47 protein-coding genes and 2 pseudogenes (2 of these 49 running past the window's edge) are annotated in these 57,671 nt (G+C 71.5%); 17 read left to right on the plus strand and 32 right to left on the minus strand.

Annotated features, from left to right (window positions below):
* The 10 genes from ABT078_RS00490 to ABT078_RS00535 all read right to left on the minus strand — a co-directional run.
* Positions 1-263: the start of a sulfate adenylyltransferase subunit 1 gene (locus tag ABT078_RS00490; protein WP_351222239.1), read on the minus strand. Its footprint begins 1,078 nt before the window's first position; 263 of the gene's 1,341 nt are visible here — the first part of the coding sequence; its start codon is at positions 261-263; its stop codon lies beyond the left edge, outside the window.
* Between the two features lie 2 nt (positions 264-265).
* Complete coding sequence (cysD, locus tag ABT078_RS00495) at positions 266-1,204, minus strand: sulfate adenylyltransferase subunit CysD (RefSeq protein WP_351222241.1); 939 nt, start codon at positions 1,202-1,204, stop codon at positions 266-268.
* The gene (gene cysC, locus ABT078_RS00500; RefSeq protein WP_351222243.1) at positions 1,201-1,767 is read right to left on the minus strand and encodes an adenylyl-sulfate kinase; all 567 of its coding nucleotides are present in this window, start codon (positions 1,765-1,767) and stop codon (positions 1,201-1,203) included. The genes cysD and cysC overlap by 4 nt, the downstream gene beginning before the upstream one ends.
* On the minus strand, positions 1,767-2,486 hold the full coding sequence (locus ABT078_RS00505; protein ID WP_351222245.1) for a phosphoadenylyl-sulfate reductase: 720 nt from the start codon (positions 2,484-2,486) through the stop codon (positions 1,767-1,769). The genes cysC and ABT078_RS00505 overlap by 1 nt, the downstream gene beginning before the upstream one ends.
* Entirely contained in the window at positions 2,483-2,662 is a 180-nt protein-coding gene (locus ABT078_RS00510; protein ID WP_351222247.1) for a hypothetical protein, read from the minus strand. Before ABT078_RS00510 ends, ABT078_RS00505 begins: the two co-directional genes overlap by 4 nt.
* A gap of 64 nt (positions 2,663-2,726) precedes the next feature.
* Positions 2,727-4,424: a nitrite/sulfite reductase gene (locus tag ABT078_RS00515; RefSeq protein WP_351222249.1), complete on the minus strand. Its 1,698-nt coding sequence runs from the start codon at positions 4,422-4,424 to the stop codon at positions 2,727-2,729.
* A 126-nt stretch (positions 4,425-4,550) separates the two neighbouring features.
* Complete coding sequence (locus tag ABT078_RS00520) at positions 4,551-4,634, minus strand: putative leader peptide (protein WP_313879519.1); 84 nt, start codon at positions 4,632-4,634, stop codon at positions 4,551-4,553.
* Positions 4,635-4,906: 272 nt separating this feature from the next.
* The gene (locus tag ABT078_RS00525) at positions 4,907-5,473 is read right to left on the minus strand and encodes a GNAT family N-acetyltransferase (protein WP_351222251.1); all 567 of its coding nucleotides are present in this window, start codon (positions 5,471-5,473) and stop codon (positions 4,907-4,909) included.
* A gap of 219 nt (positions 5,474-5,692) precedes the next feature.
* Entirely contained in the window at positions 5,693-6,952 is a 1,260-nt protein-coding gene (locus ABT078_RS00530) for a GAF domain-containing protein (protein ID WP_351222253.1), read from the minus strand.
* A gap of 351 nt (positions 6,953-7,303) precedes the next feature.
* Positions 7,304-8,968 carry an acyl-CoA dehydrogenase family protein gene (locus ABT078_RS00535; protein WP_351222255.1) on the minus strand — a complete coding sequence of 555 codons (1,665 nt, stop codon included), beginning with the start codon at positions 8,966-8,968 and terminating at the stop codon, positions 7,304-7,306.
* A 17-nt stretch (positions 8,969-8,985) separates the two neighbouring features.
* Between ABT078_RS00535 and ABT078_RS00540 the strand changes: the two genes are divergently transcribed.
* Positions 8,986-10,113 carry a YihY/virulence factor BrkB family protein gene (locus tag ABT078_RS00540; protein ID WP_351222257.1) on the plus strand — a complete coding sequence of 376 codons (1,128 nt, stop codon included), beginning with the start codon at positions 8,986-8,988 and terminating at the stop codon, positions 10,111-10,113.
* Positions 10,114-10,135: 22 nt separating this feature from the next.
* Positions 10,136-10,870: a DUF6597 domain-containing transcriptional factor gene (locus ABT078_RS00545; RefSeq protein ID WP_351222259.1), complete on the plus strand. Its 735-nt coding sequence runs from the start codon at positions 10,136-10,138 to the stop codon at positions 10,868-10,870.
* Here the strand turns inward: ABT078_RS00545 and ABT078_RS00550 are convergent.
* The 3 genes from ABT078_RS00550 to ABT078_RS00560 form a co-directional block, all read right to left on the minus strand.
* A complete protein-coding gene (locus tag ABT078_RS00550) occupies positions 10,810-11,202 on the minus strand; it encodes a VOC family protein (protein ID WP_351222261.1) in 393 nt (130 codons plus the stop codon). The genes ABT078_RS00545 and ABT078_RS00550 overlap by 61 nt on opposite strands.
* Positions 11,203-11,402: 200 nt before the next feature.
* Complete coding sequence (locus ABT078_RS00555) at positions 11,403-12,464, minus strand: NAD(P)/FAD-dependent oxidoreductase (RefSeq protein ID WP_351222263.1); 1,062 nt, start codon at positions 12,462-12,464, stop codon at positions 11,403-11,405.
* A gap of 80 nt (positions 12,465-12,544) precedes the next feature.
* On the minus strand, positions 12,545-13,723 hold the full coding sequence (locus ABT078_RS00560) for a serine hydrolase domain-containing protein (RefSeq protein ID WP_351222265.1): 1,179 nt from the start codon (positions 13,721-13,723) through the stop codon (positions 12,545-12,547).
* A 279-nt stretch (positions 13,724-14,002) separates the two neighbouring features.
* Here ABT078_RS00560 and ABT078_RS00565 point away from each other — a divergent pair, with 279 nt between their 5' ends.
* Positions 14,003-14,257 (plus strand): hypothetical protein, encoded by a 255-nt coding sequence (locus tag ABT078_RS00565; protein WP_351222267.1) that lies wholly within the window; start codon positions 14,003-14,005, stop codon positions 14,255-14,257.
* Here ABT078_RS00565 and ABT078_RS00570 read toward each other — a convergent pair.
* Genes ABT078_RS00570 through ABT078_RS00580 form a run of 3 tightly spaced genes read right to left on the minus strand, consistent with a single transcriptional unit; the run spans position 14,232 to position 17,106 of the window.
* Positions 14,232-14,795, minus strand: coding sequence for a cupin domain-containing protein (locus ABT078_RS00570; RefSeq protein WP_351222269.1), 564 nt, complete (start codon positions 14,793-14,795; stop codon positions 14,232-14,234). The genes ABT078_RS00565 and ABT078_RS00570 overlap by 26 nt on opposite strands.
* A complete protein-coding gene (locus tag ABT078_RS00575; protein WP_351222271.1) occupies positions 14,792-16,015 on the minus strand; it encodes a cytochrome P450 in 1,224 nt (407 codons plus the stop codon). Before ABT078_RS00575 ends, ABT078_RS00570 begins: the two co-directional genes overlap by 4 nt.
* 2 nt (positions 16,016-16,017) lie before the next feature.
* On the minus strand, positions 16,018-17,106 hold the full coding sequence (locus ABT078_RS00580; RefSeq protein WP_502981119.1) for a type III polyketide synthase: 1,089 nt from the start codon (positions 17,104-17,106) through the stop codon (positions 16,018-16,020).
* 572 nt (positions 17,107-17,678) lie between these two features.
* Between ABT078_RS00580 and ABT078_RS00585 the strand changes: the two genes are divergently transcribed.
* Together ABT078_RS00585 and ABT078_RS00590 are read left to right on the plus strand one after the other, a co-directional pair.
* Complete coding sequence (locus tag ABT078_RS00585; protein WP_351222273.1) at positions 17,679-18,830, plus strand: cytochrome P450; 1,152 nt, start codon at positions 17,679-17,681, stop codon at positions 18,828-18,830.
* A 17-nt stretch (positions 18,831-18,847) separates the two neighbouring features.
* Positions 18,848-19,069: an acyl-CoA carboxylase subunit epsilon gene (locus tag ABT078_RS00590; RefSeq protein WP_351222275.1), complete on the plus strand. Its 222-nt coding sequence runs from the start codon at positions 18,848-18,850 to the stop codon at positions 19,067-19,069.
* Between the two features lie 180 nt (positions 19,070-19,249).
* Here ABT078_RS00590 and ABT078_RS00595 read toward each other — a convergent pair whose 3' ends face one another.
* Positions 19,250-20,341 carry a hypothetical protein gene (locus tag ABT078_RS00595; protein WP_351222277.1) on the minus strand — a complete coding sequence of 364 codons (1,092 nt, stop codon included), beginning with the start codon at positions 20,339-20,341 and terminating at the stop codon, positions 19,250-19,252.
* Positions 20,338-21,348, minus strand: coding sequence for an SPFH domain-containing protein (locus tag ABT078_RS00600; RefSeq protein ID WP_351222279.1), 1,011 nt, complete (start codon positions 21,346-21,348; stop codon positions 20,338-20,340). Before ABT078_RS00600 ends, ABT078_RS00595 begins: the two co-directional genes overlap by 4 nt.
* 120 nt (positions 21,349-21,468) lie before the next feature.
* Between ABT078_RS00600 and ABT078_RS00605 the strand changes: the two genes are divergently transcribed.
* A complete protein-coding gene (locus ABT078_RS00605) occupies positions 21,469-21,840 on the plus strand; it encodes a DUF488 domain-containing protein (RefSeq protein WP_351222281.1) in 372 nt (123 codons plus the stop codon).
* 60 nt (positions 21,841-21,900) lie between these two features.
* Here the strand turns inward: ABT078_RS00605 and ABT078_RS00610 are convergent, their stop codons facing one another.
* The 8 genes from ABT078_RS00610 to kdpB form a co-directional block, all read right to left on the minus strand.
* On the minus strand, positions 21,901-22,767 hold the full coding sequence (locus tag ABT078_RS00610; protein ID WP_351222892.1) for an amidohydrolase family protein: 867 nt from the start codon (positions 22,765-22,767) through the stop codon (positions 21,901-21,903).
* A complete protein-coding gene (locus tag ABT078_RS00615; RefSeq protein WP_351222283.1) occupies positions 22,764-23,075 on the minus strand; it encodes an L-rhamnose mutarotase in 312 nt (103 codons plus the stop codon). The genes ABT078_RS00610 and ABT078_RS00615 overlap by 4 nt, the downstream gene beginning before the upstream one ends.
* Positions 23,072-24,067, minus strand: a complete 996-nt coding sequence (locus ABT078_RS00620; RefSeq protein ID WP_351222894.1) for an aldo/keto reductase — start codon at positions 24,065-24,067, stop codon at positions 23,072-23,074. Before ABT078_RS00620 ends, ABT078_RS00615 begins: the two co-directional genes overlap by 4 nt.
* Positions 24,068-24,245: 178 nt before the next feature.
* Entirely contained in the window at positions 24,246-25,073 is an 828-nt protein-coding gene (locus ABT078_RS00625; RefSeq protein ID WP_351222895.1) for a VOC family protein, read from the minus strand.
* A gap of 184 nt (positions 25,074-25,257) precedes the next feature.
* Positions 25,258-26,037 carry a GNAT family N-acetyltransferase gene (locus tag ABT078_RS00630; protein WP_351222285.1) on the minus strand — a complete coding sequence of 260 codons (780 nt, stop codon included), beginning with the start codon at positions 26,035-26,037 and terminating at the stop codon, positions 25,258-25,260.
* A gap of 97 nt (positions 26,038-26,134) precedes the next feature.
* Positions 26,135-26,212 (minus strand): 50S ribosomal protein bL37, encoded by a 78-nt coding sequence (locus tag ABT078_RS42575; protein WP_381951490.1) that lies wholly within the window; start codon positions 26,210-26,212, stop codon positions 26,135-26,137.
* A gap of 17 nt (positions 26,213-26,229) precedes the next feature.
* A complete protein-coding gene (locus ABT078_RS00635) occupies positions 26,230-27,039 on the minus strand; it encodes an SDR family NAD(P)-dependent oxidoreductase (RefSeq protein ID WP_351222287.1) in 810 nt (269 codons plus the stop codon).
* A gap of 291 nt (positions 27,040-27,330) precedes the next feature.
* The gene (gene kdpB / locus ABT078_RS00640; RefSeq protein WP_351222289.1) at positions 27,331-29,496 is read right to left on the minus strand and encodes a potassium-transporting ATPase subunit KdpB; all 2,166 of its coding nucleotides are present in this window, start codon (positions 29,494-29,496) and stop codon (positions 27,331-27,333) included.
* A gap of 519 nt (positions 29,497-30,015) precedes the next feature.
* Here kdpB and ABT078_RS00645 point away from each other — a divergent pair.
* Positions 30,016-31,533, plus strand: coding sequence for a GlnX family signal transduction membrane protein (locus tag ABT078_RS00645; RefSeq protein ID WP_351222291.1), 1,518 nt, complete (start codon positions 30,016-30,018; stop codon positions 31,531-31,533).
* Positions 31,534-31,648: 115 nt separating this feature from the next.
* Here the strand turns inward: ABT078_RS00645 and ABT078_RS00650 are convergent.
* Positions 31,649-32,065: pseudogene (locus tag ABT078_RS00650) on the minus strand (cation:proton antiporter domain-containing protein); the annotation flags it as partial.
* A gap of 229 nt (positions 32,066-32,294) precedes the next feature.
* On the opposite strand from ABT078_RS00650, the gene kdpF reads away from it, so the two are divergent.
* The 7 genes and pseudogenes from kdpF (at position 32,295) to ABT078_RS00685 (ending at position 46,381) form a co-directional block, all read left to right on the plus strand.
* On the plus strand, positions 32,295-32,384 hold the full coding sequence (gene kdpF, locus ABT078_RS00655; protein WP_351222293.1) for a K(+)-transporting ATPase subunit F: 90 nt from the start codon (positions 32,295-32,297) through the stop codon (positions 32,382-32,384).
* 47 nt (positions 32,385-32,431) lie between these two features.
* Positions 32,432-34,978 (plus strand): sensor histidine kinase, encoded by a 2,547-nt coding sequence (locus ABT078_RS00660; RefSeq protein WP_351222295.1) that lies wholly within the window; start codon positions 32,432-32,434, stop codon positions 34,976-34,978.
* The gene (locus ABT078_RS00665) at positions 34,950-35,210 is read left to right on the plus strand and encodes a hypothetical protein (RefSeq protein ID WP_351222297.1); all 261 of its coding nucleotides are present in this window, start codon (positions 34,950-34,952) and stop codon (positions 35,208-35,210) included. Before ABT078_RS00660 ends, ABT078_RS00665 begins: the two co-directional genes overlap by 29 nt.
* A gap of 250 nt (positions 35,211-35,460) precedes the next feature.
* Positions 35,461-38,004 (plus strand): ATP-binding protein, encoded by a 2,544-nt coding sequence (locus tag ABT078_RS00670; RefSeq protein WP_351222299.1) that lies wholly within the window; start codon positions 35,461-35,463, stop codon positions 38,002-38,004.
* Between the two features lie 238 nt (positions 38,005-38,242).
* Positions 38,243-38,728 (plus strand): annotated as a pseudogene (locus tag ABT078_RS00675) (ribosome small subunit-dependent GTPase A); the annotation flags it as partial.
* Positions 38,729-39,411: 683 nt separating this feature from the next.
* Complete coding sequence (locus tag ABT078_RS00680) at positions 39,412-45,639, plus strand: RHS repeat-associated core domain-containing protein (protein WP_351222302.1); 6,228 nt, start codon at positions 39,412-39,414, stop codon at positions 45,637-45,639.
* A 172-nt stretch (positions 45,640-45,811) separates the two neighbouring features.
* The gene (locus tag ABT078_RS00685) at positions 45,812-46,381 is read left to right on the plus strand and encodes a hypothetical protein (protein WP_351222304.1); all 570 of its coding nucleotides are present in this window, start codon (positions 45,812-45,814) and stop codon (positions 46,379-46,381) included.
* A gap of 117 nt (positions 46,382-46,498) precedes the next feature.
* Here ABT078_RS00685 and ABT078_RS00690 read toward each other — a convergent pair whose 3' ends face one another.
* Positions 46,499-47,329 carry a glycoside hydrolase domain-containing protein gene (locus ABT078_RS00690; RefSeq protein WP_351222306.1) on the minus strand — a complete coding sequence of 277 codons (831 nt, stop codon included), beginning with the start codon at positions 47,327-47,329 and terminating at the stop codon, positions 46,499-46,501.
* A 550-nt stretch (positions 47,330-47,879) separates the two neighbouring features.
* On the opposite strand from ABT078_RS00690, the gene rsgA reads away from it, so the two are divergent.
* Both rsgA and ABT078_RS00700 read left to right on the plus strand, forming a co-directional pair.
* Positions 47,880-49,046, plus strand: coding sequence for a ribosome small subunit-dependent GTPase A (gene rsgA, locus ABT078_RS00695; RefSeq protein WP_351222308.1), 1,167 nt, complete (start codon positions 47,880-47,882; stop codon positions 49,044-49,046).
* Positions 49,047-49,352: 306 nt separating this feature from the next.
* Positions 49,353-50,711 carry a DNA-3-methyladenine glycosylase 2 family protein gene (locus tag ABT078_RS00700; RefSeq protein WP_351222310.1) on the plus strand — a complete coding sequence of 453 codons (1,359 nt, stop codon included), beginning with the start codon at positions 49,353-49,355 and terminating at the stop codon, positions 50,709-50,711.
* On the opposite strand, the gene ABT078_RS00705 is transcribed toward ABT078_RS00700, so the two are convergent.
* The 4 genes from ABT078_RS00705 to ABT078_RS00720 form a co-directional block, all read right to left on the minus strand.
* Positions 50,708-51,085, minus strand: coding sequence for a PPOX class F420-dependent oxidoreductase (locus ABT078_RS00705; RefSeq protein ID WP_351222312.1), 378 nt, complete (start codon positions 51,083-51,085; stop codon positions 50,708-50,710). The two genes, ABT078_RS00700 and ABT078_RS00705, sit on opposite strands and share 4 nt — an antisense overlap.
* 77 nt (positions 51,086-51,162) lie before the next feature.
* Complete coding sequence (locus ABT078_RS00710; RefSeq protein ID WP_351222314.1) at positions 51,163-53,520, minus strand: glycosyl hydrolase family 95 catalytic domain-containing protein; 2,358 nt, start codon at positions 53,518-53,520, stop codon at positions 51,163-51,165.
* A 215-nt stretch (positions 53,521-53,735) separates the two neighbouring features.
* Positions 53,736-54,218, minus strand: a complete 483-nt coding sequence (locus ABT078_RS00715; protein WP_351222316.1) for a DUF456 domain-containing protein — start codon at positions 54,216-54,218, stop codon at positions 53,736-53,738.
* Positions 54,219-54,291: 73 nt separating this feature from the next.
* Positions 54,292-55,287: a helix-turn-helix domain-containing protein gene (locus ABT078_RS00720; RefSeq protein ID WP_351222318.1), complete on the minus strand. Its 996-nt coding sequence runs from the start codon at positions 55,285-55,287 to the stop codon at positions 54,292-54,294.
* Between the two features lie 198 nt (positions 55,288-55,485).
* Between ABT078_RS00720 and ABT078_RS00725 the strand changes: the two genes are divergently transcribed.
* Positions 55,486-57,671 carry the 5' portion of a S8 family serine peptidase gene (locus tag ABT078_RS00725; protein ID WP_351222320.1) on the plus strand. It continues 1,558 nt past the right edge of the window, so only the first 2,186 of its 3,744 coding nucleotides appear in the window; its start codon is at positions 55,486-55,488; its stop codon lies off the right edge, out of view.

A 57,671-nucleotide genomic window follows, 5' to 3' on the forward strand; every position in this document is an offset into this window, starting at 1 on the left:
CGGTACGCCACATCGATCGTGATGCCCTGCTCCCGCTCGGCCCGCAGACCGTCGGTCAGCAGCGCCAGGTCGGGGGCGTCCTGGCCGCGGGAGCGGGAGGCGTGCTCGACGGCCTCCAGCTGGTCGGCGAGCACCGACTTGGAGTCGTGCAGCAGCCGGCCCACCAGGGTGGACTTGCCGTCGTCGACGGACCCGGCGGTGGCGAAGCGCAGCAGGGTGGTGGCCGACAGCTGCTCGGCCAGCTGCTCGGTGGAGCTGGTCATGTCTAGAAGTACCCTTCGCGCTTGCGGTCTTCCATCGCGGCCTCGGACAGCTTGTCGTCGGCGCGGGTCGCGCCCCGCTCGGTGAGCCGGGAGGCGGCGATCTCGGCGATCACGGCGTCCAGCGTCGTCGCGCCGGAGTCGACGGCGCCGGTGCAGGACATGTCGCCGACGGTGCGGTAGCGGATCAGCCGCGTCTCCACCGTCTCGTCCTCCTTGGGACCGCCCCAGTCACCGGCGGTCAGCCACATGCCGGCGCGCTTGAACACCTCGCGCTCGTGCGCGAAGTAGATCTCGGGCAGCTCGATCTCTTCGCGCGCGATGTACTGCCACACGTCGAGCTCGGTCCAGTTGGACAGCGGAAAGACACGGACGTGCTCACCCGGGGCGTGACGGCCGTTGTAGAGCTGCCACAGCTCGGGGCGCTGGCGCCGCGGGTCCCACTGCGAGAACTCGTCGCGCAGCGAGAACACCCGTTCCTTGGCCCGGGCCTTCTCCTCGTCGCGCCGCCCGCCGCCGAAGACGGCGTCGAAGCGGTGCTGCTGGATGGCCTCGGTCAGCGGAACGGTCTGCAGCGGGTTACGGGTGCCGTCCGGGCGTTCGCGCAGCTTGCCCGCGTCGATGTACTCCTGCACCGATGCCACGTGAAGCCTGAGGTTGTGCTGTGACACCGTACGGTCGCGGTACTCGATGACCTCGGGGAAGTTGTGCCCGGTGTCCACGTGCAGCAGCGAGAAGGGGACCGCGGCCGGGGCGAACGCCTTCAGCGCGAGATGCAGCATGACGATGGAGTCCTTGCCGCCGGAGAAGAGAATCACCGGCCGCTCGAACTCGCCCGCCACCTCGCGGAAGATGTGCACCGCCTCGGACTCCAGCGCGTCCAGATGTGTCAGCGCGTACGGGCTGTCCGTGCTCTCGCCCACGACGTTGATGCTGGTCGTCATGCCAGACCCCTTTCAGTCAGCAGTGCGTGGAGCGCGGAGGCGGACTCCTGCACGGTCTGGGTGTGCGACTCGATCCGCAGTTCGGGCGACTCGGGCTCCTCGTAAGGGTCGTCGACGCCGGTCAGCCCGCTGATCTCGCCCGCGGCCTGCTTGGCGTAGAGCCCCTTCACATCGCGTACGGAGCACACCTCGACCGGCGTGGCCACATGCACCTCGACATAGGGCGTGCCCTCGGCGCCGTGGCGCTTGCGGACGGCCTCGCGGCTGTCCGCGTACGGGGCGATCACCGGGACCAGTACCTTGACGCCGTTCGATGCCAGCAACTCGGCGACGAAGCCGATCCGCTGGACGTTGGTGTGGCGGTCCTCGCGGCTGAAGCCGAGGCCCGCGGAGAGGAACTCGCGGATCTCGTCGCCGTCGAGCACCTCGACGCGGTGGCCCTCGTCACGCAGCCGGCCCGCCAGCTCGTACGCGATGGTCGTCTTGCCCGCGCTCGGCAGCCCGGTGAGCCAGATGGTGGCCCCAGTCACGTGCTTCTCCCCAGAGTTCCGGTCGTCCGTCATCAGCCGTGCAGCCCGCACTCGGTCTTGGCGCGGCCCGCCCAGCGGCCGGCCCGGGCGTCCTCGCCCTCCAGCACCCTGCGGGTGCAGGGCGCGCAGCCGACCGAGGCGTAACCGTCCATCAGCAGCGGGTTGGTGAGGACACCGTGCTCGGCCACGTACGCGTCCACGTCGTCCTGCGTCCAGCGGGCGATCGGCGAGATCTTGACCTTCTGCCGCTTCTCGTCCCAGCCGACGACCGGCGTGTTCGCCCGGGTGGGGGACTCGTCGCGGCGCAGTCCCGTCGCCCATGCGTCGTACGCGGTCAGGCCCTCCTCCAGCGGCTTGACCTTGCGCAGCGCGCAGCACAGGTCCGGATCGCGGTCGTGCAGCTTCGGGCCGTACTCGGCGTCCTGCTCCTCGACCGTCCGGCGGGGGGTGAGTGTGATGACGTTGACGTCCATCACGGCCTCGACCGCGTCCCGGGTCCCGATGGTCTCGGGGAAGTGGTAGCCGGTGTCGAGGAAGACCACGTCGACCCGGCGGCCGCCGGGGATCGCGCGCGAGGCGAGGTGCGCGACGACCGCGTCCTCCATGGAGGAGGTGACGCAGAAGCGCGGGCCGAAGGTCTCCGCCGCCCAGCGCAGGATGTCGAGGGCGGAGGCCTCTTCGAGGTCCCGCCCGGCCTGTTCGGCGAGTGACTTCAGCCGGTCCTCGGTCCGGTTCGTCTGAACCGCCGTCATATCCCGTTCCCTCCCGCGTCGTTGTGCCGAACCCCACGGGCGAGCAGCCCGAGGAACTTCAGCTGGAAGGCTCGATTGCAGGCCGCGCACTCCCAGGCGCCGTGGCCCTGCTCGTTCGGACGCAGGTCCTCGTCGCCGCAGTACGGGCAGTAGAACGGTGCCGCGCGCTCGCTCACGACCCCTCCTTTCGCTGCCATTCGCCCCCGTGGCCCTGCGGGCACGGGAGGTGCCCCCAGACGCTCATGACAGTGACTCCTCGCTTGCGCGGGCGGCCCAGGTGGCGAAGCGCTCGCCGTCCTCGCGCTCCGCCTGGAAGCGCTTGAGGACACGCTCGACGTAGTCCGGCAGCTCGGCGGAGGTGACCTTGAGGCCGCGGACCTTGCGGCCGAACCCGGCCTCCAGCCCGAGCGCGCCGCCCAGGTGCACCTGGAAGCCCTCGACCTGGTTGCCGTCGGCGTCGAGGACCAGCTGGCCCTTGAGACCGATGTCCGCGACCTGGATACGGGCGCAGGCGTTCGGGCAGCCGTTGATGTTGATCGTGATCGGCTGGTCGAACTCGGGGATGCGGCGCTCGAGTTCGTCGATCAGCGAGGCCCCGCGGGCCTTGGTCTCGACAATGGCGAGCTTGCAGAACTCGATACCGGTGCAGGCCATCGTGCCGCGCCGGAACGGGGACGGGTTGACCCGCAGGTCCAGCGCCTCCAGTCCGGCCACGAGCGACTCGACCTGCGACTCCTCGACATCGAGGACGAGCATCTTCTGCTCTGCGGTGGTACGGACCCGGTGCGAGCCGTGCGCCTCCGCCACTTCGGCGATCTTGGTGAGCGTGGTGCCGTCGACCCGGCCGACGCGCGGCGCGAAGCCGACGTAGAAGCGCCCGTCCTTCTGCCGGTGCACACCGACGTGGTCGCGCCACTGCTGCACGGGCTGCTCGGGCGCCGGGCCGTCGACGAGCTTCCGCTTCAGGTACTCGTCCTCGAGCACCTGGCGGAACTTCTCCGCGCCCCAGTCGGCGACCAGGAACTTCAGCCGCGCACGGGTGCGCAGCCGGCGGTAGCCGTAGTCGCGGAAGACCGAGATGACGCCCTCGTACACGTCAGGGACCTCGTCCAGCGGCACCCAGGCACCCAGCCGGACGCCGATCCTGGGGTTGGTGGACAGGCCGCCGCCGACCCAGAGGTCGAAGCCGGGGCCGTGCTCGGGGTGGGTCACCCCGACGAAGGCGACATCGTTGATCTCGTGCGCCACGTCGAGCAGCGGGGAACCGGAGACGGCCGACTTGAACTTGCGGGGGAGGTTGGAGAAGTCCTTGTTGCCGACGATGCGGCGGTGGATCTCGTCGATTGCGGGAGTGCCGTCGATGATCTCGTCCTCTGCGATGCCGGCGACGGGCGAGCCGAGGATGACACGGGGCGTGTCACCGCACGCCTCGGTCGTCGACAGGCCGACAGCCTCCAGGCGGTTCCAGATCTCGGGGACGTCCTCGATGCGGATCCAGTGGTACTGGACGTTCTGCCGGTCGGTGATGTCGGCGGTGCCGCGCGCGAACTCCTGGGAGACCTCCCCGATCACCCGCAGCTGGTCCGTCGTCAGCCGCCCGCCGTCGATCCGGACGCGCAGCATGAAGTACTCGTCGTCCAGCTCCTCCGGCTCGAGGATCGCGGTCTTCCCGCCGTCGATCCCGGGCTTTCGCTGGGTGTACAGACCCCACCAGCGCATCCGGCCGCGCAGGTCCGCGCCGTCGATCGAGTCGAAGCCGCGATGGGCGTAGATCGTCTCAATGCGTGTCCGCACGTTGAGACCGTCGTCGTCCTTCTTGGTCTGCTCGTTGGCGTTCAGCGGTGTCATGTGGCCAACGGCCCACTGGCCCTCGCCGCGGTGGCGTCCGGCCTTGCGGCGGGGCGTGGCGGTGGCAGGCTTTTCGGGGGTGGCGGCCATGGCGGTATGTCCTTCGGGACTGCAGGAGGGCGGCTCTGAGCTGCGCACTCGCATGCCGGACGGGCGGCGCGGCGCGGTGGTGCGCAGAAGATGGGGGTGCTCGTGAAGTGCGGCTGGGCTGTTCTGTCAGCTCGCCGGACAGATGGCGCTGGACATGCGGCCGAGGTCGACGTGCCGCCGACTCACCAAGGCAATTCCAGCTCGAGACATGACGGAAGCGTGTCACGGCGCTTTGGAGTCAGTCCACCGCTATCCAAAATGTGGACAACACTGTCCCGCTTCGCGAGACGCTGTGTCCTCGGTCACCCGGCGGGTGCCGGGCGGCCCGGATCCGGGCCGTGTCCGGGCAGGTCACGGACGGGGTCCGGGCGGCGTCCGGGTGGGTCCCGGACAGGTCCGGGGGCGGGTGGTCCGGTGGTGGGTCAGGCGCCGGCGGCGTTGGGTCAGACCCCACCGGGGAACGCTCACGTACATCCTCACTGTCAGGCGTGGGAGCCGGGCCAGGGACCGGGGATCTCCACCTCCGGCTCCTCATCGACCTTGGTGTCGAACAGTGTGAAGCCGCGTCGCAGATAGTTGTCCATGGCGTGCGGTCCGTCCTTGGAGCAGGTGTGCAGCCAGACCCGCTTCGTCGGCGTGCGGCCCGGCCGGCGCTCGGCCATGTCCCAGGCGCGGGCGGTGCCGTACGACAGCAGATGACCGCCGATCCGACGCCCCCGGAAGGCCGGGACGAGCCCGAAGTAGACGATCTCGACGGCGCCCTCGTCCTGCGCATCCAGCTCGATGTACCCGGCCGGCGTCCCCTTCTCGTACGCCACCCAGGTCTCCACGCCCGGCCGGCGCACGACCTCGTCCCACTGCGCGTACGTCAGACCGAGCCGGTCGGTCCAGCGGACGTCGCCGCCGACAGCCGTGTAGAGGAAGCGGCTGAACTCGGGCGACGGCACCTCGGCCCGTACGATCCGCACGTCGCCCGAGGGCTCTGCGGCCGGTCGCAGATCGGCGGGCGAGGTCTGCTCCAGGGACCAGGTGGTCACAGTGATGCTCATGGCCGCCAGGGAACCACGTCGGCGGCCCCGGTCCAAAAAGGCAGGTCCGTGGTGCCGGCCGGCGTCAGCCGCGACGCTCTGCACGACGGGCCGGCAGGCGGGGTGGCAGGTGGGCCGTGTCCCTGCCCGCCTCGCCCGGGCAGGTTCCGGTTCCGGAGAGCTTCGCGCCGGAGAGCCCCGCAGAGACGCGGCGCTCCGTGTACGCCACGTCCCGTCCCGTCAGGGCGCGTGCCGCACCTCCATGATCGCCGGGGCGGACGAGTGCGGCAGCAGGTCCGCCAGGTCGTCCGGCGGTACGACCTCCACCTCGACCTCTTCACTGAAGCGGTACGGACGGTGCGCCAGCACCCCCGCGAGATAGCGCCGCACACGTGACATTTCCGCGCGCACGGTCACCGTGCGCGTCGGATCGCCGAAGACGTCGGTCGCCAGCTCGGCCGCCGTACGCCCCTTCCGGTGCCTGGCCAGTACGTACAGCAGCTCGGCGTGGCGCGGGCTCAGCTCCTGGGTCCAGCTGCCGGCGGGCCCGGACACGGCGACCGTCCAGCGGCGGGGGCGGCTGACGTCGAGGACGACTCGGCTCGCCGTCTCCACCGGTCCGGGCTCGTCGGGGCGGATCAGCCAGCCGCCCGGCAGCGGCTCCACGGTGCACGTGCCCAGCGACGGCAGCCAGACCAGGCCCGCCCGGAAGGACTTGGGCAGCGGCAGCCGGTCCACGGGCGCCATACCCGTCACCGCCGCCGTCCAGCCGTGCAGATCCACGGCCAGCGCCCGGTCCGTGAGCCGGCACAGGATCGGCGCGGCCACCGAGCGCAGCCGCTCCACGGTCCGCAGATGCCGCTCCCGCATCTCCGCCTCGGCGAGCTGCGCCACCGAGTTGACGAGGGCCAGCGTCGCCGGGTGGAAGCTGGAGGCCGGGCCGCTGACGTCGACGATGCCGAGCAGCTGCCCGTCGCGCGGGTCGTGCACGGGGGCCGCGGCGCAGGTCCAGTTGTGCAGGGTCCGCACGAAATGCTCGGCCGAGTGGACCTGCACGGGCCGGCGCGCGGCCAGCGCGGTGCCGATGGCGTTCGTACCGGTGGTCTCCTCGCTCCAGGCGGCGCCCTCCTCCAGGCAGATGGCGTTGGCCTTGCGCATGACACTCGCGTTGCCTTCACGCCACAGCACCCGGCCCTGAGCGTCCGTCACCACCATGATCTGCAGGGACGCGTCGGCGATCTCGCCGAGTCCACCGCTCAGCGTGCGCATGACCTCGCCGATCACGGTCGCCCGCCGCCGTTGCTCCAGCTCGTCGGGTCCCAGCAGCACGCTGCTGGTGTTCCGGTCCGGGTCGAGCCCCAGCCGGAACATGCGCTGCCAGGACGCGTCGATGACCGGGCGGGGCGCGATGGGCGGGCGCCGGCCGGCCAGTGTCGCGGCGCGCACCTGATGGAGCAGGCGGTTCGCATGAGCGGCGTCCATGGTGGTGAGCCGAGTCATGTCGAGAGCTGTGTTCCTCATCGGTACCCCCCGCCGCGCGCGGCGCTGAATGTGCCGGTTGTGGTGTCCGCTTGGTCGTGGCTCCCATCGTGCCGTTTGCACAGGTCCCCGGAGGGACGGTTCGCATATGTTCTGCAACGGTCTGCAACCCTGGCAAACAACAGTCCCGTGCACGAAGGTGACATCAGCTGAGGGTGGTGCCGTGTCGGCGCAGCACCACCCTCAGCTCTTTCGTCATCCCACAAAATCGCCCCGTCACCCGCTCGGGGGTCACTCGGTCACTCCCGAGGCTGACGTGGCCGCCGCCCGCCCCTCGACGTGGCCGCCGCCCACCCCTCGACGCGGGCTCGATCACACCTCGACACGCGCCCGCTCCACCACCGCCGCCAGGTCGAGTCCGTGCGGCAGCGTCCCGAAGGCCGCCCCCCAGTCACCGCCCAGCCGCGAGGCACAGAACGCGTCCGCGACCTCGGGCGGCGCCCAGCGCACCAGCAGCGACCCCTGCAGCACCATCGCCATCCGCTCGACCAGCCGCCGCGCCCGTACCTCCGCGGTCTCCAGATCCGCCAGCTCGGTCAGCATCGCCTTGATCGCACCGTCCAGCCGGTGGTCCGCGCCCCGCGCCTGCCCGACCTCCTGCAGGAACGCGTCCAGGGCCCGCGGCTCCCTCTGCAGCGCGCGCAGCACGTCCAGGGCCTGTACGTTGCCCGAGCCCTCCCAGATCGAGTTGAGCGGCGACTCCCGCAGCAACCGGGGCATCCCGGACTCCTCGACATAGCCGTTGCCGCCCAGGCACTCCAGGGCCTCGGCAGTCACCGGCGTGCACCGCTTGGTGACCCAGTACTTGGCCGCGGGCACCGCGAGCCGCAGCAGCGCCCGGTCGGCCTCGCCGTCGGAGTCGTACGCCGCGGCGAGCCGCAGCGCCAGCGTCGTCGCAGCCTCCGACTCCAGCGCCAGATCGGCCAGTACGTTGCGCATCAGCGGCTTGTCGATGAGCAGACCGCCGAACGCGCTGCGGTGCGCCGCATGGTGGACGGCCTGGGCGACGGCCTGACGCATCAGCGCCGCGGAGCCGAGCACACAGTCGAGCCGGGTCGCCGCCACCATCTCGATGATGGTGCTCACCCCGCGCCCCTCCTCGCCGACCCGGCGCGCCCAGGTCCCGTCGAACTCGACCTCGCTCGACGCGTTCGACCTGTTGCCCAGCTTGTTCTTGAGCCGCTGGATCGCGAAGACGTTCCGCGTGCCGTCGTCCAGCACCCGCGGCACCAGGAAGCAGGTCAGTCCCCCGTGGCCTTCGGCACGGGAGGTACCCCCACCCGGAGCCTGCGCGAGCACCAGGAAGCCGTCGCTCATCGGCGCCGAGCAGAACCACTTGTGCCCGGTCAGCTCGTACTCGCCCGCCGCGGCCAGCGGCACCGCGCGGGTCGTGTTCGCCCGGACGTCGCTGCCGCCCTGCTTCTCCGTCATGCCCATCCCGAACAGGACACCGGCCTTCAGGGCCGGCGGCCGCAGCCCCTGCTCGTACACCTGCGAGGTGAGCCGGACCTCCCACTCGGCCGCGAGCGCAGGGTCCGCGCGCAGGGCCGGTACCGCCGCGTGCGTCATCGACACCGGGCAGCCGTGTCCGGCCTCCACCTGCGACCACACCAGGAACCCGGCTCCGCGCCGCACATGCCCGCCGGGCCGGCCCCAGGCGTTCGTCAGACCCGAGGTGACCGCCTTGCCCAGCAGCCGGTGCCAGGCCGGATGGAAGTCCACCTCGTCGATCCGGTTGCCGTACCGGTCGTGCGTGCGGAGCACCGGAGGATTCTCGTCGGCCTGCGTTCCCCACTGCTGGGCCTGGGCGGAGCCCGCGGTGCGGCCCAGCAACGACAGCTCCTGGCGGGCGCCGTCGAGTAGTTCGGCCGGAAGATGGCGGTCCACCGCCTCGGCCAGTGCGCGGTCCGCCGTGAAGACGTCGTACCCCACCAGGGGCGGAGCCTGGTTGGTCACTGTGTGGGTGCTGGTCGCCATGCCGATACGGTAAGGAGGTGCAGGCAGCAAATGAAACACCCGAGCGGCCCCCCACCGGCCGACTCCACCGGGTCCGGGTCCTCTACCGCAACGTCTCCAAGCGGAAGCTCGCCTGGCTGCTGCTGAAGGACACCGTCAATTCGTGCATCGAGTACCGGATCCTCGGACTCGCCGCGGAGGCGGCATTCTTCACCCTTCTGTCGCTGCCACCGCTGATGCTGGGCATGATCGGCCTCCTCGGCTACGTCGACAACTGGACCGACACCACCACCGTCGCCTCCATCCAGGAGAACATCCTCGGCGCGGCCGGAACCGTCCTGTCCGACCGCGGTGTCAACCAGGTCGCCAAGCCCCTGCTGGAGGACGTCACCCGGGGTGGGCGGCCCGACGTGATCTCCATCGGTTTCGCGATCGCCCTGTGGTCCGGATCGCGGGCCGTGAACGTCTTCATCGACACGATCACGGTGATGTACGGGCTCGACGGGCACCGCGGAATCGTCGCCACGCGGCTCCTGGCGTTCCTGCTCTACCTCATCGCGCTGGTGATCGGTGCGGTCGTGCTGCCGCTCGCCGTGGTCGGCCCGGACCGGGTCGTCGAGTTCGTTCCCTTCGGGACGGAGGTCGTCAGCGTCCTGTACTGGCCTGTGGTGATCCTGCTCTCCATCGCCTTCCTGACCACCCTGTACCACGTGTCCGTGCCGGTCCGCTCGCCGTGGGCCGAGGACATCCCGGGCGCCCTCGTCGCCCTCGCGATGTGGGTGCTCGGCAGCTTCCTGCTGCGGATCTACCTCACCAGCACCGTCGAGGGCCCCACGATCTACGGCTCGCTCGCCGCCCCGATCGCCGTGCTGCTGTGGATCGGCATCTCCGCCTTCGCGGTCCTGGTCGGCGCAGCGGTCAACGCCGCCATCGACCGCGTCTGGCCGTCCGTCGCCACGGCCGCGGCCCGCGCCGCCAACCAGCGGGTCCGCGCCGCCCACGCCGCGGAGCTGGTGGCCCGCGCCCGGGCCGCGGAAGGGGAGAGCGAGGACTACGAGGAAGGCGACATGCCGTCGGAGTTCCCCGAGCGCTGGTCGAAGTTCCTGCCCCCGGACGACGTGAGGTCCCGGCTGCAGAGCTCACGGGAGAATCGCGACAAGCGCTGACCGAGGCCCTAGCCTCGACAGCGTGTACGCGGAGAGGCCCTCGCGGCTCGACGGGGCCGTCGTCTGGAGCCGCAGCGATCTTGGCACCGGGCCGGTCATGCCCGTGCTGCCCGACGGATGCATGGACCTGCTGTGGACCGAGGGCCGACTGCTCGTCGCCGGGCCCGACACCCACGCACAGGGCCCGGACAACGGCCCGGCCGTCAGGTACGCGGGCGTCCGGTTCGCGCCCGGCGCCGCGCCCGCCTTCTTCGGGGTGCCGGCGCACGAGCTGCGCGACCTCCGTGTGGACCTGACGGACCTGTGGCCCGCGGCGCAGGTGCGCCGGCTGGCGGACCGCATCACGGACGCGCCCGACCCGACGACGGAGCTGGAGGCCGTGGCGCTGCGGCACGCCGCGGACAGACCGCCCCCCGACCCGCTGCTGCGGGCCGTCGCCGAAGGGCTGGACGCCGGGCGGTCCGTCGCGGCGACCGCCGACGCCGTCGGGCTGGGTGCGCGGCAGCTGCACCGCAGGTCACTGGACGCCTTCGGCTACGGGCCCAAGACACTGGCCAGGGTGCTGCGGCTGCAGCGGGCGCTGGCCCTCGTACGGGCCGGAGCGCCCTACGCGGAGGCCGCGCTCGGCGCCGGCTGCACCGACCAGACGCACCTCGCTCGGGAGATGCGGGAGCTGGCCGGGATCACGCTCGGCGCCTATGTCGCGTTGGCGAACAGCGAGACGCCGGAGCCGTCCGGGTCCAGCACGACCGCGTAGCGCTGCCCCCAGAAGGCGTCCCACGGCTTGAGGTGGCCGCGTTGGCCTGCCGCGACGAGCTCTTCGTACAACCTGTCCACCTCGGCGGGGCTGTCGCAGAGGAAGCAGAGACCGACACGGTCGCCGCCCTCTGGCCGGGTCCAGCCGGGGTCGAAGGACCGGATGGTCTCCTCGGTGTCGAACAGTACGCGCAGCCCGCTGGGCAGCGTCGCCTCGGCGTGCGGCGCCGAGTCGGCCTCGGCGGGGACGTCCAGGCCGAGGCGCCGGTAGAAGGCGAGAGAGGCGGCCATGTCGGCGACGACCAGGCCGACGGCATCGAGTCGTGGAGTCATGGCCCCACCGTAGGAGCCGCACCGGTGGCGGGTCTTGTACGAATCGGACGTGGTGCGGCGTGTGGCGTGCCTCGTGCGGTCCGCCCTGTACGGCGACGCCACACCCGCGTCCGACTCGCCGAGCCCGGCCGAATCGAATCCCCGGGAACTCCGTGCGTGGCCCCCGGGGACGTCGGTCGCGGAAGTCCCGGACCTCGCGGTCACAGACCGTGGCGGCGGGCGCCGACCACGCGCTCGCAGACCTCCCGTTCCATCTGCGGGGAGAAGACATCGCGGCGGGCGGCCACGGCGCGGCGGGTCTCCTCGGTGACGAGGTCGGCGTTGATCGCCGCGGCCGCGCGCACCCCCGCGGCGGCGGCGCCGACGATGGTGTCGTACAGGTTGGCGACATTGCCGGCGACCCACACCCCGGGGACCTCGGTCGCTCCGGTCGTCGCGTCGGCGGCGATGCGGCTGCCCACCACCTGCCCGAACATCTCCTGCTCCGTGGCCCGGAGGCCGAGGTCGCTCAGCACAACGGCGCGCGCGGTGAAGCGCGGGGCCACCACCAGCGCCTCGGTGGGGACCACCCGGCCGTCGGCCAACTGCACACCGGTCAGCCGCGCATCGGTCACGTCCAGGCCGGTCACCTCGCCGCTCACCACGGAGATGCCGCGGGCGGCCAGCTGTTCGTACGCCTCCTGGCCGGGTTCGGGACCGGTGTGCAGGAAGAGGGTGATGCGGTCGCTCCACTGCCGCCACAGCAGCGCCTGATGCACACTCGCGGGGCCGGTGGCCAGGATGCCGATGGTCCGGTCGCGGACCTCCCAGCCGTGGCAGTACGGGCAGTGCAGGACGTCCCGTCCCCACAGCCCGGCCACGCCGGGCACCTCGGGCAGCTCGTCGACCAGGCCTGTCGTCACCAGCAGGCGGCGGGCCAGGACCGTCCGTCCGTCGTCCCCTTCGACCCGGAAGCATCCTCCCTCGATGCGCTCGACCGAGACGACGCTGCCGGTCACGATCTCGCCGCCGTACCCGGTCACCTCCTCGCGGCCCGCGGCCAGGAGCGCAGTCGGCGGCGCCCCGTCGCGGGTCGGATAGTTGTGGGCGTGGGACGCCGGGGCGTTGCGCGGACTGCCCGCGTCGATCACCAGGACCGAGCGGCGCGCACGGGCCAGGGTCAGCGCCCCGCCGAGTCCGGCAGCCCCGCCACCGACGACCACGACGTCATAGGGTCGGAATGGCTGCGCCGATTGCACCGGTTGTACTGGTTGCACTGTCATGTGACGTACCTCCTTCACGGAGACAGTGCGCCCGCGCCCCGACGTCCGGCAAATGTCCTTGCCGAAATGGCAAACGCGGGTCAGAGCGCGCCGTACACGGCCTCGACCAGCGCCATCTTGCGCGGGTCGTCGGCGATGTGTGCCCCCATGCGGTTCATCACGTAGCCCATCGAGATCCCCGCCCCGCCCGCCTCCGGGTCCGCGAGTCCGCAGGAGCCGCCGTAGCCGTCGTGTCCGAAGGCGCGCGGATTCGGTCCGTACGAGTGGTTCGGGCCGCTCAGCCACAGACCGAGGGCCACCTCGGTGTCGTGCGCGAAACCCGCGCCGAGGACGAGGTCCCGGCACGCGCCCTGACCCTCCCGGACCCGCTCCGCGGCCTCGGGGGAGAGCACGCGGTGCTCGCCGAGCAGTCCGCCCGAGGCGAAGATCCCGTACAGCGCGGCGACCGCGCGGGCGGTGCCGTGCCCGTTGGCCGCCGGGATCTCGGCGGCCCGCCACTGCGGGGAGTTCGCATCGGCCACGCCCACGGCGGGGTTGACCAGCGCCGCCAGCGCCGCGGGCGCCAACTGGGCGAAGATCGCGGCCTGTTCGCTGTCGTCGGTGGCCGGGGGATGCACCAGCTCGGCGGCGCGCTCCGCCTCCTTCTCCGGGAGGCCGATCGTGAAGTCGATGCCGTACCGTCCGGTGACCTCCTGGTGCAGGAACTCGCCGGGAAGCAGACCCGTGACGCGTCGCACCACTTCGCCGACCAGGAAGCCGTACGTCATCGCGTGGTACCCGGACCGTGTGCCCGGCTCCCACCACGGCTCCGTCGCGGCCAGTCTGGACGTGGTCAGCTCCCAGTCGTACAGGTCGGCGAGGGAGTGGGGCTCCCGCAGCCCGGACAGGCCCGCACGGTGCGAGAGAAGATGCCGTACGGGAAGGGTCTCCTTGCCCGCGGCGGCGAACTCCGGCCAGTACGAGGCCACCGGGGCGTCGAGGTCGAGCAGACCGCGGTCGGCGAGGATGTGCGCGCACAGCGCGGTCGGGCCCTTGGTCGTCGACCACACATTGACCAGGGTGTCACGCTCCCAGGGTCGGGTCCGTGCCTCGTCCGCCCAGCCGCCCCACAGGTCGACGACGGTCTCGTCGCCCGCCATGACGGTGACGGCCGCGCCCAGTTCGCCGCGCTCGCGGAAGTTCTCCTCGAACGCGGCGCGCACCGCGGAGAACCGCTCGTCGCAGTGACCCTCGATCGGCGGAACAACTGGTCGGTCCATGGCTCCTCCGTGACTCCCGGCGATGCCCTAGAACGTACCGACTGGTCGGACCGGCGTGAAGGTCCGTGCATCCGTGCATCCGTGCATTGGTGCATCGCGCATCCACGGGCTGTGCACCTCCGTCCCGTGTGCCGCGGTTCCGTACGCCGCAGTGATGCTCCGCGGTCTCGTACGGCGCGGTTCCGCGCGTCGCGGGACCGTCCGTCGGGGCCGTTGTCAGTGCCATGGGGCAGGGTGGACGGTGCGCCGTCGTATTTCATGTGAGAGGAAGGCCGACCGATGAGTGTCACCGCCGTGATGACGTACCGCGAACGAGCCGCCGCCCAGGCGTACCTGCGTCTGCTCGGCGCCGTGCGCGCCGCCCTGGCCACGCCTCCCGGTGCGGCCCCGCCACCCCTCGTCCTCACGGCACCCATGGCGGAGGCCGACCAGGCCCTCGCGGCGGCGGGCTTCGCGGGCAACGAGGCCGAGCTCTTCGACCTGGTGACGGAGCTTCACAGCGCCGGCGTCACGCGTCGTGGCGCAGGGGCGTGAGCTGCTCGATGTCGTAGCGGGCCCGCAGTTCGGCGATCGCCGTGTGGTCGGGCGGGCCGCCGGCTGCGAGGATCCCGACGAGTTCCTCGAAGTAGCGTTCGTGGTCCGGCGGCGGGGACGCCTGGAAGAACATCCTGGCCGGTTCGCCGCTGCGGTTGGCGAAGGCGTGCGGACAGCCCGGGGGGACGACGAGGACCGTACCGGGGCCCGCCCGCACCGCGCGCCGGCCCGTGGGGGACTCCCAGTGCCGCCAGTCGTCGCCGCTGCGCACACGCGGCTCGAAGGCGAGGACGTCCAACTCGCCTTCGAGCACGTAGAACAGCTCCTCGCTGCGGGCGTGCACATGGGCGCCGACGTCGAAGCCCGGAGGCACCACGACCTCGAAGCTCGACGAGACCCGCGAGTGCTCGCCCGTGACCTTGAACGTCACCTCCTGGGCCGCCGTGCGCAGTGTCCGGCCGTGACCCTTCGGTACGACCAGACCCTCGGGCGACTCGGTGAAGGCGGCCCCGTCCGGGGCGTCGACGTGCGCGGTCACCAGATCACCGGAAGTCCCTCGGGACCGCGTATCAGCGCGCCCGGTCGCCAGCGGAGCTCCTCCTCCGGGACGGCGAGGCGCAGTTCGGGGAAGCGGTCCAGCACGGTGTGGACGAGCAGTTCGGTCTCGAGCCGGGCGAGCAGGCCGCCCACGCAGTAGTGCGGGCCGTAGCCGAACGCCACATGCGGGTTGGGGCTGCGCCCGAGCACGAGCTCGTCCGGGTCGGGGAAGACGTCCGGGTCGCGGTTCGCGGCCAGGTAGGAGACATGGACCGCCTCGCCCTCCTTGATCTCCTGACCCGAGACGGTCACGTCCTCCCTCGCGATCCGGGCGAGACCGACGGCGTTGCGGTGCGGGATCCAGCGCAGGAGTTCGTCGATGCCCGAGGCGCGCAGGGCCGGCTCGGCGCGCAGCCGGTCCTGCAGCTCCGGGCGGGTGAGGAGGATGTAGACCATGTTTCCGGTGTTGTTGGTGACCGCCTCGCCGCCGATCTGGATGAGCAGGGCGAGGCCCACGGCCTCCGCCTCCGTGACCCCGCCGTCGGCGACGGCCGTCGCGAGCAGCCCGATCACGTCGTCGCCGCCCGTGTCCCGCCGTTGCCGCAGCATTTCGGCGAAGTACGCGCACATCTCCGTCTTCGCCCGCTCGCTGCGCTCCACGCCCTGGGACGAGGAGAGGATCAGCGCGGTCCACTCGTGCATCCTCGGACGGTCGGGCACGGGGACGCCCATCAACTCGCAGACGACGGCCAGCGGGAACGGGGCGAGGATCCGCTCGGTGAAGTCGGCCGGCGGCCCGTCGCGCAGGACGCCGTCGACGAGCGCGTCGAGCATCTCCTGTGCCCGCCCGCGCAGTCGCTCGATGCCCCGGGTGGTGAACGCCCCCGCCACGGCCCGGCGGAGCCGGGTGTGGTTCGGCGGGTCCTCGAAGCCGACCGCCCCCTCCACCGGGATGAAGTGCGGGGCGAGCCGGGTGACATCGTGCTCCACGACCGCCTTGCGGCTGAAGCGCGGATCGTTGGTCACCAGCCGTACGTCGTCGTAGCGGGTCGCGAGCCACGCCCAGCCCTCCCCGTTGGGGAGCCTGACGCGGGACAGGGGATCGTCCCGCATCAGCTGGGCGAGCACGGGATCGAAGTCGACGCCGTCGAGGTCCTGGGCCGGCCAGTAGCGGACCGGCGGGCGGGGGGTGGCCGCCTTGGTCGTCGTCTCGTTCCGCATGGTCAGCTCCCCACCGCGAGCGCTTCGAAGGGCCGGCGTCCGTCGGGGACGGTCCAGCGGCCCAGTGACATCTCGGCGGTGATCCCCGGACCGAAACCGGCGAGGATGCCGCGCGCCGCGTTCTCCGTGCCGCCTTCTTCGAAAAGCCTGCGCAGGGCGTCCAGGACGACCGCGCTCGCGATGTTGCCGTACTCGGTGAGTGTGGCACGGCTGAAGCGGAAGGCCTCGGGGGGGACTCCGAGGAACTTGCTGAGGTCGTCCAGGATCCGCGGCCCGCCCGCGTGGATGATGTAGAAGTCCAGCGAGGTGGCGTCCCAGCCGTGGTCGGCGGCGAGTTCCTTGAGGGCCGGAGCAAGCGGTTCCATCGTGCCGGGCACACGCTTGTCCAGCTTGAAGTGGAAGCCGGTGGCGCGGACGTCGAAGGCTATCCAGTCCTCGGTGTGCGGGACGAGGTACGAGCCGTTGCGCTCCAGGCCGACGCCGAGGCCGCCCCGCCCACGTACGACCGCTGCCGCCACACCGTCCCCGAACAGGCCGTTGGAGAGGATGTTGCCGACGTTCACATCGGTCGGCTGGTAGCACAGGGAGCAGAACTCGCAGGCCACGATGAGGGCGTTCGCCTCGGGGTAGGCGGTGCAGAAGTCGTGTGCGCGGTTGATCGCGGAACCGCCGGCCGCGCAGCCGAGCTGGGCGATCGGCATCTGGCGGACGTCGGTGCGGAAGTCCATCGTGTTGATCAGCCACGCGGTGAGCGACGGCATCATGAAGCCCGTGCACGAGACGAAGATGATCACGTCTATTTCCACGGGACGGAGTTCGGCGTCGTCGAGGGCCCTGAGTACGACGGCGGGCACGCGGGCCTTGGCCTCGGCTTCGTAGACGGTGTTGCGCTCCTCGAAGCCGGGGTGCTTCAGCGTCTCCTCGATGGGACGGATCAAGTGCCGTTTCTCCACCCCGGTGTTCTGGATCAGGCGGAGTGCCAGGTCCAGTTCCGGGTGGTCCGCGTGAAGAGACCGCGCCAGATCAAGGGTCTGCTCCATGGTGATCACGTGCTCGGGCACGGACACCGCGGGTTTGCACAGAGTGGCCATGACGTGCCGCCTTCTCTCTCGCGTTCCCTCACACTCACTCGCGTTCCCTCAAAGGATCTGCGACGAGAGGCCGTTGCGCGCGCCGGGGAAGGCGCTTCCCCCTGCGCCGAACGGGTGATGCGAGGGGTTCACCGGGCCGATGGACCGCCGATCGGGAAGGAATGGGTTCCTGAAGGGGGCCGTAAGCGCTCACCAGGCACGATCCGTGACCGCGCGTGAGCACAATCCGGGAGATGAACCCCATGACGTCAGAACCCGATACGGAGGCCGTTCCCGGGCCCGACCACGGGACCTCTGCCGGGCCGAAGGCATCGACGGGTGTCGGGGTCTGCCCGGTGACCGGTGCCGGACCGCGGAAGGACGCCTCACGCGAGAGCGGCTCGTGCGATGGCAACTCGCGCGAGGGCGGCTCGTACGACATGTCACAGAGCACCGGCCCACGTCACGCGGCGCACGGCACAACACACGGCACATCGCAGATCACCACGCACGGCGCGTCACATGGCGGTTCATGCGATGGCCCGCCCGGCGACGGGACCGTCCACGACTGGACCCTCGAGGACTTCCGGGCCATGGACTTCGACCCCTTCCTGGTCTCGCTCCTCCGCGACGAACCGGTGGCCCGGATCCGCCTGCCGTACGGCGAGGGCAGCGCCTGGCTCGTGACGCGGTACGAGGATGTCAAGCGGATCGCGTCGGACCCCCGGCTCAGCCGCAAGGCCCTCGCGGAGCGCGAGGTGACGAGCGGTTCGCCGCACGCGATCGCCGCGAAGCACGCCGCCCTCAACTACGCGGACCCGCCGCACCACAACACACTGCGCCGGGTGGTCGCCCGCGCCTTCACCGGCAGGAGCATGCAGCGGCTGCGGCCCATGGCCCAGCGGACCGCGGACGCCCTGCTGGACGAGATGGAGCGGCAGGGGTCCCCCGCGGATCTCATGGAGCACCTGCACGGGCCCTTCCCGCTCTCCGTCGTCAGCGACGTGCTGGGACTGCCGGAGGACGAGCGCTCGGAGATGACCTCCTGGGCCAACGTGATCATGACACCGCGCCCGGCTCCCTCCCGCAGCGAGGAGGCCAAGAAGACGGTCCGTGACGTCGTCGTCGGCCTCATCGGCCGGCGGCGCGCCGAGCCCCGCGACGACCTGGCCGGAGTCCTGGCGGCCGCGATGCAGGCCGGCGAGATCCGTGAGGACGAGGCCGTCTCGCTTGCGACGGCGATCCTGGTGAGCGGCGCGCACGCCGTGCGCAACAACAGCGCAAACATGGTGTACGCACTTCTCACCCATCCGGAGCATCTCGCGCGGCTGCGCGCCGAGCCGGAGCTCCTGCCGCAGGCCGTCGACGAGCTGCTGCGCTGGATCCCGCACCGCAACGGCGTGGGCCTGCCGCGGATCGCCACCGAGGACCTGGTGGTCGGTGGTGTGCGGATCAGGGCGGGCGAGGCGGTCTACTGCTCGTATCTCGCGGCGAACCGGGATCCGGCTGTCTTCCGCGACCCGCACACGCTCGACTTCGACCGCGGAGCCGTCGCGCATCTGTCCTTCGGCTTCGGGCCGCACCACTGCGTCGGCCCGATGCTGGCCCGTATGGAGTCCGAGATCATGCTCGCGACGCTCCTGGACCGCTACCCGCGGCTCGCCCTCGCGATACCGCCCGAGCGGATCGAGTGGGAGCAGGGCGCGTTGATCCGCGGGCCCAAGTCCCTTCCCGTCAGCTGGTGATGGCCATGCAGTGCGATGTGCGGATTGTGCAGGGGGACCCCGACGAAACCGAGCTGGCGGCCCTGCTGGCGGTGATCACCATGGTCACCTCGCGTCGCGAGGCCGCCCTGGTCGCCGAGTACGAGCGCCGGGCACGCAGAGCTCACTGGGACCGGGCCTGGGGCGGTGGCTTCCAGCCCAGCGGGTCCTGGCGGCAGCGGGACAGGATGCTGACGGCGTTCGACCCCGGGTCCCGCTGAGGCCGTGACGAGCCGTCCGGCAACCGGGTCGGCACGAGCGGTCCGGTTCACGGGGCCGGGACGAGCGGTTCGGTTCACGGGGCCGGGACGAGCGGTTCGGTTCACGGGGTCGGGACGAGCGGTTCGGATCACGGGGTCGGCACGAGCGGTCCGGTTCACCGGGCCGGGACGAGGCGGCCGTCAGACGAGCAGCCGCAGCGAGGTGTCCGACACACCGAGCCGGACCGTCTGGCCCCAGGTCAGCTCCAGCGCGTCGGACTCGATCCCGTCGCCGAAGGCGACCAGCCGGTCCGACTCGACGGTGAGCCGGAGCCTCTGAGCACTCGTGAGCGTGCCCTCCACCAGAGAGGTTCCGGTGGCCGGCGAGGGCCATGCCTCGCGGACGTACCAGACGAGGCGCGGGTCGGCCGGTGCCGGCAGCGGCTGTGCGCCGCCGCGTTCCCGCCAGAGCGACCGCAGCCAGCCGGTCGCCCCGGTCCCGGTGCCCACCAGGACGCCCGACGAGGCCTGGGCCTCGGCCCGGTCGGCGGCCTCGGCGGAGCCGAAGTCCTGCCCGGACCGTCCCGCCGGGACCGGAGCGCCGGAACGGGCAGAACCGCCAGGACGAGCAGAGCGAGCAGGACCACCAAGACGGGCAGAACGAGCAGAGCGAGCGGAACCGCCGGGACCGGCAGGACCCTGGCCGTCCGAGAGGTCGAGGCCGAGCCGGTAGCGGGACGTCTGGTGGCCGGGCCGGCCGACGTAGATCTCGTTGAGCGCGACCAGGCGCTGGGTGTCGTCGGCGACCGCCTCCACCATGGTCAGCTCGTCCGCCGTGCCGCCGCCACGGGCGACAGCGGCCCGCAGCAGCCGCGCGGTGTCCGCGACCCGGTGCCGTACGAGAACACCCGGATTGCGGCCGGGTTCGGTGTCGATGCCCACGACGGGCTGGCCCGCGAGGTACTTCGCCGTGTTGGCGACCAGCCCGTCCTGCCCCACCACGACCACCACGTCCTCGGGCGCGAAGAGGAAGCGGTCGAGATCGGCGCGCTCGACCCGGGTCTGCCGCCATCGCAGCGGTACGGCCGCGGCGACCTCGCCGAGCGCCCGCCGCGTGCGGTGATGCCGCTCGGCGACCTCCCGGATGCTGCGGCCGCGCGAGGACAGGAAGAACTCGGCCTGCCCGTGCGTGCCGTGCCGGGCGAGCAGCTCCTCGTACTCGGTGGTGCGGTGCACGAGCACCGCGCGCGGAGCCAGGCTCCCTCCGTGACCCACGCCCCCTCCGGAGCTCACGCCCCCTCCGTCCCCGCACCGCCGAGCCTGGCGAGCAGCCCGGTGAGGACGTCGGGGGAGAGCGTGATGCTGTCCACGCGCGGCAGGTTCTCGGCGAGCCGGGTCAGGGCCAGGGCGTGGAGCGTGGCCGGGTCCGCCTCGGAGTGCACGCGCAGCCAGGCCGCCTGGGCGGCGGCCCGCGCCTCGCCGACCTCGCGCGAGGCCGTGGCCTCCGCCTGGGCGAGCCGCACCTTGCGCGCGGCTTCCGCCTCCGCGCGTACGGCGTCGGCTGCCGCGCTCTCCTCGGCCTCGCGCCGGGCGTTGGTGCCCTTCTGGTCGACCAGCTGCTCCTCCCTGCGGGCGAGTTCGATCCTGCTGGCCAGTTCGTTCTCGGCGATGGCGCGCTCGCGCTCGACGGCGACGGCCCGGCGCTCGTACGTGGCGCGGTCGGCCTCCTGCTGGATCTGCTCGCGCGCCGGGGTGCGCAGGGCGCGTTCGACCTCGGGCTCGGGCCGCAGCGCGACGACGCGGACGGCCACGACCTCGATGCCGGTGGCGGCGAGCCTCGGCTCTGCCGCGAGCCCGGCCGAGATCCGCTCGCGCACGGCCGCGACACCGTCGACGAGGGCCGACGCCAGGGCCGTACGGGCCAGGACGTCCAGCGCGTGCTGCTGGGCGGTCTCGGTGAGCAGCGTGGAGATCTGCTCCAGCGGGGAGCCGCGCCAGACGCCGGTGTCCGGGTGGATCGAGAAGTCCAGCCGGGCGGCGGCGGTGGCCGGATCGCTGATCCGGTACGTGACCGTGGACTGCACCGAGACGTCCTGGAAGTCGGAGGTCCTGGCGTGGAACGTCATGGCCAGTTCCCGGTCGTCGACCGGCACTTCGGAGAGCGCGGAGGTCAGCGCGCGGAACCAGAAGCTGAGGCCGGGCCCGTCGTGGACGAGCTCTCCGCGCTTGTGGTGGCGGACATGGGTGGTGGGTGCGGAGCGGAGATGACGCCATCCGAAGCGCCTGGTGATGTCGGCCATGGACAACCCCCTATTTTCGTCACGACGACGATATTGGCGGCAGCCGCTTATCGTCAAGGCGACGAAATGAGGATGTTCTCCGCGCTTGCGGCGCACGGCCGTCCGCCCCAGGCTGGCGGAATGGACACCATCACCGTGCGCAGGGTCTACGACGACCCGGGTCCGGACGACGGCACCCGCGTCCTCGTCGACCGGCTCTGGCCCAGGGGCGTGTCCAAGGAGCGGGCCGCCGTCGACGTATGGCTCAAGGAGGTCGCCCCCTCGGGCGAGTTGCGCACCTGGTACCACAAGGAGGCATCCCGCTACGAGGAGTTCGACGCCCGCTACCGGCGGGAGCTGGAGCAAGGCCCGGCCGCGGAGGCCCTCGACCGACTGCTCGCACTCGCCCGCGGCGGACGGATCGCGCTCGTCACCTCGGTGAAGAACATCGAGGCCAGCCATTTGCCGACCCTCGTCGACCTGGTGGAGCGCGGGCAGTCCGGGCGGTCGTGACGCCGGGGTGGCCCGGCGTCACGACCGCCCGGCCAGGCACCCGCCCGGCACCCGGGCCCGTCAGCCGTCCGCGAGCCCGTAGACGCGGTCCGCCGTCCCCGCGAGGACGAGGGCCTGCTCGTCCTCGGTCAGCTCCTCCGTGAGCGTGTGCGCGGTGTCCAGCACCTCGCCGTACGAGGACGCCAGCCGGCACACCGGCCAGTCGGATCCGTACATCGTCCGGCCGGGCCCGAAGGCGTCCAGGACCGTTCGCGCGTACGGCCGCAGATCGTCCGCCGTCCAGGCCCTCCAGTCCGCCTCCGTCACCATGCCGGACAGTTTGCAGACCGTGTTCGGCAGCGCCGCGAGCTCGCGCACCGAGGATTGCCAGGGCTGCAGTTCGCCGCTCGCGACCGGCGGCTTGCCCAGATGGTCCAGGACGAATGTGAGCCCGGGGTGCACGGCCGCCGCCCGGGTCGCGGCCTTCAGCTGGCGGGGCAGGATCACCAGGTCGTACACGAGTCCGGCGTCCGCGACCGCGGCCAGTCCGCGCCCTACGTCGTCGCGCAGCAGCCACTCCGGGTCGGGCTCGCCCTGCACCTGGTGGCGGATGCCCACGAGGCGGCCGCCGCCCGGGAGTTCGCGCAGCGCGGCGAGAGTGCCGGCCACATCGGGCGCGGTGAGGTCCGTCCAGCCGACGACGCCTGCGACGAGGCCGCTGCCCGGTCCACCGGCGAGGGCGAGGAACTCGGGGGTCTCCTCCGCGACCGTGACCGTCTGGACCAGCACGGTCGCCTGCACCCCCGCCGCCTCCGCCTCGGAACGCAGCTCCGGCAGCAGGAAGTCCCTGCGGATCGGCGCGAGTTCGGGGCCATTGATCCAGTCCTGGTCGCGTACCGACAGGTCCCAGAAGTGGTGGTGGGCGTCGACGACGCGCACGGCGGTCAGAGCTCCCAGGCGACGGGCAGCCCGGCGCCGGCGCCGTCGGCGGAATAGTCGTGCACCACGTCGAGCAGTTCCGCCATGCGCGCCTGCCAGGAGATGTTGACCGGCAGGCTCTCGAGCGCGGCGAGCAGTCGCGCGTAGTCGTCGCACTCGATGAGGTGGAAGAGCTCGGTGCCGCTGCGCCAGATCGTCCAGGAGCTCGCGCCCGCGGCGCGGATCGCCTCCCGCAGCTCCTCGGGCACCTCGCGGTGCGCGGCCTCGTACTCCTCGATGCGGTCGGCGCGGACCCGCGTGTGCAGGGCGACCCTCATGACCGCTTCACCAGTCCTTCCTCCTCCAGTTCGGCCCACAGTCCGTCGGGCACGGGCACGGCCAGCATCCTGGCCGCGTCCTCGACCTCGTCCGCCGAACGCGCCCCCACCAGCACACTCGCCACGGCCGGATGCCGGAAGGGGAAGCGCAGCGCCGCGGCCCGCAGCGGTACGCCGTGCCGCTCGGCCACGGCCTTGATGCGCAGCGCCCGTTCGAGCACATCCGGGTCGGCCGCGCGGTAGTCGTACGTCGCTCCCGGCTTCGGATCGGCCAGCAGGCCGGAGTTGAAGACCCCGCCGACGACGACACTCCGACCGCGCGCCGCGGCCAGGGGCAGCAGCTCGTCCGCGGCCCGCTGGTCGAGCAGCGTGAACCGGCCCGCGCACAGCACCACGTCGACATCCGTGTCACGGACGAAGCGGCCGAGCATCTCCGCCTGGTTCATGCCCGCGCCGATCGCCCGCACGGTCCCCTCCGCGCGCATCCGCTCCAGGGCGGGATACGCCTCGCGGAACGCCTGCTCGCCGTGGTCGTCCGGGTCGTGCAGATAGACGATGTCGATCCGGTCGAGTCCGAGCCGCTCCAGGCTCTCCTCGACACTGCGCAGCACCCCTTCGGCGCTGAAGTCCCAGCGCCTGCGGAACGCCGCGGGCACCGCGAACCCGTTGTCGAGATCGTCACCGTACGCACTCTCGCCGTGGGCGGCCTCGCCCACGTGCTCGCGCGGCTCCAGGATCCGCCCGGCCTTGGTGGACACCGTGTACGCATCCCGTGGCCGGCCTCGCAGGGACGCCCCGAGCCGGCGCTCGGACAGGCCGAGGCCGTAGTGCGGCGCGGTGTCGAAGTACCGCACACCCGCCGCCCAGGCGGCGTCGAGCGCGGCCGCCGCGGCCTCATCCGAAACGGCGCTGTACAGATTCCCGATCCCGGCCGCCCCGAAGCCCAGCCCGGTCACCGGACAGCCGCTCCGCCCAACTGTGGTGCTGCGCATCATGTCGTCCCCGCCCTTGATCCTCTGCGACGCAATGCCTATCAGATGTATGGGCGCCGACAACACCCTTCTGTCCGGATTTCCGGGCGGAATCAAGGAGATTGATCGGATGTCTTGGTCGGATCCGTCTCAACTCACCTGTGCACGGTGGTGCGTGACACGCTCGATGTCACGGCGCTCAGGACTCGGCGTTCTCCGGCGCAGAGGGGTACGGCGGCGCATCCTCGTCGGACTCGTTCTCCCCCCCGGAGGTGAGGTGGAAAAGACCGCCCTCGGGGTCGCGGAGCGTCGCCGCCCGCCCGAGCGGGGTGTCGTGCGGGGGCGCCACGACGGTGCCGCCCGCCCCGGCCGCCCGCGCGGCCGTGGCGTCCACATCGGACCGGCAGAAGTGCACATGCCACCGCGGCCGGATGACCGGGTCCGTGGACTCCGTGACGCCGCCGCCGTACATCCCGGCCACCGTGCGCCCGTCGACCCGCAGCAGCACCCGGTCGTGCTCGTACCGCACGTCGATGCGCTTCGGCGCCTGCGAGTCCCATTCGAACACTCCGCCGTAGAACAGGGCCGAGGCGAACGGGTCCCTGGTGTGGAGCTCCAGCCATGCCGCGGCGTTCGTCCCGCGTCCGGCGTGCCAGCCGACGTCGACGGGCCCCTCCCAGATGCAGAACAGCGCGTCCACCGGGTCGGCGGCCCACGCCATCCGCCCGCTGCCGAACGCGAGCGGGCCCACGGCGACCGTGCCGCCCCGTTCCCTGATGCGCGACGCCACGGCGTCCGCGCTGTCCACCGCGAAATAGGCCGTCCAGGTGACCGGCAGTTTCACCCCCATGGTCTGCGTGGACTCCACCAGACCGGCGACCGGAATCCCGTCCGCGTGCGCGACGACGTGCGAGCCCTGCCCTTGGGCGCCGGGCTCGAACTCCCAGCCGAAGACGGCGCCGTAGAAGTCCTGCGCGGCCTTCACGTCCTGTGCCGTCAGGCTCACCCAGCAGGGCGTGCCCTGCACCCCACGCGCTGTGGCTGCCAAGGCCGCTCACCTCATCCATGTCATCCCCGCGCAGGAATCACTCCCTCCACACCCTTCAACAGAATCAGGAGGGTCGCCACCGCAGACGGCGGTGCGGCCGGGGCGGGCGGGGAACTGCCTGGGACGGCGGGGAACAGCCCGGGACAGCCGGGTACGGACGCCCTCAGGCGGCGACGTCAGGCGCGTACGGGGAAAGGGGCTGCCCGGCTGCGTAGTGCACGTATTCGTACTCCAGCCGGAAACCGGCGGACCAGGCCAGCAGTCGGCTCGGGCGGTTGTCCCGCGAGCACGTCCAGCTCGGGCAGTGGCCCCGGGAGGCGATGTCCTCGCAGAGCGCCGTGACGCAGGCGAGCCCCAGATGCCGGCGGCGGTTTCCCGGCACGGTGGCGCAGGCGATGTCCTCGTACGCGCTGCCGAGGAAGTACGTGCAGGCCACGGCAAGGATCTCGGACCTGTGGAAGGCCGCCCAGCCCACGCCGGAGGAGGCGAGCCCCGCGGGGCCGCCCCAGCTGGCGTGGATCCACGCCAGACCCGGCTCGATCGCGGCGAGCGCCGGGGCGTCGCCCGGGGCCAGCCGACGCACGGTCACACCGCGCGGCGGGCGGGGCGCGGCGGCGGGTGCCCGGTGCAGGTACACCATGCGCTCCCACGGATGGATCCGTCCGAAGGCGGCGCCGAGGACCGGAAGGAAGGAGGCGGGCGCGACGATGCGGTGGCCTGCGAGCGGTACGACGGTCTCCGGGGACAGTGCGCCGGGGTTGCCGCTGAGCACGGCCTGGTCCGCGCAGCTGACGGCGACGGCCTGGGGCTCCACGGCGCGGTCCGCCCACCACCGGCCGATGCCGGTGACGCGTACGTGCTCGGGCAGCGCGGCGGGTCCCGGGGCTCCGGCGGGGAAGCGGCCGCCGAGGTCGGGGAGTTGGTGCTGCGCGAGAGTGATCACGGGGTCGGGTCTCCTCGTGGGCGAGCGGATACGGACACGGGGGAGTGGGGCGGGAACGGATGCGGGGGCGGACCGGACGGGGCCGCCCCCGCGGGGTTCAGCGCTGGCCCGCCTTGCGGCCGTGGTTCGCCTTCTTCTTGCGGCGGGCCCTCTTCTTGCGTGCGCGTTTGGACATGGAGGTGGGGTTTCCCTTCAGGCGTTCTGGTGGACGAGGACGTCCGCGAGCTTGGTGAGGCGCTTGACCGTGCGCTCCTCGGTGGAGCCGGGCGCAGGCTCGACGCGTTGGTCGCGGTCGTAGTAGGCGCCGTTGACGATCTCGACCGACGGGTCGCACAGCCGCACGATGTGGGCGGCGCCCTCGGCGGGCGTGGCGCCCTGGTGGGCGTAGAGCGGGAGCAGCCCGGTCTCGCAGATGCCCGGGTGGATCGAGACGGCCGTCACGCGCGGGTCGGCGGCGAAGACGGTCAGCGCCAGCTGCGACTGGGCATATGCGGCCAGCCGGGAGTAGCGGCGCGCCCGGTTGGGGTCGCTCCACTGGATGGACGCGGTGCGGTGGAGCGAGGAGGACACGTTGACGACGCGGCCGCCCGGCTCGCTGGTGAGCGCCTGCTCCAGGAGGCTGGTGAGGAGGTAGTGCGCCAGGAAGTTGACCTGGAACGCCAGCTCGTTGCCGTCGGCCGTGATCGTGTGGTGCTCGGGGGCGGCGACGGCCGCGTTGTTGACGAGGACGTCCAGGTGCGGGTGCTCGGCGGCGACGCGGGCGGCCATCGTCTCGACCTCTTCGAGATGGGAGAAGTCCGCGGAGAACGCGCACAGGCGCGCCATGTCGATCCCGGCGGTGGCGACGAGCGCGTCGACGGCGGCCCCCGCCTCCTCGGCGGTGCGGCCGTGGACGAGAACGGTGGCGCCACGCTCGGCGAGGAGCCGCGCGGTCTCGAAGCCGATGCCGGAGGTGGCTCCGGTCACCAGGACAGTACGGGACAAAACGTTGAATTCAGGCATGGATCTTCCATGGGTACGTGATGCTCTACGGGCATGAAAAAGGGGCGCCGGACAGAGTCACGGCGCCCCTGGGGCTACGGAATGCGCGTCAGCGTGTCCCCCCGCGCCCATGAGGGCGCAGGAGGGAGGAGGCGAGCGATTCCGGGCAGCGGGGCGCACGACGGGGCGCCGTATTCGGCGGCCGGTCGAGCAGAAGCCACTCGCTGTTCACGCTTTCCATCGAACCCTGTCGGAGTGTGCGGGGACAAGCGCAACCGCAGGCCCCTGACGTTCCCCTGACGGTGGAACGGCTCAGCCGCCCAGCCCGGGAATCGTCGAGACCACGAGGTCGATCAGCTTGATGCCGACGAAGGGCAGGACCAGGCCGCCGAGTCCGTACACCGCGAGGTTGCGCCGCAGCAGGTCGTGCGCGGAGGCCGGCGTGTAGCGCACACCGCGCAGCGCCAGCGGGATCAGCGCCACGATGATCAGGGCGTTGAAGATGATGGCGGAGGCGATCGCCGAGGTCGGGCTGTGCAGTCCCATGACGTTGAGCGCCTCCAGGCCCGGGTAGGCGCCCGCGAACATCGCGGGGATGATCGCGAAGTACTTCGCCACATCGTTCGTGATGGAGAAGGTCGTCAGTGCGCCGCGCGTGATGAGGAGCTGCTTGCCGATCTCGACAATCTCGATGAGCTTGGTCGGGTTGGAGTCGAGGTCCACCATGTTCCCGGCCTCCTTGGCGGCCGAGGTACCGGTGTTCATCGCCACACCGACGTCCGCCTGGGCCAGCGCCGGGGCGTCGTTGGTGCCGTCACCCGTCATCGCGACGAGCTTGCCGCCGGCCTGCTCCCGCTTGATGAGCGCCATCTTGTCCTCGGGAGTGGCCTCCGCGAGGAAGTCGTCGACGCCCGCCTCTTCGGCGATCGCCTTGGCGGTCAGCCGGTTGTCACCCGTGATCATCACCGTACGGATGCCCATGCGGCGCAGCTCGTCGAAGCGTTCGCGGATCCCCTCCTTGACGACGTCCTTGAGGTGGATGATGCCGAGGACGCGCGGCCCGTCCCAGTCGTGGACGGCCACCACCAGCGGCGTACCGCCCCCGGTGGAGATCGCGTCGGACCATTCGCGGGCCTCGCCGGGCACACGCCCGCCGCGCATCTCCACCCAGGCGATCGCCTGTGCGGCCGCGCCCTTGCGGATGTGGCAGGCGGCGCCGTTGTCCCAGTGCAGATCGATGCCGCTCATCCGGGTCTGGGCACTGAACTCCGCGAACCGGGCGTGTGCGAGCTCCCCTTCGGCGGGGGCGCGCAGCCCGTACTTCTTCTTGGCCAGGACCACCACCGAGCGGCCCTCCGGAGTCTCGTCGGCGAGCGACGACAACTGGGCGGCGTCCGCGAGGACGAGCTCGTCGACACCGGGCAGCGGGACGAAGGAGACCGCCTCGCGGTTGCCGAGGGTGATGGTGCCCGTCTTGTCCAGGAGCAGGGTGTTGACGTCACCGGCGGCCTCGACCGCCCGGCCCGACATGGCGAGCACGTTGCGCTGGACGAGCCGGTCCATGCCCGCGATGCCGATCGCCGAGAGCAGGGCGCCGATCGTGGTCGGGATCAGCGTGACCAGGAGGGCGACCAGCACGGTGGTGGACTGGGCGGCGTTCGCGAAACCGGCCATCGGCTGGAGCGTGACGACCACCAGCACGAAGATGACGGTCAGCGAGGCGAGCAGGATGTTGAGCGCGATCTCGTTCGGCGTCTTCTGCCGGGACGCGCCCTCGACGAGGGCGATCATCCGGTCCAGGAACGAGTGCCCGGGCCGCGACGTGACGCGGACGACGATCCGGTCGGACAGCACCGTGGTGCCGCCCGTCACCCCGGACCTGTCGCCGCCCGACTCGCGGATCACCGGCGCCGATTCACCGGTGACGGCGGACTCGTCGACGGCCGCGACACCGGCGACGACATCGCCGTCGGCGGGGATCAGCTCGCCCGCCTCGACGAGGACGAAGTCGAAGAGCTTGAGATCGGTCGCGGCGACGGCCTCCGTGTCCGCCAGATCCAGATCGGTGCCGTAGCGCCAGTGGCGCAGCCGCAGCGCGACCGTGTCCGTACGCGCCCGGCGCAGCGACTCGGCCTGTGCCTTGCCGCGGCCCTCGGCGACCGCCTCCGCCAGATTCGCGAAGATCACCGTCAGCCAGAGCCAGACGCTGATCACCCAGGTGAAGACGGACGGGTGGACCAGCGCGGAGAACGTGGTGAGCACCGATCCGACCGCGACGACGAACAGCACCGGGTTCTTCACCAGTGCCCGCGGATGGAGCTTGCGCAGCGCGTCGGGGAACGATTTCAGCAGCTGTACGGGATCGAAGAGCCCGCTCTGGCCCGCACGCCTGCGGCTCGGGCGGTGACCGGACGCAGGGCCGGCCGGATCGGGAGACCTCGGGATCGTGGGCGCCTGTTGGGGCGCGGCGGGATGCATCGCGGAGACCTTCTGGTGGGTTCGGCTGAGCCGAGGGGACGGGGGGTGGCCGCCGGGCCCTGTCGTCGCCTGGGCCCCGGCGACGACAGGGCGGTTCACGGGCGCGCAGCAGCAGGCCGACGAGGCGCCGCCGCGGCTCGTCCGCCGGAGACCGGGCGAATGTCCCGATGGTTCGGGACACCCCCTGGCCGAAGGTTCGGCCGGAGCTCTGTCATGCCACTGACGTCCACGGTCTCCGGCGGCCGCAGTGGAATCTAATGCCCCGCAGGGGCTCAAAGGGCCTGATGCGGGGCGAACTTGTGCGCCCTTAACGGCACCCTGTCATTCCTCGTCAAGGACGCGTCAAGTCGTGCCGAAGGCGCATCAGGGACGCGTCAGCGCTTGCGGGGGTGACCGAAAGCAGCCGCAGACTGAGCGCCAAGGGGGAGCGGACGACCGTCCGTGGCGTGACGTGGAGGGCGAGTGACCATCACCGCTGGAGGTACGCGCAGTCCGGAAGCGGGGGCCAGGACTGGTGTCGTGCAGGAGCCACAGCCGGTCGTCCTGGAAGAGGTCCGTCCCGGCCCGCGGTCACGAGAGGGTCCGCGACCGGGGCGGCCCTCGGTCCCCGTCGTCACGCGGGCCCGAGCCCTCGCGGACACGTTACGCCGACGCTATTGGGCCACCCTGCCCGCCCGGTTGCGCCTGCTGCGCGCCGTGACCCTCCTCATGGCCGTCGCCTGCGGTGTGCTGCTCCTCGTCACCGGGCTCGCCGCCTCGCGGACCTGGGACCCGGTCGCCGGCCGGCACGCTCCGCAGACCGTGAGCGCCGCCGATCTCAACCTCGCACTCAACGACATGGACGCCCAGGCCGCCAACATCCTGCTCGCAGGCGGCGACGCGGGTGAGGGCCGGCTGACCGTCCCGTACGAAAAGGCCACCACCCTCTACACCGAGGCGCGGGGCACCATCAGCCACGAACTGCGCACGCTCGCCGTCGCCGCCGAGGGCGATCCGAAGGCGCAGCGCACCGTGGAGACGCTCACCGCCGACTTCGCCCGCTACCAGGAGCTGCTGGGCCGGGCACTCGAGAACGCGAGCCGGTCCGGTGGCGCGGCGGACGCCCTCATCGACTACCGGGCCGCCACCGATCTGCTCTCCGACCGGCTTCTGCCCGAGGCGCGCCGGCTCGTCGAGGCCAACAATGCGGCGTTCGAAGCGACTTACGCCTCCGAGCGCTCCGACCTCGCCGACCGGACGGCCGTGCTGCTCGGGCTGGGCCTTGCGCTGCTCGCGGTCCTCGTACTGCTCCAGTGGTACGTGGGGCGGCGCTTCCACCGCGTCCTCAACCCGGCCCTGCTGGCCGCCACCGTCTGCGCGCTCACCGCCCTCGTCCTCGGTCTCCAATTCGTCACCGCATCCGGCGAGCAGCTGCGGGTCGCCCGACGCGACGCCTTCGACTCCGTCGTCGCCCTGTCCCGCGCCCGCGCGATCGCCTACGACGCGAACGCCGACGAGAGCCGCTATCTGCTCGATCCCGCCCGCCGTGACTCCTACGAGCAGAGTTTCCTCGCCAAGTCGCAGCAGCTCTACGGCATCGAGGGTGCGGAGCTCGCCACGTACGACAGGAAACTCGACGAGACCTGGGCGCGCTACCGGGCCGACCACGAGGACCGGGTCTTCACGGGCGAGTTCCGCCGAGAGCTGGACAACATCACCTTCGCCGGGGAGCGGGAGGCCGCGGAGGAGACGGTCGAACGGTACGCCGTCTATCAGCGAGACGACCGCACGATCAGGTCCCTGGTGGTTCAGGGCAAGGTTCGGGAGGCCGTCGAGTTCTGCATCAGCTGGGAGCCGGGGATGTCGAACGCGCACTTCGGCGAGTGGATGGCGGCGCTCGACCGGGTGACCGGGATCAACCGGGGGGCGTTCGCGAACGCGGTCCGGGACGGCAGGAGCGCGGTGGCCTGGCTGCTGCCGGCGGCCGGCGCGGCCCTGCTCGCCGCGGCAGCACTGACGGCACTGGGCCTGCGCCCGCGGCTCGCCGAGTTCCGCTGAGAGCGCGCCTGTGGTGCGCTCCGCCGTGTGAGGGGCGAGCCGGGTGCCGTCCCGGTCGGCCCGGGTGCCCGGCCTTGAGCGCCGGACGGGCTTGATCCTGCCCTGCACCGTGCGGTGGCGGCAGCGCCGGCCGCCGCCCCAGCGCAGTGACCGCCACCGGATCCGTGCTGGCCGGCACCGCGCCGAGCACGAACGCCATCTGCCACGACAGCGGGGTGAGGCTGGACGCCACCGCGCCGACCGCGGCCGCGGTCGCCAGTACCAGCCCGACCGCCGGCACACCGACCGGCTTCCACACCGCCCGCAGCTCCCGCCACGACAGCTCCTCGGCGCTCGCGTACAGCAGCGGCGGAAGCACCACGAGGCCGATGGCCTCGGGGCTCATCCGGACCTCGGGGACACCCGGTATCAGGGCGACGGCCAGACCGGTGACGACGAGCAGCGAGGGTGCGGGGATACGCCAGCGGCGGGCACCGGTCGCCACGGCGGTCGCGAGCACGACAAGGACCAGGACCGTTCCGACGCTGCGCATGCCGCGCGCAGGGATTCGGACAGGGGCCATGCGGTCCCCCACCGCCGACCAGACTTCCCGGCACGCCGGACTCACCTCATCCGTATGGGAGTCGTCAAGACAGCGTCAGCATTGACGCGGTCGGCGCCAGAGAGCCGTCAAGGTGACTGTGCGCCGCGGTCGGGGAGCGATTCTCTGTACCACGATCCGATACTCCAAGAAACATGCGGACACGAGGAGTTGGTCGCTCATGGGCGTGGAGAACGTCGTCGGACTCATCGTTGCCGTCTGCCTTGTCGGCTACCTGGTAGCCGCCCTGATCCGCCCGGAGAAGTTCTGAAGCTCGACGAACCGCCGGGCACCGCGCCCGCAGCAACGCCCGGCACGGTGCACGCGACCCCTCCGAAGACGCCCCGCCCGGGAAGCCTCAAGGTCTTCCTCGGTGCAGCCCCCGGCGTCGGCAAGACGTACCGGATGCTCGACGAGGGCCGGCGCAGGGCCGCGCGCGGCACCGACGTGGTCGTCGGCTACGCCGAGTGCCACGCCCGCGCTCACACCGAGGCCATGCTCGACGGCCTGGAGGTCCTGGACCGGGCCCGATGCGAGTACCGGGGCGGCACCTACCCCGAGCTCGACCTGGACGCCGTGCTCCGGCGCCACCCCGAGGTCGTGCTGATCGACGAACTCGCCCACTCCAACGTCCCCGGCTGCCGCAACGCCAAGCGCTGGCAGGACGTCGAGGAGCTGCTGGCCGCCGGCATCGACGTCGTCGCCACCGTCAACGTCCAGCACCTCGAGTCGCTCAACGACGTCGTCGAGAAGATCACCAGGGTTCCGCAGCACGAGACGGTCCCCGACGACTTCGTACGCCGCGCACACCAGATCGAGCTCGTGGACATGCCCCCCGAGGCGCTGCGCCGCAGGATGGCCCACGGCAACATCTACCCGCCCGAGAAGAACGACGCCGCGCTCGCCAACTACTTCCGGGCGGGCAATCTCACCGCGCTGCGCGAACTCGCGCTGATGTGGGTGGCCGACCGGGTCGACGAGGCGCTCCAGAAGTACCGCTCGGAGCACGGCATCGGCCGTGTGTGGGAGACCCGCGAGCGGGTCGTCGTCGCGCTGACCGGCGGGCCGGAGGGCGACACGCTGATCCGCCGGGCCGCCCGGATCGCCGCACGCTCGGCCCGGGGCGGCGCGCTGCTCGCCGTCCACGTCGCCCGCAGCGACGGACTGGCCGGAGGCTCCTCGCACTCCGCGCTCGCCCGGCAGCGGCGCCTCGTCGAGAGTCTCGGCGGGAGCTACCACTCGGTCGTGGGGGACGACGTGTCCACCGCGCTGGTGGAGTTCGCGCGTGCCGAGAACGCGACCCAGCTCGTCCTCGGCACCAGCAGGCGCCGTCGCCTCGAACGCTTCCTCACGGGACGCGGCATCGGCGAGACGACCGTCGCCCTCTCCGCCGGCATCGACGTCCACATGGTCACGCACGAGCGGGCCGGACAGGGCAGGCTCCTGCCCTCCCGGCGGCGTACGCTGCCCACCTCGCGGCTCGTCGCAGGTCCCGTGGCGGGCCTGGTCCTGCCCGTCCTCCTCACCCTCGTGCTCCACCAGTTCCGCGGCAGCCTCAATCTCACCAGCGAGACGCTGCTGTACCTGATGACCGTGGTCGGCGTTGCCTGCATCGGCGGGGTCGTCTCCGCCCTGATCGCCGCACTGACCGCATCGCTGCTGCTCAACTACTGGTTCATACCGCCGATCGGCGAGTTCTCGTTCAGCGATCCGGACAACATGCTCGCGCTCGCCGTGTTCGCGGTCGTCGCAGGCACGGTGGCCGGGATCGTCGACCGGTCCCTGCGACTGTCGCGGCGCGCGGCCCGGGCCACCGCCGAGGCGGAGACCCTGTCCTCGCTCGCCGGGTCCATCGTCCGCGGCGACCAGGCCATCCCCGCGCTGCTGACCCGCACCCAGGAGACCTTCGGGATGGACTCCGCCGAGCTCGTCGAGCAGCAGGTCGACGACCCCGCGGCGACCCAGGTCCCTGTCGGCCCCGGCCTCCACCTCCTGCTGCGCGGCCGCGCCCTGCCGTCGTCCGAGCGCAGGGTGCTCGCCGCCTTCGCCGCTCACGTCGCCGCGGCCGTCGAACGGGCCAGGCTCGCCGAGGCCGCGGCCGAGGTCGAACCGGTCAGGGCCGCCGACCGCATGCGCACCGCGCTGCTCGCGGCGGTGAGCCACGACCTGCGCACCCCGCTCGCCGCGGGTTGGGCCGCCGTCGGCTCGCTGCGCAGCCCGGACGTGCGGTTCTCGGAGGAGGAGCAGGACGAACTGCTGGCCACCGCCGACGAGTCCATGGCCCGGCTCAGCCGTCTGATCGACAACCTTCTGGACATGAGCAGGCTCCAGGCCGGTGCGCTCAGCCTCGACCTGCGCGCGACCGCCCTGGAGGAGGTGCTGCCCGCGGCCCTGGACTCGCTGCCTCCGGAGGCGGCGCCGCCTGTGGTGCAGGACCTGGAGGAGATCCCGCCCGTGCTCGCCGATCCGCCGCTGCTCGAGCGGGTGATCGCCAACCTCGTGACCAACGCCGCCCGCTACGCCCCGCCCGACCGTCCGGTGCTGATCACCGCGAGCGCCCTCGCCGGCCAGGTCGAACTGCGCGTCGTCGACCGCGGCCCCGGACTCCCGCCCACCGACCGGGAGCGGATCTTCGAACCGTTCCAGCGGCTGGGGGACACCGACAACACCACCGGCATCGGCCTCGGCCTGGCCCTCGCCCGCGGCCTGGCCGAGGCGATGAACGGCACGCTCACGCCGGAGGACACTCCGGGAGGCGGCCTGACGATGGTCCTGGCCCTGCCTTTCGCCGACACCGTCACCATCACCGAAGGCGCCGGCCAAGCCGGTGATGCCCGTGCGCCGGGCGTCCATACGGAACCTTGACGGCGAACTCGCGTACGAGACGGAACCCGTCGGCCCGCGGGCGTTCCGGAAGAACGAATGGCGCGTCCTCGCCGTCGGCTCCCCCGGATCACGCCTTGCGTCCTCCTCGTCGACCGACACTCTCGCCCGGTTCCGGCTCGGCCCGCCGGGCTTCGACCGGCACCCGCCGCACGGGAGAGTGGTGCGCGCCGGTGACCAGGTGGTGCTCGCGACCACGAGGCGCGGACCCTGATGACCGGTGTCCAGCCGCATTCGTCGGGCCGCAGAGCCCTGTGACGCCCCGGGCACGGCGCAGGCGCATACGGAACGCGTCAAGAAGCACCTCCGGCCCGTATGGAATGTGTCAAGGGCGTCCGTGTCGTGACAGAAGAGCGGTTTCCTCTTGGGGGCCCGTTCGCCGGTCCGTGTGACAGCAGGTCGGGAGCGCGGGCAGCGCAGCGACGTCCCGATGACCCCGACCGAACGCCATCTGCTGGAGACACATGGGACGCGGCAAACTGCGGATCTACCTGGGCGCGGCACCGGGCGTCGGCAAGACGTACTCGATGCTTTCCGAGGGCCACCGCAGGGTTGAACGAGGCACCGACTGTGTCGTGGCGTTCGTGGAGCACCACGACCGGCCGCGGACCGAGGTCATGCTGCACGGCCTGGAGCAGATCCCGCGCCGGACGCTGGAGTACCGCGGCACCACTTTCACGGAGATGGACGTCGACGCGGTGCTTCGGCGCCGTCCCGCCGTCGCCCTGGTGGACGAGTTGCCGCACACGAACGTGCCGGGTTCGCGCAACGCCAAGCGCTGGCAGGACGTCGAGGAGCTCCTCGCGGCCGGCATCGACGTCGTCTCGACCGTCAACATCCAGCACCTGGAGTCGCTCGGCGATGTCGTCGAGTCGATAACGGGCGTGCGGCAGCGGGAGACCGTCCCCGACGAAGTCGTGCGCCGTGCCGACCAGATCGAGCTGGTCGACATGTCCCCGCAGGCGCTGCGCCGCCGCATGGCGCACGGCAACATCTACAAGCCGGACAAGGTCGATGCGGCCCTGTCCAACTACTTCCGGCCCGGGAACCTCACCGCTCTGCGCGAGCTGGCCCTGCTCTGGGTCGCCGACCGCGTCGACGAGTATCTGCAGGAGTACCGGACCGAACACCGGGTCTCCAGGATCTGGGGCTCTCGCGAGCGCATCGTCGTCGGACTCACCGGCGGCCCCGAGGGGCGCACTCTCCTGCGCCGTGCCGCCCGGCTCGCGGAGAAGGGCGCCGGTGGCGAGGTGCTCGCCGTCTACATCGCCCGCAGCGACGGCCTGACGTCCGCCTCCCCGAAGGAGCTGGCGGTCCAGCGCACCCTGGTCGAGGATCTCGGCGGGACCTTCCACCACGTCATCGGCGACGATGTGCCCACGGCGCTGCTGGACTTCGCGCGGGGCGTCAACGCCACCCAGATCGTGCTCGGCGTGAGCCGCCGGCGCTCCTGGCAGTACGCCTTCGGGCCCGGCGTCAGCGCGACCGTCGCCCGTGAGTCGGGGCCCGACCTCGACGTCCACATCGTCACCCACGACGAGGCGGGCCGCGGGCGTGGTCGGCCCCTGGCACAACGGGGTGCCCGGCTCGGCCGCTCCCGGATCCTCTGGGGCTGGTTCGTCGGCATCGTGGGGCCCGCCCTGCTGACCCTGCTGCTGGAGGTCGGTCCCGATCTGGGGCTTGCCAACGACGTCCTGCTGTTCCTGTCGCTGACCGTGGCCGCGGCGCTGCTCGGCGGGCTCGTCCCCGCTCTGGCGTCCGCCGGGTTCGGATCCCTGCTGCTGAACTACTACTTCACGCCACCGATCCATCGGCTGACGATCGCCGACCCGAGGAACCTCGTCGCTCTCGTCATCTTCGTGGGTGTGGCGATCTCGGTCGCCTGGGTCGTCGACATCGCGGCCCGGCGCACCCATCAGGCGGCCTGGCTGCGCGCCGAGTCGGAGATGCTGTCGTTCCTGGCCGGCAATGTGCTGCGCGGGGAGACGAGCCTGGAGGCATTGCTGGAGCGGGTGCGCGAGACGTTCGGCATGGAGTCGGTGGCCCTGCTGGAGCGTTCGAGCGACGTGGATCCCTGGGTGTGCGCGGGCAGCGTGGGACCCGCTCCCGTCGACCGCCCCGAGGCCGCCGATGTCGACATGCCCGTAGGTGACCACCTGGCGCTCGCGCTGACCGGGCGGGTGCTGCCCGCCGAGGACCGCCGCGTGCTCGGCGCCTTCGCGGCCCAGGCCGCCGTCGTCCTCGACCGCCAGCGCCTGGTCGGCGAGGCCGAGGAGGCCCGCAAGCTCGCCGAGGGCAACAAGATCCGTACGTCCCTGCTCGCGGCCGTCAGCCACGATCTGCGCACCCCGCTCGCGGCCATCAAGGCCGCGGTCAGCTCGCTCCGCTCCGACGACGTCGAGTGGTCCGAGGAGGATCAGGCCGAGCTCCTCGAGGGCATCGAGGCAGGCGCGGACCGGCTCGACAACCTGGTCGGCAACCTGCTCGACATGTCCCGGCTGGACACCGGCATCGTCATCCCCGTGATCCGCGAGACCGACCTCGACGAGGTCGTCCCCATGGCCCTCGTCGGTGTGGCGGAGGGCAGTGTCGTCCTGGACATCCCCGAGACGCTGCCGATGGTCGCCGTCGACCGCGGGCTGCTGGAGCGGGCCGTCGCCAACGTCGTCGAGAACGCCGTCAAGTACTGCCCGGACGGGGAGCGGGTCCTCGTGGCGGCGAGCGCGATCGCGGACCGTGTCGAGCTACGGGTCGTGGACCGCGGCAGCGGTGTCCCGGACGAGGCGAAGGAGCGGATCTTCGCCGCTTTCCAGCGGTACGGCGACGTCCCGCGCGGCTCCGGCGTCGGGCTCGGCCTCGCCGTCGCCCGCGGTTTCGCGGAGGCGATGGGCGGGACGCTGAGCGCGGAGGACACGCCCGGCGGGGGAATGACGATGGTGCTCACGCTGCCGCTCGCGGCAGGGCAGCGGCCCACGGGGCCCGAACTCCCGGCGACCGTCACGTCCTGACGCCTCGACGGGCTGCGGCCGACGGCCCGGATATTCGCTGGCGCGCCCGGGAGGGGCGTGACTAGGGTGTGTCCCGTTGCCGTTCGAGAAGAACCGGAGGTGAGGACATTGACGACCGTCGTTGCGCTGGGCGCTGCCCAGAACCAGAAGATCCTCGATCTCGTCTCCGTGGTCTCCGGCTGACCTTCCTCGTCACTTCACACGCCCACGACCGTGCGCGTGTGCCGGGGCCACCCTTGTGAAGGGTTACCCCTTGTCCTCCTCCCTCTCTTCCTCTTCTTCCTCTTCTTCCACTTCTTTCGCTTCTCTCTCTTCCTCGTCCGCGTCGCACCCGTTGTCCCCGTACGGTTGGGACGAGGGAATCGCCGCCGAGTTCGCTCCGTACACGGACCAGGGCCTGGTGCCCGGGCGGGTCGTACGCGTCGACCGGGGGCAGTGCGACGTGGTCACCGCGGACGGGATCGTCCGGGCCGACACCGCGTTCGTGACCCCGCACGACCCGATGCGGGTGATCTGCACCGGGGACTGGGCAGCCGTGGACGCGGACGGCAGCCCGCGCTATGTGCGCACGTATCTGCCGCGGCGTACGGCCTTCGTCCGCTCCACGTCGTCCGAGCGGTCCGAGGGGCAGATCCTCGCCGCCAACGTCGACCACGCGATCATCGCCGTCTCGCTCGCCGTCGAGCTCGACCTCGGGCGGATCGAGCGCTTCCTGGCACTGGCCTGAGAGAGCGCGAGTAATACGCAACAGTCCTCACCTGCCCGTGCCGCTCGTCCTCACGGCCGGTCACTGCCCTCATCGGTTGGGGCACCGTCGCTCTCGCCCTGCCTGCCTTTGGCTGAGAGGCAGGCACCATCTCCCCGACGAGGCCGTCGGACCGGCAGGACCCGCCTCGCCCGGCCCGACACCGAGCGGCCGCGGTGTCGACATGGTCGCGGTTCCGCCCGCCGACCGGGCGAACGCGCCGCACTCACAAGCCGACGTCATGATCTCGGGCAAATGACGCCGACACCGACTGGTCAGCGGCGTCGTTCCGACCTGCGCGGAGTCTCGCCAGGGCCGCCCGCACAGTGGCGGCGCCCGCTCACGTGCTGACGGCAGGCAACGGCGTCGCCGGACCGCTGCCGTGCTCGCCGCCGTCCTCGGCATGCGCCCCGTTGGAACGTGAGGGAAGTCATAGAGAAACTCCACCAGTTGAGCTCTGAATTGATCAACTAACGTTGATTTCATGGTCTTTTGACGCTCAGTAAGTTTCGCCTGAGCCGCAGACTTGATCATGCGGCGTGTTCATTCACGTCTTCAGAATCGGAAAATTCATGAGAAACCACGCGTTCGCGCCAAGATGGCGCGAACAGGCCTGGTGTGGAGGGCCTAGCCGGTATGTCGCCGGCTGCATAGCCCTGGCCATGGCCGTCACTCTCCTGGACGGTGCCGGCACCGCGCTGGCGGCCGAGCGCCAGGGGCAGCAGTCCGCGCCGAAGCAGTACGCGACGCAGGCGGCGGACATCCCGTCGGCCCGGATCGCCGCACGGCTTTCGGGCAAGCGGGTCGAGGTGCTGTCCGAGCGCACCGAGACCTCGACCACCTGGGTCAACGCGAACGGTTCGCTGACCACCGAGATCACCGCGGGCCCGATCCGTTTCAAGGACGAGGGCAGCGGCGACTGGCGCCCCGTCGACCTGGACCTGGTCGCCGACGGCTCGGGTGCGGTCGAGCCCAAGGCCCACCCCCGCGGTCTGCGGATCTCCGGCAAGTCCGGCACCCGCGCCCGCTCGCTGGAGGCGGCCCAAGGCGCCAAGGCCGTCGACCTGGTCACCCTCGGCGACGGTGACAAGGGCATCACCCTCCAGTGGAAGGGCGGCTTGCCCAAGCCCGAGCTGGACGGGACCCGGGCCGAGTACACCGAGGCCGTGCCGGGCGCCGATGTCATCGTCGAGGCGACGCGTACCGGCTTCGAACAGTTCGTGGAGATCAAGAAAAAGCCGGCCGAGGACGGCTTCTCCTACACCCTCCCGCTCAAGGCCAAGGGCTTGCAAGCGAAGGTGCAGGCCGACGGCAGCGTGCTGTTCACCGGCCGAAACAACAAGAAGACCGCGGTGATGCCCGCCCCGGTGATGTGGGACTCCACCGTTGATCCCGTCTCCGGCGAGCACACCCGCCGGGTCAGGGTCGGCATGAAGGTGGTCCGCAAGGGCAGCACGATCGACCTGGTCATCACTCCGGACGCGAAGTTCCTCGCCGACCCGAAGACCAAGTACCCGGTGACGGTCGACCCTTCGACGTCCGCGCTGTCCAACGTGTTCGACACGTACGTGCAGCAGGGCGAGACGGTCGACTGGTCCAACGACACCGAGCTGGACCTGGGCAACCCCGGTACGAAGAACGCCGACGGCACCTTCCGCACCGCGCGTTCGTTCATCTCGTGGAACACTGCGCCGATCGCCGACGCGCTGGTGACGGACGCGAAGCTGTCGCTGTGGAACTTCCACTCCGGCAACTACACCGGCTCGTCGTGCCCGAACCAGCCGTGGGAGGTGTGGTCCGCCGGGGCCGCGTCGACCTCCTCGCGGTGGACGGCTCAGCCAGCGTGGATCGCGGTGAAGGCCACCTCGTCGGAGACGCGGGGCAACGCCTCCTGCACCACCCAGCCGGACGGCTGGATCAACGCGAACGTCACCACGCTGGTGCAGGAGTGGGCGTCCGCGAAGGCCGCCAGGTCCCACATGGGCCTGCGCGCCTCCGACGAGAACGTCACCGGACAGTGGAAGCGCGTCAACTCCGGCAACGCCGCCGCCAATCCGCCGAAGCTGGTTGTCACCTACAACTACCGGCCGCGCACCGGCACCGACCAGCAGGCCGGCCCGCCGTTCTTCAAGGACTCCGGCGGTACGTGGTTCGTCAACACCACGACGCCGACCCTGCAGGACACCTTCGTCGACCCCAACAACGACAAGGTCAACGGCACCTTCCAGATCTTCGACAATGCCACCGGCACGCAGGTCGGGGACGTCCTGGTCTCGCCCTTCGTGGCGTCCGGGCAGCCGGCCGCAGTGAAGGTGCCCGCTGGGCTGCTGGTCAACGGCAAGACGTACAAGTTCCGCACGTCGCCGTACGACGGCCTGCACTACAACACCGGCTGGTCCGCCTACGCGTACTTCACCGTCGACACCAGTGCCCCCTCCGCGCCCACGGCGGTGACCTCCACCGACTACCCCAGCAGCTCCTGGGTCAAGGGCGTCGGCCAGAGCGGCGACTTCACCGTCACCCCGCCCTCCGGTGACCAGAACGGCATCGAATGGTCGCTGGACGGCGCGGTCTGGGAGAAGGTCCCGACCAGCGGAACCACCCCCGTGAAGATCACCCTGACGCCCGAGAAGGCCGGCACCAACGTCCTCCAGGTCCGGGCCACGGACAAGGCGGAGAACAAGTCCGACCCGATCTCGTACACCTTCCACGTCGGCCCCGGCGGCGTCACACTGCCCGACGACGGAACCCGCACCGCGGCCCGGGTGCCGCTGGCCGCGGAAGCCGAGTCGCCGAAGTTCGACGCCGTGACCTTCCAGTGGCGGCGCGGTGACGCCGACGCCTGGGCGGACATCCCGGCCGGCGACGTGACCTCCGGCGGCAGCCCTGTGGCCTCCTGGCCGCTGGCGCTCTCCGCCGGCAAGACCCCTCAGCTCACCTGGAACGCCACCTCGACCGTCGATCCCGACGGCGTCGTGCAGCTCCGCGCGCAGTTCACCGGCGGCGCTGGCGCGACTGGCGCCTCCGACCCGGTCGGCGTCGTGGTGGACCGCAACGCCGACGGCTCGGCCAGCGAGAGCATCGGCCCCGGCTCGGTGAACCTGCTGACCGGTGACCACACGCTCCCCGGCGGCGACGCCTCGTTCTTCGGCATGAGCGTCACCCGCAGCGCCTCCTCCCGTTCCCCGCAGGCCGGAGCCGCCAACGAGCAGGCCCCGATCTTCGGCAAGGAGTGGCTGTACAGCGCCGCGGCCGACCAGATCACCACGCCGTTCTCGTACCTGCACAAGACGTCGGCGACCTCGCTGAGCATCGGACTCGCCGGTGACGACAGCCAGATGCACTTCACCGCCAACGCGGCGGGCACCGGCTGGATCGCGGAGCCCGGCTCCGAGGACTACACCCTCACCGGTGGCTTCGGCGGCGACTTCACCCTGAAGAGCACCGAGGGCGGCACCACCACCTTCGTCCCCGTCGAGGTCGGCGGCACCACCTGGCGGGCCAGCACGACCTGGGTCGAGGGCGTGGACAACTCCACGACCACCACGGTCTCGGAGACGATCACGGTCGGCGAGACCAAGATCGCCCGGCCCAAGAAGATCATCGCCGGCAACTCGGCGGTGGCCAACTCCACCTGCGCCGCCGACTCCTCCGTCAAGGGCTGCCGCGTCCTGGAGTTCGTCTACGCGACCTCCACCACCGCCACGTCCACGGCGTTCGGCGACGTGAAGGACCAGGTGTCCTCGGTCAGGCTGTGGGCGACCGCCCCCGGCGGCTCGGCGTCCACCGCGACCACGGTCGCAAGCTACGCCTACGACGCCGACGGTCGGCTCCGCGAGACCTGGGACCCGCGGACCTCCCCGGCGCTGAAGACCGCCTACGACTACGACACGGCCGGACGGGTCACCTCGCTCAAGCCCGCGGGCCAGCTGCCCTGGTCGTTCACCTACGGCCAGGCGGGCTCCAGCCCCGCGTCCGGCCCCGGCATGCTGCTCAAGGTCTCCCGGGCGACGCTCACGCCGGGCAGCGCCGACCAGACCAACGGCACCGCCGTCACCAACGTCGTCTACGGAGTGCCGCTGACCGGCTCCGCGGCGCCGGAGAACCTGGGCGCCGCCGCCACGGCCTCGTGGGGCCAGTCGGACACGCCCACCGACGCCACGGCCGTCTTCCCGCCCGACCAGGTACCCGCATCCAACGACGGTTCCTCGCTCGCCGCGGGTGATTACGGCCGGGCCGGCATCCACTACTTGGACGCCAGCGGCCGCGCCGTGAACAAGGCCGAACCGGGCCACCGCCTGTCGGTCACCGAGCACGACCGCTTCGGCAACGTGGTGCGCACCCTGTCCGCAGCCAACCGCGAGCTCGCGCTCGGTGCCACGGACGCGCTCAAGGACAAGCTGACGGACCTGGGCATCGGGTCCCTGGCCTCCGCCGAGCGCGCCCAGCTGCTGTCGAACGTGTCGGTGTTCGACGCGAACGGCGAACGGGAGACCGACACCTACGGGCCGCTGCACCGCGTCACCCTGGCGGCGAACCTGACCAGCGGTACCACCACGCTGGCAGCCGCCGGCACCCAGCTGATGACGCGTCAGCACACCGTCCGGGAGTTCGACTCGGGACGTCCCACCGACGGCACCGCCGTCGTCCGTGACCAGGTCACCAAGGTCACGGTGGGCGCACAGCCCCGCTCCTGGCCCACCCTGACGGCGGACCCGCGGGTCACGACGACGGCCTACGACTGGGCCAAGGGCCAGCCGACCAGCTCCACCGTCGACCCGGGCGGCCTGGCGATCACCACGACCACCGGATACGACGCCCAGGGCCGGGTGAGCCGCGAATCGCAGCCCGCATCCGGCGGCTCGGACGCCGGTACCACGATCGTCACCTACTACACCGCGGACGGCACCGGCACCTGTGGCGGAAGGCCGGAGTGGGCGGACCAGATCTGCCGCCTCGCCCCGGCCGCCGACATCACCGGCGGCGGCTCCAACCCGGCCCAACTGCCGACCAAGGTCCTGGAGTACGGGCTGTTCGGCCAGGCCACCAAGATCATCGAGACGGCCAACGGGATCACCCGCACCACCACGACGGGCTACGACCCGGCGGGCCGGGTCACCACCCTGACCATCTCGGGCGGAGTCGGCGCCGCCGTCCCCGTGAGCACCACGGCCTTCGACGACGCCACCGGTCTCCCGATCAGCACCACCTCACCGACCGGCGGCACCATCAGCAGAACCTACGACCAGCTCGGCCGTCAGATGACGTACACCGACGCGGACGGGGGCACCACCACCACCAAGTACGACGCGCTCGACCGACCGACCACCGTCACCGACACCGTGCCGTCGACCACCACCTACACCTACGACACCGCCGTCGACCCGCGCGGTCTGCTCACCTCGATGACGGACTCCGTGGCCGGCACGTTCACCGCCCGGTACGACGAGGACGGCGAACTGGTCACCCAGGGCCTGCCCGGCGGCTACACCACGAAGGACGTCATCGACCCCGCGGGCACGACCACTGCCCGCACGGTCACCCGCAACAGCGACAACTCCGTGGTGATCGCCGACAGCGTCACCGAGACGGTGCACGGCCAAACGGCCACCCACGCCGGAACCCCGGGCGTCACCGCCTCCCAGGCGTACTTCTACGACAAGGCCGGCCGGCTGACCCAAGCGCAGGACACCGCCACCGACGCGATCTGCACCACCCGCGCCTACACCTTCGACAAGAACTCCAACCGCAAGACGCTGGCCACGGCCACCGCCGCGGTGAACGCCGACTGCACCACCTCCGGCGCCACCACCACGTCGTACACCTACGACACCGGCGACCGGCTGATCGGTACCGGCTACGTCTACGACGCGTTCGGCCGCACCACCGCCAGGCCGGGCACCACGCTGGCGTACCACGTCAACGACCTGGTGCAGCAGCAGACGGCGGGCACCGCGCGGCAGACCTGGACGCTGGACGCCGCACTCCGCTACCGGTCCTGGACCACGGAGTCCAACACCTCCGGCACCTGGACCCAGACCGGCTCCCGCCTGAACCACTACGACTCCGACGGGGACAGCCCTCGCTGGATCGTGGAGAGCACCAGCGGCGGCGCGGTCACCCGCAACGTCGTCGGCCCGGACGGCAACCTGGCGGCGACCACCGCCAAGACCGGCGGTACGGTCCTGCAACTGGCCAACCTGCACGGTGACATCACCCTGCAGCTGCCGGCCGACACAGCGGTCGCCCCGACAGTCCTGGACGCCGACGAGTTCGGCAACCCCCGGGCGGGGCAGCCGGCGACCCGCTACAACTGGCTCGGGGCGCACCAGCGCTCGTCGGAGACCGTCACCGGGCTGAAGCTCATGGGCGCCCGCCTGTACGACCCGGCCATCGGACGCTTCCTGTCCCTCGACCCGGTCCGGGGCGGCAGCGCCAACGCCTACGACTACGCCAACGCCGACCCGGTCAACCAGTTCGACCTGGACGGCCGTGTCTCGGCCTGGCGCAAGAAGTACGAGGAGGCCAAGGCCTGCTGGGCCCTGGGGAGTGGCGGCTGCGCCTTCGCGACGTGGTTGTCCGGCATCCTGCTGTGGAAGCTCCCCGGCAGCAAGTCCAAGAACAACGCCCTGCGGCACTTCATCTGGATGTCCGCGCTGACCTATTTCTTCGGCTGGCGTGCCGCCAAGCGGCTCGGCGACGCCCACGAGTACGGACAGACAAGCCGCGACTCCCAGAAGGACCAGTACAACAACCGGGTGGCGCGCAACTTCGTCGCCAGCAGTCACAACCGGTCCTTGATGCGCTACTACAACAGCCGCGGCTACCTGTTCCAGTTCCTGTACTCCGCCGGCAGCTGGCTCTATAGGCACGGGTACCTGGCCGGGTGATCCCGGGCCTGCCATGGGACGCTTCCGTCCCGTGACAGGTTGCCGGCAACCGTGTGCCGGGGTCGGTCCCCTCGTGGGGCCGGTCCCGGCACCGCCGTACGCCTCTTCTCGCTCCGACTGCTGTTGCCCCTCGTCAGACCGTGAAGCCCGCCCACGACCATCGGGAGACCCTATGCCGCCCCGGACGCACCCCACCCGGCCGCTCGCCCTGCCCGTCGCACTGCTCCTTGCCACCGCCCTGATGACCGTCGGCCTGACCGCCTGTTCCGCGCTCTCCCCGTTCAACACCTGTGACGACACCGCGGCGCGGCTGGAGAACCTGCGCTCCCAGCCGATCCTGGAATCCGTCCCGAAGGGGGCGACTGCCCCGAAGAAGCTTGCCTCGGTGTACGCGGAATGCGTCGACGACAGCGGCAGCGCATGGCTGTACGCCGAACGCGTCTACGCCTTCCCCGGCTCCCGGCAGAAGGTGGTGGACTTCTACCGCACCACCGCCAAGGCGGACGGCTGGCGCCTGCAGCACGACCCTTCAGACCCGAACACCCCCGAAACAACGGCGGGACTGTGCTTCACCAAAGGGGGGGACGGCGAAGCCCTCCTGCTGACCGTGCGGTTCACGACGGCCAGCGAGCTGAAGTTTGTCTACGGCTACGATGCCGGGCCGGAGTTCGATTCGGGCTCCGGATTCGAGATAGAGGTCGGCTCCGAGACGGACGGGGCGAAAACCGGCTGCTTCGACTGACACCCTGGGGCTTCACGAACAGGCGACAGGGCGGACCGCAGCCCGCCCTGCCCTGGGGTGACGGTGTCGGCGACGGGAGCAGGCAGGCTCGAATCGTGCCGTTCCGGAGGCTGCTGGTCAGCCGATGATGGCGACCGGGGCGTCCCAGGCGTTGCGGTCGACGGTGATGGTGTAGCCGCCGCGGGTCTCCTTGCTGTTGGCCTTGTACTGGTGGGCGCGGCTGTGGTCGGTGTACAGCTTCGGGTCCCAGGGCCAGTCCTTGGTGGTGGTCTCCTGGCCGTTCCACAGGGCGTACCAGAGGTTGCCCGGCAGGTCCGTGCGGTCCTTCGCCGTGGCGACCGCCTTGGCGCTGGAGCTGCTGAAGCCGTAGAGGCCGGCGCGGTAGGTCTTGGCGCGCAGGGTCTTGGTGAAGGACCGCACGTAGGTGAGGGTGGCGTCGTTGCACGCCTTGTCGGCGGTGTCGTACGGCTCCATGTTGAGGTAGACCGGGCTGCCGGCCTTCATGCCGAGCGCCGACGCCTTGGCGACCGCGTCGGCGGCGTTGCTCGCCCCGACCGAGGCCGCGGTGGCCGCGGTGAACCGCTCCTTGTTCTCACTCTTCTGGCAGGGCGGCTGGGCGCCGACGTACAGGGGGATGACACGCCAGCCGAGCGTGTCGACCGACTTCACCCAGGTGTTGGTCAGGTTGGGCTGGGCGCAGCCGCGGTTCTTGCCACCGATGTAGACCGCGACGCCGCCGTAGTAGGCGTCCTTCTTCCACGCCTTCATCGTGGTGAGCGAGGGGGCTGTGCAGGCGTCGAATGCCCGGCCCGTGTAGGTCTTCTGCGCCGGCCACGCCGTGGCGGCCATCGAGGTCTGCGCCGCGACCCCGGCACCGGCCACGACGACGACACCCGTCGCCGCCAGGGCTATATAACGGCCTTTTCTGGACAGCCGGTGCTTCGGCATTTCCCCACCTCATCTGAATATCTGGCTCCGGTCTCCGGAGCCGGTCCCACCCTATCCGGAGGTGGCGGGCCCGCAGCGGCTTCCGGTTCGGCGCCGTGCAGGCCAGGCCCTGTTGGAGGAGTTGGGGTGTGCGGCACCGGGACAGGGCCGTACCAAAAAGAACCCTCCAGTTGCGGTGCGCATGAGCCAAGCAGGTGTCAACCGCGCAGTGATGCGGGGCAAAGCCCATCACCGGCCTCACCCAGGACGTTGTACGCCTCGCGGTGTGAGGCCGGTTCGTCTGCTGCACGTGTCGGGTGGGCGGGGTTCCGGATTTAATCGGTGGTGCCGTGGCCTGGGGCGGGGCTATGGTGCTGCTCATCCGTTCCCGAGGGAGCGGTGTTGGTTCGTCGAGAAGAAGCAGGAGGTGAGGACATTGATGACTGTCATGGTGACGGGCGCTGCCCGCATTCAGGAGTTCATCGTTCCCACCCCTGTGGTCTCCGGCTGACACCCACTCGACTTCCGCGCGCAGAGCGCGCCGCCGGGGCCACCCTTCGAAGGGTTCCCCTTGTTCAACGCTTCGCTCCACCCGTTTTCCTCTTCTGCTGTCCAGCACCCGCTCGCCGTCTACGGTTGGGACGAGGGCTGGGAGGCCGAGTTCGCCCCGTATGCCGCCCAAGGCCTGGTCCCGGGCCGGGTCGTCCGCGTCGATCGCGGTCAGTGTGATGTGACCACCCCTGACGGCGTCGTCCGGGCCGACACCGAGTTCGTTGTTCCCCATGACCCGATGAAGGTCGTGTGCACGGGGGACTGGGTCGCCGTCGATCCCGAAGGCGGTGATCCGCGGTACGTGCGGACCCTGCTGCCTCGCCGTACCGCCTTCGTGCGCTCGACCTCATCGAAGCGTTCCGAAGGCCAGGTACTGGCCACTAACATCGATCACATCGTCATCTGTGTCTCCCTCGCGGTCGAACTCGACCTCGGGCGGATCGAGCGGTTCCTCGCACTCGCGATGTCCAGCTCCAGTGGTGATGCGCTGCTGCATAAGTCGGCACTCTCCTGGGAGAGCGGCGCGCAGCCCGTCGTCGTGCTGACCAAGGCCGACCTGGTGCCGGACGCGACCGGGAGGTCGTATCTGGTGCAGGACGTGGAGACCGTGGCGCCCGGGGTGCAGGTGCTGTCGGTGAGCTCGCTGACCGGCGAGGGCACGGAGGTGCTCGCCGCAATCGTCGCCGGCGGCACGAGCGTGCTGCTCGGGGTCTCCGGTGCGGGAAAGTCCACGCTGGCGAACGCGCTGCTCGGCGACGACGCCATGGAGGTGCAGGCCACCCGTGACGCCGACGGCAAGGGCCGCCACACGACCACCACCCGCAACCTGCTCGCCCTCCCCGGCGGCGGGGTCCTCATCGACACGCCCGGACTGCGCGGCGTCGGTCTCTGGGACGCGGCCACCGGGGTCGGCCAGGTCTTCTCGGAGATCGAGGAACTGGCGGAGAACTGCCGCTTCCACGACTGCGCCCACGAGTCCGAGCCGGGCTGCGCCGTCCGCGCCGCGATCGAGGACGGCACCCTGCCGGAACGCCGCCTGCACAGCTACCGCAAGCTGCTGCGCGAGAACCAGCGCATCGTCGCCAAGACCGACGCCCGCCTGCGGGCGGACATGCGGCGCGACTGGAAGCTGAAGCACGCGGAGGGACGCGCGGCGATGCAGGCCAAACGGGGGCATGTGCGCTGACGTCCGGGGTGCGGGCGGACCCTGGCCCCTGCCCGGAACCGGCGGCGTGAGCGTCCGGTACCGGGCAGGCGGACCCGGGTGTCCGTCCTCGAACGCCGGACGGGCTTGCTGTGCTCCACTCGCGGGGGTGCGGGCGGACCCTGGCCCCTGCCCGGAACCGGCGGCGTGAGCGTCCGGTACCGGGCAGGGGGACCCGGGTGTCCGTCCTCGAACGCCGGACGGGCTTGCTGTGCTCCACTCGCGAGACAGCGTGGTGTCCGAAAACCGCCAGAAGGTGGACCGTGCACCACCGACACTGGACGGGTGATGGACGAGGACACCCGGTACGAAGCCGTGAGCAGCCGCGACGCCCGTTTCGACGGCGAGTTCTTCTTCGCCGTCGAGACGACCGGCATCTTCTGCCGCCCGAGCTGCCCGGCAGTCACGCCCAAGCGCAGGAACGTGCGCTTCTTCCCCACTGCCGCGGCCGCCCACGGCCACGGCTTCCGGGCCTGCCGCCGCTGCCGCCCGGACGCCGTGCCCGGGTCGGCCGAATGGAACGTACGGGCCGACGTCGTGGGCCGCGCGATGCGCATGATCGCGGACGGGGTCGTCGACCGCGAAGGCGTCCCCGGGCTCGCCGGGCGGCTCGGGTACAGCGCGCGGCAGGTGCAGCGGCAGCTCAACGCCGAGCTCGGCGCGGGGCCCGTCGCACTCGCCCGTGCCCAGCGCGCGCACACCGCGCGCACGCTGCTCCAGACGACCGGACTGCCGGTGACGGAGATCGCGTTCGCGTCCGGGTTCGCGAGCGTACGGCAGTTCAACGACACGATCCGGCAGATCTATGCCCGCACGCCGACCGAGCTCCGCGCCGAGATGCGCGCCCGGCAGGCCGCGAACGCCGCCGGCATTCCGCTGCGCCTCGCCCACCGCGGCGCCTACGCCGCCCGCGAGGTCTTCGACCTGCTCGCCCGTGAAGCCGTCGAGCGGATCGAGGAGGTCGTCGGCGGACCCGGCGCCCGCACCTACCGCCGCACACTGCGGCTTCCGTACGGCGCGGGCATCGTCGCCGTCGACGAACGCTCGGACGGCCCCTGGCTGGAGGCCCGGATCCAGCTGACCGATCTGCGCGACCTGACCACCGCCGTCCAGCGGCTGCGCCGGCTCTTCGACCTCGACGCCGATCCGTACGCCGTCGCGGAACGACTGTCCGCCGACCCCCGGCTCGCCCCGCTCGTCGCCGCCCGCCCGGGTCTGCGCTCACCAGGCTCCGCCGAGCCCGAGGAGTTCGCGGTGCGGGCCGTCGTCGACCGCGAGGAGGCCGCGCGGCTCGTCGAGACGTACGGAAAGGTCCTGGACCAGCCCTGCGGCGGACTCACCCATCTCTTCCCCGAACCCGCCGCTCTCACCGGCCACCCGGTCGCAGGACCGCTCGCGACCGCCCTGGCCGACGGCCGCGTACGCCTGGACCCGGGCGCCGACCGCGACGAGGCCGAGCGCGCCCTGGTCGCCCTGCCCGGCATGTCGCCGCGCGCCGCCGCGCTGATCCGGATGCGGGCGCTCGGCGACCCGGACGTCGCCCCCGACGGCGGGGCCGACGACGAGTCCTGGCGTCCGTGGCGTTCGTACGCCGTCCGGTGTCTGGAGACTGCCGACCGCCAGGAGCGGCGCTGCGGAGTGGCCTAGGGGGAGGGCTCCTCCAGGCCCCAGCTGTGGATCTTCTGCGGGTGGATCCGGATCACCTCCTCGCTGAAGTGCGGCCCCAGTGCGTGAGGCCCCGTCAGCAGTTCCGCCTCGCCCCGGATGTCGACCCCGCGCACCCGCCACGGCCGTGTGCTCACGATGTCGTCCACGACGAGCGCGACCTTCGGGTTCGCCTGCAGATTGCGCCACTTCTTCGTCTTCCCCATGGCCAGTCCGCCGACGAGGATCGTGCCGTCGTCCTGGGGGAAGAAGCCGACCGGGTTGGCCTGCGGCTGCCCCTGGGCATCCACGGTCGCCATCCGCCCCAGCCGCTGGGTCCTGAGATACGCGCGCTCGGCCTCGCTGAATTCGGTCATGCGGTCAGCATCGCCCGCCCCGGTCGGCCGCGCATCGGCTCATCGCCCTGGTCCGCAGGACCTGCGTCCGCCGCCGGTCAGCCGGGAAGCCCCCACGGCGCCGCCGGCTCGTTCGGCGTGACCGGTCGTACCGTGAGGTCCGGGCGGTCGCCGCGGGCGGTGATGAGCGCCGAGTCGCCGCGGTCCAGCGGGATCCGTACGGTTTCGTCGCCCAGCTCCTCGTACCGGAGCGGCCGCCCCCGCCCGTCGCGTACGTCCACCGCACCCGCGATCCCATGGCGTACCACACAGGGCGCGCCCGCCTCGCTCACGAGGCGCACCCATCGCGTGGCGCCCGCCTCCCGTACCGCGCTCAGCAGGAACGCGCCCTGCGTGCGGAAGTCATGGACCGTCACGTCCCGCCACACCGCGGGGATCGCCGGGAAGACGCGGACGGTGCCGCCCCAGGACTGGCAGACCATGTCGTGCAGCGACTGCGCTGCGGAGAGCGGGGTCTCGATGACCGGGCCCGACTCCTTGTACATCGTGTTGGCCTGGATGAAGCGGCGCATCAGCTCGCCCAAGTAGGCGAGCGCGTCGTCGCCCTTGCCCAGCAGCGCCGACATCGACGCGGCGCCCGTGAACGTGTAGCCCTGCAGGGCGCCTTCGAAGCTCACCCAGTGGTCGAGCGAGGTCTCGATCAGTGCCCGCTCCTCGGGTGTGCGGCCGGTGATCTCGTACAGCGGGTAGACCGCCAGGAGATGGGAGTAGTGCCGGTGGGACTTCGCGAAGGGGACCCCGGCGCCGATCATGTAGCCGTTGGCGTCGACCGGGTAGGGCGCGAGCCTGCCGAGCACTTCCTGCCAGCGGGCGGCCAGAGGGTCGTCGAGGCCCAGCTCACGGGCCGATTCGAGGAGTGTGCGGCAGCCCCAGCGCAGCAGCATCAGGTCGTAGTTGCAGTCGGGCGCGTCGACCCCGTACTCGGGCGAGAACGTCGCCGGCAGATGCAGCCTGCCGTCCGCGCCCGGCGTCAGGAAGTGCAGGTAGTAGTTGACCGCCTTGCGCAGGAGGGGGAAGAGGGTGTCGCGGAGGATCGACTCGTCCATGGTGTGGCGGTAGGACAGCCAGACGTTGTGCAGCGCCCAGGTGAGGTTGCCGACCTCGGGGGTCGGGGGGTTCCGGCCGGGGACGCCGACTCCGTATCCGTTGCCGGTGGGGGTGTGGAAGCCGTTGCGCAGGCGCATGTCGGTCGTGCGCGGCACACCGGCCGAGTCACCGCGGTACGCGGGCGCCACCTCGGCCGTCAGCTGCTCCCTGAATTCGCCGAGCGCCCGGGTCACGGCGTCGAGTTCGAGATGGTTCGAGCCGTGGATCAGCCAGTACTCCAACTGGACATTGAGATTCCACCAGGTGGCGGGCCATGGGGTGGACTCCAGCCAGGGGCCGCACGTCGCCATGACGGGCGCGTCGCGGCGGGCTGCGGAGGCCGTCTTGTAGAGCTGGATCCAGTGGAAGCGCTGCAGCCGCGCGTCCGGCACCGACAGGAAGCTCTTGCGGTAGAAGCGCTGCCACCAGAGGCGGTGGGGGAGCGCGAGCACGTCGTACGACACCGCCGACGCGCCCCGTACGGTCTTCAGGGCGCGGTCGCGCGCCGTCGTCTTCGGAAAGGAGTGCGCGACGGAGACGTACAGCGTGCGACGCCCCTGGCCGCGGGTGGTCTCGCGCCAGGCGGTCACGTGCTGACCCCCCGCCAGCAAGGGCTGTACGGCCGCGGTCGCGTCGTCGTGCTGCTCGATCACGGCCGGGGGGTTGCCCTGGTAGCCGTCCGGCAGCGGGCGGAACGCGGCCCGCGGGCTGATCGCTTCGCCCGGACGGAAGACCCACCGGAAGCCGTGCTCGCCCTCGCTCGGTGTGACCTCGACGGCGAGCACGGAAGCGGAGGTGTGCACGAAGGCGCGCAGCCGCAGGGTGCCCGCGGTGGTGGTGAGGGTGCCGGTCAGTTCGGCGTCGCGCAGGCGCAGCCGCCAGTCGACGGCGGTGATGGTGCCGACGGGTTCGAGGGTGAAATGGCCGATGGGAAGCCGCGCGAGACCGAAGAGCGAGCCGAACTCCGGGCGATGGTCCTGCACTTCGGAGTGCTGGACGTTGAAGCGGACGGCGTTCGCGCCGAGGCCGGGCTCGGCGTAGATGCCGGAGCCGAGGTACCCGTTGCCGAGGAACGGGCCCTCGTACCAGGTCTGCGGCATCCGCTTCCAGACGAGGTCGGCGTCGTCGAGGACCGTGCGCCAGATGTCCTCGCGGGGACCGGCGGACACGGCGCCGACGGCGGCGTCCGCCTCGATCGGGACCGAGGCCGCCGCGGGCTGCGCGGGGAGGGAGGCGGCGCCGCCCACCACCAGCGCGCTGCCGACCGCCGTGCCACCGGCGAGAACGGATCTTCTGGACGGGCTGACCATGACGCCTCCCATTCATCCGAGCTATTCCTGTGACGGAAGGTAGAGAAGGGTTGGAGGGGCGTCAATGACGAGGAAGAGATCCGATGTGCTGTCGGATAGCAGAACCTGGTTCAGTCCCTGGGTCAACACCGTGGTCCACGGTCCGCATTCGGCCGAACGGTGTAGGGCGACATCTGTTTCGGGCCCTGGCTCAGCCCCTGTCCCGGGCCGCGTCCTCAGCCCCAGGCCACCGCCCCCACCCACGCACCCACGACCAGCAGACATCCGAGCAGCTCCACCAGGACGCTGGTCCCCGCAGCCCGCATCACTGTGCGCGTCGACGTCACCGCCTCGCCGGGCCCGCCGAGCCGCAGCCGCTCGCTGACGTACACCCCGCCGACGAAGCCCACCACCGTGCCGACGACCGGCAGCAGTACGAAGCCGGCCAGCGCCCCCAGACCCGCGAAGAGCGCCATCCGGGGGGTGATGCCCGCGCCGCGCATCCGGCGCGGCCCCAGCTGCCACACGACGACCTGGTTGACGAGCAGCAGCGCGGTGGCGCCGACCAGGATCCACCACGCCAGAGTGGTCTGCGCGTGCAGCGACCACCACAGCACGCCGGACCAGACGAGCCAGGTGCCCGGAACGCCCGGAACCAGCACCCCGACCAGGCCGAGCAGCATCACCATGCCGACCAGGAAGAGCTGCCACGCACTCATCTGCCAAGGGTGCAGGACCGGGATCGGCTCCGCAGGTCGCGCCGCCGCTCCTGTCCGGCGGACCGGCCGCCGGCTAGTTGCCGGCAGGGTTCCTGGCCACCCAGCCCTTCTCGTACGCGTGCCACCCCAGTTGCAGCCGCGTCGTCACCCCGGTCAGCTCCATCAGCCCCTTCACCCGCCGCTGTACGGTCCGCAGTCCCAGCTCCAGCTGCTTGGCGACGCTCGCGTCCGTCATCCCCGCCAGCAGCAGTGACAGGATCTCCAGATCGGTGGCGTCCGGGCCCGGCGCCGCGTCCTCCGTCAGCTGTGCGCCCGTACCCAGCCGCAGCGGCAGCGCGTCACGCCACACCGCCTCGAAGAGGCCCATCAGCGACTCCAGCAGCCCGCTCGCGTGCACCACCAGCGCCGAGGGCTCCGAACCGCGGCCGGTGAGCGGCACCATCGCCAGCGTCCGGTCGGCGACGACGAGTTTGGTCGGCACCCGGTCCACGACCCGGACCTGCTCGTCACGGCCGAGCGACGCCGACACCTCGGTGAGCCCGGAGGGCAGCGCCAGCACCTCGCGCTCGATGACGATGCGGTACGCGACGCCGCGCTGCGCGGCCTGCTCCTCCGCCTCGTTGTCCGTGCCCGACATCACCACCGGCTTGCCGGTCACGAGGGCGCACACCTCGTCGGTCGCACCCAGCTGAAGCTGCAGAAAACGGTGCGCCACCGCGCTCGCGCCCGTCACCACCTCGACCAGGTCGTGCACGGCGGGCTCCGTGGCCTCCGCACGGTACTCCTCCGCGAGCAGCGCCGCCGCCAACTCCGCCTGCTCCAGCTCGTGGCGCTGCTGCGTGAGCAGCGCGCCCAGCGCGACCGCGGGCGGCGCCGCCACCCAGCGGTCCGCGCCTGCCGAGGACTGCGCGGCCAGCCCGTGCCGTTCCAGCCGCCGCAGCGCGCGCTCGGTGTCCGTCTCGGGCAGCGCGAGCCGATGCGCCAGATCGGTGACCTCCGCTGCGCCGAGCGCCACCAGCGCCCGGTACGCCGACTCCTGCCGCGCGTCGAGACCTACTGCTCCCAGCACCTACGACCCCTCCCCGGACCTGTGCGTTTCCCATCTGACGTACATGATCGTGGCGGAACCCGGCCACGGCGTAAACCCGCCGCCCCCATCATCCCTGCACCACCCGCCCCTCTGCCAATGTGGCGCCACCGCAGCACCAACAGCTCCCGGACATGGGTCCTTTGGTGCCCCGTGTCCGGAAAATCACTGGGGAGAGCGATGCGTCCGATATCGCGCACGGCCCTGGGCGCGGCGACCGCCGCCGTCCTGGCCGTCACCGCGGTCGCGCCGTCCGTGGCCGCCGGGCCGCAGGACGGCCCGGCAGGCAGCAGACCGCTGACCGGAAGTCAGGCCGCCCGGGCGGCCGCGGGAGAGGCCGTCACGGTCACCCTCGTCACCGGCGACCGCGTGCTGGTGCGCGGTGCCGGCACCGCGAGTCCCGCGGCGGCCGCGCTGCCCCGCGAGGACGGGACCGTACCGCTGCTCCAGACCCGCCAGTCGGGCAAGGACCTGTACGTCTACCCCGAAGGCGCGACCGGTGCGCTGGCCGCGGGCCGGGTCGACCAGGAGCTGTTCAACGTCACCGGGCTGATCCGCCAGGGCTACGACGACGCGCACAGTGAGACCCTGCCGCTCATCGCCGTGTACGGCAACGATGTCGCGCGCTCCGCCCCCGCCACCCCGCGCGGCGCCGAGCGCTCGTTGGTGCTCCCGTCCGTCGACGGCGTCGCGCTCAAGGCGGACAAGAAGCAGACCGCCGGTTTCTGGGCCGACGTCACGAGCCCTCGCTCGCGCGCCGCCGCCGGTCTCGAGAAGCTCTGGCTCGACCGCAAGGTCCGGGCCACGCTCGACCGTTCGACCAAGCAGGTCCACGCCCCCGAGGCCTGGGCCGCCGGGTACGACGGCAAGGGCACCAAGGTCGCCGTCCTCGACACCGGCGCCGACACCGACCACCCGGACCTGAAGGGCCGGGTCGTCGCCTCCGAGAACTTCACCGACTCCCCGGACGCGGGCGACCGCCACGGCCACGGCACCCACACCCTCTCCACCGCCGGCGGCTCCGGCGCGGCGAGCGACGGCAGGAAGAAGGGCGCCGCCCCCGGCGCCGAGCTCCTCAACGGCAAGGTGCTGAACGACTACGGCGACGGCGCCGCCTCCTGGATCATCGCCGGTATGCAGTGGGCCGTCGACCAGCAGGCCGACGTCGTCTCGATGAGCCTCGGCAGCTCCGTACCGACCGACTGCACCGACCCGATGAGCGTCGCCGCCGAGGAACTCTCCCAGGGCAGGGGCACCTTGTTCGTGGTCGCCGCGGGCAACTCCGGCCCCACGCTCAACACCGTGTCCTCGCCCGGCTGTGTGCCGAGCGTCCTGACCGTCGGCGCTGTCGACCGCGACGACTCGACCGCGTACTTCTCCAGCCGCGGCCCGACGACCGGCTCGCACACCCTCAAGCCCGAGATCGCCGCTCCCGGAGTCGCCATCTCGGCCGCCGCCGCCGGCGGCCGCGGCGTGTACGCGTACCGGTCCATGTCCGGTACGTCGATGGCCACCCCGCATGTCGCGGGCGCCGCCGCGATCCTGAGGCAACGCCATCCCGAGTGGACGGCCCGGCAGATCAAGGCCGCTCTCGTCTCCTCGGCGGACTCCGGGATCCCCGGTGACGTGCGCGAGGCGGGCGCCGGCCGCCTCGACGTCAAGGCCGCCGTCGACACCACGGTCACCGGCGCCCCCGCCGTCCAGGGCGGCACCTTCAACTGGCCGCAGGACGGCAGCGACCGCACCACCGTCACGCTGCCCTACACCAACCACGGCGACATGGCGGTGAAGCTGGACCTCGCCGTCGAGAAGGTCACCGGCAACGACGGCTCACGCATCCGCTCCTCCGTCGCCCGCCTCGGACAGCGTTCCGTGACCGTCCCTGCCGGCGCCACCGCAGAGGTCCCGCTGACGCTTGACCCTTCAGCGGACCTGGCGCGCAGCCAGTACGGCGATGTCACCGGCCGGGTTCTCGCCACCGCGCGCGGTGTCACCGTCTCCACGCCGTTCTCGCTGTACGTCGAGCCGGAGACCGTCACCCTGCGCGTCAAGCTCGTCGACCGCTCCGGACAGCCCGCCGCCGGCCAGTCCTCGGTCGACGTCATCGGCACGGACACCGCCACCGGCGAGCGCCGCTTCAACGACGGTGCGGCCGACCAGCTCTATCGGCTGCGCCCCGGTTCCTACTTCCTCTCCTCCTTCGTCACAGGGCAGAACTCCGTGGCCTATCTGGGCCGCCCGCAGCTGGAGCTGACGAAGGACACGACGGTCGTCCTGGACGCCCGCAAGGCCCACCGCCTCCGGGTCGAGACCGACAGGCCGGGCGAGAACCGCGCCGGTACGCTCGCCTTCGCCCGCTCCTGGGA

The organism is Streptomyces sp. NPDC002133, assembly GCF_040296405.1.
Classification (GTDB): domain Bacteria; phylum Actinomycetota; class Actinomycetes; order Streptomycetales; family Streptomycetaceae; genus Streptomyces.

Bases quoted from the DNA above. Each gene is read 5' to 3' on its own strand.
- ABT078_RS00605 (WP_351222281.1), top strand. From the start codon at position 21,469: ATGGACACCATCACCGTGCGCAGGGTCTACGACGACCCGGGTCCGGAC.
- ABT078_RS00550 (WP_351222261.1), bottom strand. From the start codon at position 11,202: ATGACTCCACGACTCGATGCCGTCGGCCTGGTCGTCGCCGACATGGCC.
- ABT078_RS00710 (WP_351222314.1), bottom strand. From the start codon at position 53,520: ATGGTCAGCCCGTCCAGAAGATCCGTTCTCGCCGGTGGCACGGCGGTC.
- ABT078_RS00575 (WP_351222271.1), bottom strand. From the start codon at position 16,015: ATGCGGAACGAGACGACGACCAAGGCGGCCACCCCCCGCCCGCCGGTC.
- ABT078_RS00670 (WP_351222299.1), top strand. From the start codon at position 35,461: ATGGGACGCGGCAAACTGCGGATCTACCTGGGCGCGGCACCGGGCGTC.
- ABT078_RS00685 (WP_351222304.1), top strand. From the start codon at position 45,812: ATGCCGCCCCGGACGCACCCCACCCGGCCGCTCGCCCTGCCCGTCGCA.
- ABT078_RS00690 (WP_351222306.1), bottom strand. From the start codon at position 47,329: ATGCCGAAGCACCGGCTGTCCAGAAAAGGCCGTTATATAGCCCTGGCG.
- ABT078_RS00535 (WP_351222255.1), bottom strand. From the start codon at position 8,968: ATGGCGACCAGCACCCACACAGTGACCAACCAGGCTCCGCCCCTGGTG.
- ABT078_RS00555 (WP_351222263.1), bottom strand. From the start codon at position 12,464: ATGACAGTGCAACCAGTACAACCGGTGCAATCGGCGCAGCCATTCCGA.
- ABT078_RS00515 (WP_351222249.1), bottom strand. From the start codon at position 4,424: ATGGCCGCCACCCCCGAAAAGCCTGCCACCGCCACGCCCCGCCGCAAG.
- ABT078_RS00580 (WP_502981119.1), bottom strand. From the start codon at position 17,106: ATGGCCACTCTGTGCAAACCCGCGGTGTCCGTGCCCGAGCACGTGATC.
- ABT078_RS00525 (WP_351222251.1), bottom strand. From the start codon at position 5,473: ATGAGCATCACTGTGACCACCTGGTCCCTGGAGCAGACCTCGCCCGCC.
- ABT078_RS00600 (WP_351222279.1), bottom strand. From the start codon at position 21,348: ATGGCCGACATCACCAGGCGCTTCGGATGGCGTCATCTCCGCTCCGCA.
- ABT078_RS00680 (WP_351222302.1), top strand. From the start codon at position 39,412: ATGGCCGTCACTCTCCTGGACGGTGCCGGCACCGCGCTGGCGGCCGAG.
- kdpB (WP_351222289.1), bottom strand. From the start codon at position 29,496: ATGCATCCCGCCGCGCCCCAACAGGCGCCCACGATCCCGAGGTCTCCC.
- ABT078_RS00505 (WP_351222245.1), bottom strand. From the start codon at position 2,486: ATGACGGCGGTTCAGACGAACCGGACCGAGGACCGGCTGAAGTCACTC.
- ABT078_RS00520 (WP_313879519.1), bottom strand. From the start codon at position 4,634: ATGTCTCGAGCTGGAATTGCCTTGGTGAGTCGGCGGCACGTCGACCTC.
- ABT078_RS00635 (WP_351222287.1), bottom strand. From the start codon at position 27,039: ATGCCTGAATTCAACGTTTTGTCCCGTACTGTCCTGGTGACCGGAGCC.
- ABT078_RS00700 (WP_351222310.1), top strand. From the start codon at position 49,353: ATGGACGAGGACACCCGGTACGAAGCCGTGAGCAGCCGCGACGCCCGT.
- cysD (WP_351222241.1), bottom strand. From the start codon at position 1,204: ATGACGACCAGCATCAACGTCGTGGGCGAGAGCACGGACAGCCCGTAC.
- ABT078_RS00565 (WP_351222267.1), top strand. From the start codon at position 14,003: ATGAGTGTCACCGCCGTGATGACGTACCGCGAACGAGCCGCCGCCCAG.
- ABT078_RS00620 (WP_351222894.1), bottom strand. From the start codon at position 24,067: ATGCGCAGCACCACAGTTGGGCGGAGCGGCTGTCCGGTGACCGGGCTG.
- ABT078_RS00560 (WP_351222265.1), bottom strand. From the start codon at position 13,723: ATGGACCGACCAGTTGTTCCGCCGATCGAGGGTCACTGCGACGAGCGG.
- ABT078_RS00705 (WP_351222312.1), bottom strand. From the start codon at position 51,085: ATGACCGAATTCAGCGAGGCCGAGCGCGCGTATCTCAGGACCCAGCGG.
- ABT078_RS00530 (WP_351222253.1), bottom strand. From the start codon at position 6,952: ATGACTCGGCTCACCACCATGGACGCCGCTCATGCGAACCGCCTGCTC.
- kdpF (WP_351222293.1), top strand. From the start codon at position 32,295: ATGGGCGTGGAGAACGTCGTCGGACTCATCGTTGCCGTCTGCCTTGTC.
- cysC (WP_351222243.1), bottom strand. From the start codon at position 1,767: ATGACGGACGACCGGAACTCTGGGGAGAAGCACGTGACTGGGGCCACC.
- ABT078_RS00585 (WP_351222273.1), top strand. From the start codon at position 17,679: ATGGACTTCGACCCCTTCCTGGTCTCGCTCCTCCGCGACGAACCGGTG.
- ABT078_RS42575 (WP_381951490.1), bottom strand. From the start codon at position 26,212: ATGTCCAAACGCGCACGCAAGAAGAGGGCCCGCCGCAAGAAGAAGGCG.
- ABT078_RS00715 (WP_351222316.1), bottom strand. From the start codon at position 54,218: ATGAGTGCGTGGCAGCTCTTCCTGGTCGGCATGGTGATGCTGCTCGGC.
- ABT078_RS00615 (WP_351222283.1), bottom strand. From the start codon at position 23,075: ATGAGGGTCGCCCTGCACACGCGGGTCCGCGCCGACCGCATCGAGGAG.